Source organism: Bradyrhizobium sp. 157, assembly GCF_023073815.1.
Classification (GTDB): Bacteria; Pseudomonadota; Alphaproteobacteria; order Rhizobiales; family Xanthobacteraceae; genus Bradyrhizobium.
In genome coordinates this window covers 1-57671 of sequence record NZ_JADPKF010000076.1, presented here as the reverse complement: position 1 = coordinate 57671, position 57671 = coordinate 1, and the positions used below count along the sequence as shown (strand labels likewise).

Here is a 57671-nt window from a genome sequence, read left to right as displayed (position 1 = left end):
ATGGACCACGCCCGCTCTCAGCGGCAACGTGGAGCCCGGCGGGGCAGCAGCAGGAGCGTAAGCCATGTCGAATACGAACATTGTCACAATCGGTATCGATCTCGGGAAAAACACATTCCATGTCGTTGGTCTCGATGCTACAGGCGCAATCACGCTACGGAAGAAGCGGTCGAGAAATCAGCTTGACCAGTCGCTAGGCAACGTTCCGCGTTGCCTTATCGCAATGGAGGCGTGTGCGGGCGCACATCATCTGGGGCGTAAGCTCGAGAAATTAGGCCATCAAGTACGGCTCTTGCCAGCACAGTATGTCAAACCATACCTCAAGGGTCACAAGAATGACTTTCGGGATGCTGAAGCGATCGCCGAGGCCGCGCAGCGGCCGACAATGCGGTTCGTCCCAGTGAAGTCGGCCGAACAACTTGATTTACAGGCACTCCACAGAGTTCGCAGTCGATTGGTAACGCAGAGGACGGCGGTCATCAATCAAATCCGGGGCTTTTTGCTTGAGCGAGGGCTACCAGTGCGGCAGGGCGCGGCAGCACTCCGATTGGCACTCCCCCAAATCCTCTCAATGCCTTCGGAAAGCCTGTCACCTCAGGTGGTTCGGCTCATCCAGGACTTGGCCGAGGACTGGCGCTATCTCGACCGTCGCGTCGCGTTAGTCACCAAGGAGATCAACGAGATCGCGGAGCAAGATGCGCATTGTTGCCGCCTGATGAGTGCGCCGGGCGTCGGGCCAATCATCTCAAGCGCGATCATCGCCGCGATCGGAACTGGTGATGCGTTCCAGAAGGGCCGCGACTTTGCAGCATGGCTTGGTCTGGTACCGAAACAAATCTCGACCGGTGATCGAACTATTCTCGGTCGCATATCAAGACGCGGCAACCGTTATCTACGAACACTGTTCATTCAGGGAGCCAGAGCCGTACTGCTGCAGCGCCAAACCTGGGCCAGGCACGGCTTCGGAGCCTGGCTGGAAGCAGCATCGAAGCGGCTCCATTCGAATGTACTGGTTGTTGCCTTGGCCGCAAAACTCGCGCGGATGGCCTGGAGCATGCTCGCAAAAGGCCGTGACTACGAAGCGAGTTTCCGGGGCCACGCTGCGTAGCACGTCCGACCCGGGAAGGAAGGAAAATCCCACGATCCGATCGGGAATAGCACACTATCCCGCCGAGGTTTGCGAGACGGAAAGGACGAATGGAGAAACGGTTCCACCGACACTTCTGAAGCCTGGTTCGACTCCATGGCCCTCCTTGAGGCCGGCGAGTTATTGAGGACAGAAGTGGGCGGATATCCATAATGGCTCGGGGCGACAGAGCCTCAAATCGAAGCCGGATAGATTGGCGCAAACCGCTTCACCCAATGTCGATTCCTCTTGCAATGCGGGCGTGGTCCATAGATCGGCGTCAAAGTCTCCGTTGCCACCACGATCAGCCGCGCCAAGGGCGGCCAGTTCGTCACCCATGTGAAGGCGTTGCCCGGCAATCCCTATGACGGTCACACGCTGGCCACCGTGATCCCGGACATGGAGGCGCTCATCGGCAACATCATAGCGCGCCTCCTCGCCGACAAGGGATACCGCGGCCACAACGCGCCGCCCGATCACAAGTTCAGGGTCTTCATCTCCGGCCAGAAGCGAGGGGTGACGCCCAAGATCAAGCGCGAACTGCGCCGCAGGGCCGCCGTCGAACCCGTCATCGGTGATCTCAAGGCCGAGCACCGCATGGGCCGCAATTATCTCTGGTTCCGCCAGGGCGACGCCGCCAACGCCGTCCTTGCCGCTGCCGGCTACAACTTCCGTCGCCTCATCCACTGGCTCAGCCTGTTGCTGCGCCGCCAAATCCTCTCGGCTCTCACTGCTGCGGTTCAGACTGTTCCAGCCTGAAGCCAGAGTTCTTCACGGACGACTAGATCAGCCGAGCCGGCGCAGAAGCAGGCGACGGCCAACTGGCGGATGACGATCTCGAAATGCGCGACAACCGCCTCGGTGGACACCGTAGCCGCGCGCAGCACGCCGGCCGCCTGCCCGGCGATGTCCGCGCCCAGGCGGATGGCCTTGGCCACGTCGACGCCGTCGCGGATCCCGCTCGACGCGATCAGCTTCACCGTTGGCAGCGCCCGACGTACCGCCTGCACGCTGGCCGGGGTCGGAATCCCCCAATCGGCGAACGCCATCGCCACTGCACGGTCGGCGGCATCGCGGGCGCGCTCGCCCTCCACCGCGGCCCGACTGGTGCCGCCGGCGCCGGCGACATCGATCACCGCCACGCCCGCCTCGACGAGCGCACAGGCCACCGAGGCGGACAGGCGCGACCCCACTTCCTTGGCCACGATCGGCACGCCCACGCTACGCGCTGCGCGAGCGATCTGCGCCAGGACGCCGCGCCAGTCGCGGTCGCCCTCCGGCTGTACCGCTTCCTGCAGCGGATTGAGATGGACGATGAGTCCATCGGCCTCCAGCGCATCCACCGCCCGGCGCGCCAGGTCCGGGCCGTCGGCCTCGCGCAGTTGCGCGGCGCCGATATTGGCCAGCAAGGGAATGTCTGGGGCCAGGCGGCGCAGCGCGCGCGTCAGCCCCTGGGAGTTGCGGGATTGCAGGCTCACGCGCTGCGAACCGACGCACATGGCGATCCCCAAGGCTTGCGCTGCCTCGCTCAGATGCCGGTTGATGATGGCATGCCGCCGGTCATGGAGCTGATCAGCAGCGGCGCGCGCATGGTCTTGCCCAGCAGCGAGGCGCGCAGGTCGATCTGCGTCAGGTCCAACTCGGGCAATGCGCAGTGTTCGAAACGGATGGACTCCCAGCCGGCGGCGACCGTGGCCGGCGCCGTTCGCCGATCCAGCACGATGTCCAGATGGTCGTCCTTGCGCCGGCTCAGGGCGGTGTCGCTCATGCTCGCTCCATCCGTCGCATCGGGCGACGGCGTTGCGTCGGATCGGACCGACGGCAGCGCGCGCACGCCGCCGCCTCCCGCGCGTTCAGGCCGGCGCACGCTGGCCTCCCCCCGCAGCGTCGCTGCGGTAGCGGCTGGTCGAGGTCTGGTAGTACTGCGCGCGGATGGCCGCCATGGCCTCGATCAACGGTCCCCACGGCGCGGGAAAGCGTTCTTCCGCCATCACCCGGTGCAGCATGCGCGTATGGCCGGCCAGCTCGTCGTTGAGGAACTCCACCACAGGCATAGCCGGATAGCGCTGCAGCAGCAGGATCGCCGCGTTGTCGGCCTCGCCGGCCGACCTGTCCTTGTCGCGTCCATGCAGATCGTTCTGCAGGCGCCCTATCGCGGAGATGAGCCGCAGGACCTGGCGAAACGCCGGACGCGCGCGCAAGGTCGCCATGTCCAGCCCCCACAGCAACGACAGGCAACAGAACACGTTCGTGTAGGCGATCGAATCGATGCCGTTGTGCAGGTACTCGGCGTAGGACCAGCGTTCCGCCCCTGCCGCCTGCGCGTGCCCGGCGCGCAGCGCCGCGCAGTAGCACCGGGTATCGTCGAGAAGCTGAGCATAGTCGCGACGATCGTAGGCGAGCGCGGCCAGCGAAGCGCGCAGCACAGCGCAGCCCTCGAATCCGGGGAGCGCGCACGGCACGCCCTGCCCCAGCGCCTGCTCCACCGCGGCGAGCTGCTCCGGCGCGATCAGGCCAAGGTCGTTGCAATCGTCGAGCCAGAACAGCAGCGCCAGTTCGCGATAGAACGCCACGATCAGCGTTTCGTCCTGCGGATCGCGGCCGGTGCGGACGCTGGTGTCGCGCAGGCTCGGGTGGATGCGCTGCAGGATGTACTGGCCGCCCCTGACCGCTTCCATGGCATGCTCGTCGGCGAACCCGGTCAGGGAACGCCCCCACTCCAGCACCTGCTGCAGCGCGCGTTCGGTCTGGATCATGGTGCTCCTGCTCCCTCGGCCAGGACGCGCCGCCCCCAATGAAGCGCCAGCCACAACCCGGCGAGTTCGGCCACGCGCACGACCCGGGTGGGGCAATACAGTTCCTTGCCGATCCACAGCGGCGTCTGCGGCAATGCACGCGCCGCATGGCGGGCGAGCATCCACTCCAGCGCACGCGCCACCGCCTGCGCGATGCGCCGGCGCCCTGTCGGCTCTTCGCTCCCGTCCATCACGTACAACGCGAACAGCGCATAGGCGGTTTCCTCGAATGTGGACGCGCGACCGGCGCCCCAGCCGCCGCCGTCGCGCTGCGCCTGCAGCAGCGCCGCCAGCGCGCGCTCGTCGCGCCACTGGGGCTTGCCTTGCGCCAGCGCAGCGACCGCATGCGCGGTGGGATACAGCCACGAAACGTGCCATTTTTCGTTGTCCCATAGACCGTGCGGGTTGCGATTGGCCTCGACGTAGGCGCTGGTGCCGGCGGCGGGCTTTCCCAACAGTCGCAACGCATGCAGGGCATGGATGTTGGTCGACACCGAGGCATTGCGCTCGCCGGGGAAGGTGACGAACAGCTCGCCGATTTCGAAATGGCGCAACGCATTGACCGCCGGGTCGCGGCCTGCAAGGCGCAGGACGCACAACGCAACGGCGGTGTCGTCCGCATCGGCCGCGAAGTGCAAGGCCGGGCCCAGACCGCGCACGCCCAGGCGGGCGTCGAGCTGCGCGACGATCACGCGCACCGCCTCGGCGAGCGCGGGATGCGCGAACAGCCCGGCCAGATGCAGGGTGTACAGCGACCAGCATGGCTCGAACACATTGATCGGCCAGACGTTGGGAACGACACCTTCGATGCCGCTGCGCGTCGCCCGCGATGCCGCCTGCAGATACGCGTCGGCGCGCCCGACCTGCGGCGTGCTCCCCTGTGTCACGGCGTGCGCACGACACGCGGCGGTGGCCGCCGGACTGATGCCGATGCTGCCGTCGTCATCCGGGCATGCGGTGGTCGGCGACGTCCCCCAGGCTTCCCAGGAGTGCAGCAATGGATGGCCGCTCGGCAACGTCGCCGCCGCCCCCAGCTTGACCAGGCACGCTTGCCGCAACGGCAACAGCGCCGGGTGGCGCGGAAACGCCACGCCGCCCAGCAAGGATGCGGCCTCGCCGCACAACTGCGGCAGGATCAGCTCCGCGCCGATCGGCGCGTCTTCCGGCACCGCATGCGCGTAGGGATCGGGCTGGCGCTCGAGGAACCGGGTTGCAGCCTGGACTGCATCGGCAGCGCCGGGAAGAGGATCGGCACGCTGCAATGCCAGCAACGCCGCCCACGTGGGCGCATGGCGGAACAGCGGGAAGTCGGCGCTTCCCCATCCGCCGTCGGCCTGTTGCTGCGCGATGAGCCACGCGTATGCGTCCTGCCGACCGGTGACGTTGCCGTGGAACTGCAGAGCTCGCGCCGTGTCGTAGACGGAGGGACCGACGCTGCCGCCGTCGCTCATCTCGCTCAGCAGGTGGCGCAATTCGGAAAGGATCTGTTCGGACAGCGCGTTCACGCGGGATGTTCCTTCTGCAGACGGTTGACGAGAACCAGGATCGGGCAGACGCCGCGCACGTCGCCGCAGGCCCGTCGCGGCCCGGCGCATGGGCAGCGCCGGACGGCCGCCCTGCTCCGGCGCGGCGACGCGCCCCGATGCTGGCGCCGGTCCGCCGCATAGGCTTGCGCGCAGCGCGCCGTGTGCGCCGCGGCCGTGCTGGGCAACCGCTGCGATCGGCGCCGCGGACTCGGACACAGTAAGCATGCACCGCTGCCGCCGGCCGATCGCAGCGGCACAGGGCGACTCCATGCGGACGGGCGCGCTCATGCGCATGGCGCGTGCTTGAACAGATACGCGTTGGCCCGCTGCAGCATCTGCGCCAACCGTTCCGCACGTGGCCCCAGCGGGGCGATGGCCTCCCCGGCGTCGCGCAACAAATCCAGCGCGAACTGGCGCGCTGCCTGCAGCCCCATGATCGACGCGCAGGTCGGCTTCTGCGCCGCCGCGTCCTTGCCGGGGGTCTTGCCCAGCGTCGCGGTATCCGCTGTCGCGTCGATAATGTCGTCGACCACCTGCAACGCCAGGCCGAAACAGGCGGTGTAGCGATCGAGCGCACAGTACAGCGCAGCGTGCGCGGCATCCTCCGCGATGGCGCATAGCGCGCCCATGCGAACGGATGCGCGCACTAGCGCTCCGCTCTTCATCCGGTGCATCGCCACGATCCTGTCCAGCTCGACGTGCTTTCCGACCAGCGACAGATCCATGGCCTGCCCGCCTGCGGCACCCTCGGCGGACACCGCCTGCGCCAGTTCGCGCACGAGCGCGATACGGTTGTCGCCCGGCATATCCAGGCTCGCCAGGGTCAGGAAGGCGTGCGCCTGCAGCGCATCGCCGACCAGGATCGCAGTGGCTTCGCCGAACTTGACGTGCACGGTCGGAAGGCCGCGGCGAAGCACGTCGTCGTCCATCGCGGGCAGGTCGTCGTGGACCAGGGTACAGGCGTGCATCATCTCGATGGCGGCGCCGACGTTGTCGAGCATGTGCGCCGGCGTGTCGGCCAGTGCGCCGGCAGCCAGACAGAGCAAGGCGCGGGTGCGCTTCCCGCCATGCAAGGTGGCGTAGCGCATAGCCGCCATCAGCTCGGTCTCACCGTCGTCTTCGGCGCAGAGAAGACGCGCCAGCGCCTGTTCGACCCGCTTTGCGCCGTCCTGCATCCAGATCTCCGGCAGCAGCCTGCCGGATGCGCCGCGCGCCTGCGCGCCCAATCCGCCGAGCGCGGAAACGCCAGTTCGGTCGTCGTGTAGCGTGGAACCGGTCTGCATGTTGTTCATGTCCTTGTGCCTGACACGGCCACGGCGAGCGCCGAGCCGCCGCGGTGTTGCCGGCGTCGCACCGAGCGCGCGCGCCGAGTGCAGCAATGCCGCGCGTCACCGGCGCCGCTGCCTCGCCACACGGGGCACGCGAGCCAGCTCATGAGAATCCGATGCGGATTGTCATGGACGGATGTGCGGTCGGGTAATAGCGCCGGCCTTTTTCGACGCCGCTCAGCAACCGCGGCCGCACCCCGGCCTTGTGCATGGTCAGCGCCAAGGCGATGCAGAACTGCACCAGTTCCAGCCATACCAAGTGGTAGCCGATGCAGACGTGTGGGCCGGTACCGAACTGCAGCATGTCCACCGGCCGGATCGGCTCCGTGCGTTGCAGCCACCGCGCCAGGCGGAACTGATCAGGCGCCTCGTGCAGCAGCGCCGAGGTCGAGAAATGCAGCAGCGGAATGCACAGATGGGTGCCCGCGGGAATGCGCCGTTGGCCGAGTTGCAATTCCTGCAGCGCGCGACGCGGCAGGAGCGTGGTCGCCGGATGCACGCGCAGCGTCTCGCGGAACAGCGCCTCGGCGACCGGACACTGCGCAAGGTCCGCGTGCCGGGTCGGCACCGCGCCCACGCGTTGCGCCTCCTCGACCAGGGCGTCCCACAGCACAGGCTGCCGCGCCAGCTCGATCACCATCCAGGCCATCGTCGAGGCAGTGGTGTCGTGACCGGCAAGCAGCAGCAAGCGGATATTGGCGACCAGGACGTCATCGGAGAGCGCATCGTCGCTGCGATCGAAGGCGCTCACCATGTCGTTGATCAACCCGGTGCGCGCGGCATGCGCGCGCGCGTCGCGGACGAACTGGCGCAACTGCGCGTCGATCCAGTCGCGGGCGGCGCGGCCGCGCCGCAAGGGCAGTCCGGGCAGGTCGACCGGGGGCGCGACGATCAACTGCAGCAGTTGCCGGTACTTGCGATGCCATCCCGGCAGGTCCTGCGCGGGGATTCCCAGGAGGCTGAAGATGAGCTTGAGCATCAGGTCGCCGGTTTCGCGCAGGATGGTTACCTCGCCGCGGTCGCGCCACGCCTGCACCCGCGCCCGGATGGCGGGCACGAACAGGTCGCCGATGCCGGCCTGGGTCAGCCCCTTGGGCAGGAACGCCGCCTTGATCGCATCGCGCGCCTGCCGGTGCGCGCCGCCGTCCCGGGCAACCAACGTTCCGCCAAGCAATTCGGGCGCGATCTCTTCGATCAGCGCCGAGGACACGTCCTTGTGCCGGAGCAGTGCGAACGCATCCGGATCCACGCAGGTCATCAGGTGTCCGGCAGGGCCGAAATCCAGCCAGAAGTGGCTGCCCAGCGTCCGTTCCGCGCGCCGCAGCAGGCGCGGCAGGTCGCAGACGATGGCGGGAAGATGCCCGACCAGGGGGAAAGCGCCGGGCACGACCGGGATGTCGTACCGCAGCCGGTGCCGACGGTCCAGCGGGTTGAGCAGCATGTCCATCAGCAGCGCGGCGCCGCGGCCGCTTCGGCGGTGTCGCCGGCAGGCCGCGCGGCGCGGCTGTTGCCACCGTCGGCGTACGTCGGCACATGCGCCAGCATGCCGCCGTCGATGCACACGACCTGGCCGGTGATGAACGCAGCATCGTCGGAGAGCAGGAACGCCACCAGCGCGGCCACGTCCTCGGGGCGGCCGACGCGCGGCAGGAGCTGGTGCCGGCGCAGATGCCGTTGCATGCACTCGTCCAGCTTGGCGAGGAGACGCTCGGTCATGACGAGACCCGGCGCAACCGCGTTGCAGCGGATCTGCGCATGACCGTACTGGGTGGCGAGCGAGGCCGACAGCATGTTCATCGCCGCCTTCGACGCGGCGTAGGACGTCTGCGCGGTGTCACCGCTGAGCCCCTGGCACGACGACATGTTGACGATCGCGCCACCGCCGCGGGCGATCATCCGTGGGATGGCCTGCCGGCAGCAGAGCAGCGTGCCGCGCAGATTGGTCGCCATGGTCTGATCCCAGACCGCCAGGTCCAGGTCGAGGAGCGCGCGGTCGCGCGGGGTCAGATGCATGGCGCTCGCGTTGTTCACCAGCAGGTCGACCCCACCGAAGTGCCGCTCCGCCGTCTCGAACAGCGCTGCCACCGCCTGCGCATCGGCGATGTCCATGGCCAGGGCCAGCGCGTGGCCCGCTTCGGCCGCGATCTGCGCGGTGCAGGCGATGGCCGCCGAGCCATCAATGTCGGCCACCACCACTCTGCCGCCCTCGCGTGCGATGGCGAGGGCGCATGCCTTGCCGATGCCGGCGCCGGCGCCGGTCACCACGGCCACCTTGCCTTCAAACCGTGCCATCGTGTCCTCCTGGATTGCGTTGCTCGGCCTCCGCGGAGAAGGCGCAGGGTCGGCGCTGGCGCGCTCGTCATCGCCAGCGTCGCTTTCGATGACCCGAATGGCGGCGACTGGACACTGGCTTGCCGCGAGCCGCACGGCGGCGTGCAGCGCCTGCGGGACCGTCGCCACGCACACTTCGGCCACGCCGTCCGGTTCGCGCTGGCGAAAGGTGCCCGGCAGCGTCAGCACGCACTGCCCGGTGGTTCCGCACAGATCCTGGTCGACCACGACGCGCATCTCAGCCCCCCTGCGCATGCAGCCGCACCGGCAGCGCGCGGAACGTCCTAAGGAACGCGGAGGGCTCCCGGGTCGGCGGCTCGGCCAATGCCAGCGTGGGGAAGCGCACCTGGATCCGCGGCAGGCTCTCGGCCAACTGCACCCGGGCCAGTTGCGCACCGAGGCAGAAGTGGATGCCGTGGCCGAAGCTCAGCATGATCTTCCCGTCGGTCGACATGCCAGGACTGGTGCCGTAGAACCGCGCGGGATCGAAGCGGTCGGGATCGGCGAAGGCGTCCGGGTCGCGATTGCCGGCCGCGATCAGCACGCGCACGTCCGCGTTCTTCGGGATCACCACGCCGCCCAGTTCGATGTCGCGCTGGGCGATACGCGGAATGGAGCTGAACATGGCGGGCGCGTCGCAGCGCAGGACTTCTTCAACGAATGCCTCCACCCCCACGGCGTCTCCCTGCAGCCAGTGCCGCTGTTCGGGATACGCCAGCATCGCCACGACCGCATGGTCGATGGTCGCAGCAGTGGTTGCGAAGCCGCCCAGCAGCATGCCCCACAGCATGCTGATCAACTCCGCATCCGACAGCGTATCGGCATCGTCGTCGTGTGCGCCGACCAGCATCGACACGATGTCGTGGCGGGGATCGGTGCGCTTGCGCTGAATGAGGTCGCCGAAGTAGGCCTGCACCCTGGCGCTGGCCGCGTCCGCCGCGGCGAGCTGGGGATCGTTGGCGTGCGGGCTCAGGCCTTCCAGAATGGCGCCGATGCCGGCGGCGAGCCCGAACATGTCGTCCTGGGGCATGCCGAACAGTTCGGCGAAGACCAGCATGGGCAAGGCCAGCGCGAATTCCCGATGCAGGTCCACCGGATCCCCGCGCTCCAGCGCGGGCGCCATGCCGTCCAGGCGCGCTGCGACGATGCGCGCGATGCTCGGCCGCAGGTTGTCGATCTGGCGCATGGTGAAATCGCGCGAGATCAGCCGGCGCAGACGCGTATGCGTCGGTGGTTCCTTCATCGCTAGCGTGGACGCCAGCAGATTGAGTGACAGGCTGGTCGCCGCACGCGGGAAATAGCGCGCCAGTTCGCCCGGCGCCGGTCCCCGAAACGCATCGCCCGTGGCCTTGAGCGCCCAGTAGATGTCGGCGTGGCGGCTCAACAGAAAGAGGCCCGACGCCGCGCGATGCACCGGATCGTGCTCGCGCAACCACCGCATGAACGGATACGGGTCGTGGATGCACGCTGGCGACGCCAGTTCGGCGAAGGCGTCCCGGCATGCTGCCGTGGTTTCTTGCACGTCCATCTTGGTTACCTGTTGGCTGGCTGATCTGACCGGCGCGCGCCAGGCGCGCCGGCAAATTGCGGAGAACATCGCGATTCCCGGCGGCGTCCGAGCATCACCAGAGCACCGGGAACTCCTCGAACCCGCCAGTGATGATCTCCTTGCGCAACTTCAGTTCTTCGGGCGCCACGGCCAGGCGCAGCGCGGGAAAGCGCTGGAAGATCGAACCGAACACCACCTTGAGTTCCAGCCTGGCCAGCGCCACGCCGATGCAGTAGTGCGGCCCGTAGGAGAACGCCAGGTGCGGATTTTCGTCGCGTCCGATGTCGAAGATTTCCGGGTCGTCGAAATGGCGCGGATCGAACGACGTCGCCGGCAGGCCGACCAGCACCTTGCTCTCCGCGGGAATATGCACTCCCGCGATGGTCACGTCGATCCTCGGATAGCGCATGATGCCGTCCCAGCCCGCGCCCGGCGAGTACATGCGCAGGATTTCCTCCACCGCTTTGTCCGCCAGGGATGGATCGCCGACCAGGCGTTCGCGCTGTTGCGGATGGCGGAACATGGCCAGCAGGCCGAATTCGATCTGCGCGACGGTGCTCTCGTGCCCCGCCACCAGCATGCCCGCCGCCAGGCCGATCGCCTCTTCCTCGGTCGCCTTGCCCTGGTCGACCGCCGCGAGCAGATCCGTCAGCAGGTTGTCGCCCGGATCCTGGCGCTTGTCCCGCATCTTGCCGCGAATGTAGGCGCGCAGTTCTTCCCAGGCCAGGCGCGACGCGCTGCGCGGGCCGCTTTCATGCTGGTGCGTCATCACCTCGTCGGACAGCCCGGCGAAAAAGGCGTGATCCTCGTAGAGCACGCCCAGCAGCGCGCTGATGACCATGGCCGGAAGCGGAAAGGAGAGGTGGCGCCGCAGGTCGGCGGGCTGGGGCTGGGCCGCCAGCGTCTCGAACAACTGCGCGGCGATCGCCTCGACCTGCTGCGCAAGCAGCTTCATCCTGTGGTTGCTGAAGGCCGGCGCCACGATCGTGCGTAACCGGGCATGCTCGCCCCCCTCGTGCGAGACCAGCCACCCCGGCGAACCGAGAATCACCGAATCCGGGGTGAATGCCGTCGGCGGCATTCCCGCGGGCCGGAACGCCGCGTCGGACAGCGCCGCCTTGGCCTCGTCGTAGCCTGTCACCCACCAGCCTTCGTGCCCGGACGGGAAGCGCACGCGGTGGATCGGACCGTTGGCGCGTAGCGCCAACATCTCGGGCGAGGGCTCGATGTGATCGACGCGCCACATCGGCAGCGTCGGCAAGGGTTGTTCGGACATGGTGGCACTTCACTCTCTAAGCGATGGAAGGGCGGAAGGTGACCGGCAGGCGCTGCGGGCAGCGAATGACGTAAGACGGCATGTGGACGACGTCCTCCGCGGCGTAGCCCGACTCGATTATCAAGATCGGCCAACGTGTAACTGTCTAGGCATACCGCGCGGCGAGATGCAGAACTTTATCCTGCGCCTTCGAGTTCAGGATAAGGCGAGTGTGGTGGGCCTTTGAGTCGCAGCCGGCCATCAAGATTTCCTGCGCAAGGGTCGACAAGGGCGGCGAGCCTGTTTGGTAGGGGGCGGTTTCGCCGAGGCCCCTTCCCATAGAATGCTATCTGATGCGGATTTGACATTTTGCTTTTCTTTCTTCGTTCCATCGATCGCGGTGTCATCCACGAAATGAGGATGCAGTTGCTACAGCCGCTTTTGCCGCTAGGTTCTTTGCTCATCATCCCAGCAATCCGCGTGCCACGTCGAATACCGTGCTCGCCCGCATAGCGAGACTGAAACACGCATGCGCAACATGTCCGCTGGAATGGTCGCAACATATTGTCAGGTTCGCGACATCGATGCGTATCCATCTGTGACCTGCATAGAGAGGTCGAAGCCCCACATTTAAATCAACATCGAACTCTGATTAAGATGAGCAAGCACTACGATCTCGCATCGAGGTTCACAATTACGACCATCTACAAATAACCCAGGCAAAAGTGCTGGGGATCGACAAGAGTGACTTGGGTGGTACTGACCTGCCCCGGGTACGTTCCGGGGACCTGATCTTCGCTCGAAAAACTGGACAGGAGTTAATCCATGTGCCTCGCCACTCTCAAGCGTCCGGTGAAGCCGGTGAAGACCGCGTAGCGGTCACTCAGGCAGCTTTTTCGGCTCGCTTGTTTCGGTCACGCCAATTCCACGGAAGCAGTTCGTCGAGCTTTTGGGCTGGATGTGCGGCGATGCGCGCCAGGACGTCGGCGAGCCAGGCTTGAGGGTCTACGTCCTTCATCTTCGAGGTTTATGCCGACTGCCGAACTATGCCGAACGAGCTTGTTTTCCCCGAGATTCACTGTGAGCGGCGTGTAATTGGCTCGGCATAGTTTGTCTTGTGCCTCCGCTTTCAACTGCGGAGGCCAGCATATGATTGCAGAAGAGTATTTGCGCGGCAGCCACTATTTCGGCGCCTGAAGAGTGGACCCCACGGACAGCTCGTCGAACTCTACGCGGCGCTTCTCGTGAAGACGAACTCGCTGGCCACGGCACATGGCGATGCCTGAACTTGGTCTGCGGTCTCTTCAGCTGGATTAAAAGATCTGGCGTCTACGAGCACCACATGCGACCCGCTTCCAGCCGAGTGACCGCCGCTCACCTTCCTTGAGGCGCTGTAAGACGCCAGACTATGCCGAATGGAACCGGAACCACGACCGCTCGACTACCCGCAATTACGCGCAGACAACGGGCTCTTCCCAAAACCCTTCGGCATAGTTCGGCAGTCGGCATAAACAGCTTTGGACGAACCCGCTCCGCGGGAGGGTATCCGCGTTGAGCCCGGCGCATCCCCCTGAAGCCAGCCAGTGTCTCTGACCCCGGCACCACCCGCACAGCGATGTAATCCATCCAATTTCAGAAGAGCTTGCCCCTGGCAAGATGGTGTTGCTGCCCGTGCGCAGCGTCCCTCTTGCCAAGGAGTTCGCTATGACCTCGCTTCGGTTACGCATGATGGAAGATATGCAGGTCCGCAACCTGTCCCGACACACACAGGATTCTTATTTGCTGCAGGTTTCGCAGTTCGCCCGGCATTTCGCTAAATCGCCGGCTTTGCTCGGCCCGGAGGATATCCGCGCCTACCAGGTCTATTTGACGAACGAGAAGAAGCTGGCGCCACGTTCGGTGCACGTGACCGTCGCAGCGCTTCGATTCCTCTACCGCGTCACGCTCGGCCTCGATTGGGATTTCGACCAGATCATTCCGTGCCCAAAGGCGCCAAAGACACTGGCCGTCACTCTCAGCCCCGAGGAGGTGCTGCACTTCCTTGGCTGCATCGAGAGCTTCAAACACCACGCGATCCTGACGACATGCTATGCCGCCGGCCTGCGTATTTCCGAGGCGACCCGCCTGAAGCCTGAGGCTATCGACCGCCAGCGCATGGTGCTGCGCGTCGAGCAGGGCAAGGGACAGAAAGACCGCTACGTCATGCTGTCGGCCAGGTTGCTGGAGGTGCTGACGAACTATTGGTGCGCCGTGCGACCCACCGGAGCATGGATGTTTCCCGGCGCCGTTGCTGGAGAACCAATATCGACAAGCGCCGTGGATGCCACCTGCCGCAAGGCACATCGGGTGTCGAAACTCTCCAAGCCGGTGACGCCGCATTCCCTGCGGCACGCATTTGCGGTGCACCTGCTCGAAGCCGGAACAGCTCCTGCTCGGCCATCGCAGCCTGTCAACGACCGCTCAGTATCTGCGGATCGCTACCAACAAAGTCTGCGCGGCGACGAGCCCGCTTGAACTGCTGCCGCGTCCGATCCCCAACGCCTCCTCGCCGCCAGCGCCCGAACATTTCTGACGGCCAGCCTCATGGGCCGTTCAGGTCCGGAGGTCGCGGATATATTCCGTCGCTACGGTGCTGCCTGGCGAGAGCAGCACTGGGCCTCGCTATCGACCGAACAACGCGCAGCAATGACTGCCATCGAGCGCTGCCGAACGTCGGCGCTCGGACGCCATATCGAACAGTGCGACCGCTGTGGCGAACGACGGATCGCGTACAACAGCTGCCGTTCCCGCAGCTGCCCTAAGTGCCAGTGGCTCGCCCGAGCGGAATGGATCGAGGCTCGGCGGGAAGAGCTACTCGATACGCAGTATTTCCATGTCGTCTTCACCGTTCCCGACGAGATCGCCGTGATTGCCTTCCAGAATGCCGGCACGGTCTACAAGATCCTGTTCCACGCAGCCGCCGAGACGTTGCGCACCATCGCTGCCGATCGGCGACATCTCGGCGCGGAGATCGGGTTTTTCGCGGTGCTTCACACCTGGGGTCAGAATCTCAGCCATCATCCCCATCTGCACTGCGTCGTGCCCGGCGGCGGGCTGTCGCCTGACGGGAGCCGCTGGATCGCGTGCCGTCCCGGCTTCTTCATGCCAGTCGCCGTGCTCTCCGACTATTCCGGCGGCTGTTTCTCGAAGGCTTGCAAAAGGCATTCGATGGCGCGAGTTGCGATTCTTTTCGTCATTGGAACGGCTGCACGATCCCGTCGCATTCCGGCGCTATCTGGATCCCGCCCGCCAGGTCAACTGGGTGGTCTATGCCAAGCCACCATTCGCGGGCGCTGAACGGTGTTCTGGAATATGTCGGACGCTACACACACCGGGTGGCAATCGCCAACAACCGGATCGTCGATATCGAGGATGGCAAGGTACGCTTTCAGTGGAAGGACTATCGCAACGAGAACCGGCAAAAGCTAATGACGCTCGAGGCCGGGGAGTTCATCCGGCGTTTCCTCGTCCATGTCTTGCCCGAAGGATTTCAGCGCATCCGCTATTACGGTTTCATGGGCAACCGCTACCGCAAGCAAAAGCTCGCCCGCTGCCGCGAACTGCTCGGAATGCGGCAGTCCGATACGCCCGTAAAACCGAAGGAAGGACCCGATTATCGCGACAAGGTCGAGGAGCTGACCGGAGTTTCCCTGCGGGAATGTCCCTTTTGCCGTCAAGGGCAGATGGTGTGCATCGAGGTGCTCGCGCCCGCGCGCGGCATAAGGCGGTGACGATCAGGCTGTACATCGTCGCGGCACGGTCGGAGCGGCAGAACAGCCACGACTTCCGACCCAGGGCGATGCCGCATAGGGCTCGTTCGGCGTTGTTCGACAGGCAGATGCGGCCGTCGTCGAGGAAGCGGGTGAACGCACTCCAGCGCTTGAGCATATAGTCCATCGCCTTGGCGACATCGTTGCGCCGCGAGAGCCTGGCGCGTTGATCACGCATTCAGGTTTCCAAACCGGCGAACCAGGGGCGCGCTGAGCTCCTGGCGGCCGGCCCGGCGCTGTTCGGGCGTATCGCCGTTAATGCCTCGCTCGATCTCGAACAAGGCGTCGATCCGGCGGACTGCTTCCAGAGCCAGAGGCGACATCACCGCGGGCTTTTTGCCCTGCATTTTGCGGCGCGCATTCTCCGCCAGATCAGCCATCACGAAGAACAGCCGTCTGGCATGGACCCAGCATGCGGCTTCCAGGATCGGACCCGCGTTGCGGCCCGGGTTGCAGAGCTTGCCATAGCCGCCATAGCCGCCATAGGCGTGGGCCTGGAAGATGCTGCTGTAGCCGGCCAGACGGGCCTGGGGATGCTCGCCGGCACGATCGCGTGAGTAATAAAGCACTGTCCCCGGTTCGGCCTGCCCGCCAAAACGCTTATCGTCGCGCACATAGACCCAGATTCGGCCGGTTGAGCTCTTGCCTTTGGTCAGGACCGGCACGCGCAAGGATCACCCCGTATCGAGATGGCGCTCAAACTTGCTCGCTTCCCGTTCGTTCGCGATCTGTCGGGGCTTCGACTTCTCGGCCCAGCCCTCGCTGGATCCCAAGCAGATACGCGAGCTTGCGAGCGCCCGCTGGATCGCTAATGGCGAGAACGTGTTACTGCTTGGGACGCCCGAGTCAGATTCATACTGCCCATCTCGCTACCCCCTTAGAGTTGAAGCTCTTTTTGACCCGGATCGCCAGACGATGGCCGCCGGAACCGGCGCGCATGCGCCGCGCGCTTGACTTCGGGATGTTCCAGATCAACCGCTTTGATCATCCACGGTGCGCCTTTGCACAGCTGCTGCGCAGGCAAGCTCTGTTCTTCGATCAGACGGCGAACCGTCGAAGGACTGACTTTCAACGCAGTTGCAGCTTCGTCCAAAGTGACATCTCCACGCTCGGCGCGCTCGCCCTCTCGGTAGGCCGCGATGGCGTGTTGGTTGCGCAGGCTGCGAACGCGGACACGGGTCCAACTGTTGCCCCGCCCCGTCGACTTACTGGCGCGGTTGAGAACCGCGGCGATGGTGCTGTCGGGCATCTGACGCGCGAGGACACGAACGAGATCGACCATATCTGCCGCGGTGCTCCAGCGGTGCTCGCCGGTGCGGTTCTTCCTCACCTGCAATGCCGTGTGATCGCCGCCATGCCAGTGGACAATCAAGTCCAGCACCTCGTCGCGGATGCACACAACAATCTCATGGATCAAGCTTCGGATGATCCTCTTGCGCGTCGCAGCTGTTGCACCCGGACTTTCCCAAACTGAGATCGGCACCAAGCGCAAGTAATCGATCGCGATCGATGTCGCTCAACGTCATCTCCGGTGTAGCCAGCAACGTCTCGCGCTCGCCCTCAAGCTCGCGGACACGCCCGCGCGCTTCCATGGCTGCCAGCGCCGCCTGTACACCCAGCGGCTGCAGCCGCGCGATGACCTCCGCTGATGGCGCGATCCGCGCGCGTATCGCCGACGAGCGCAGTACTGTCGGGCGCTATCCATTGCCGCGGTAGCCAGATCAACCATGGTGGAGATCCGTGCATCTCATTCGGCGGTCTGCGGCTCCCGCCGCCGCTTCCTTCCATTTCAAAGCTGAACCGCGGCTTCCGGTGGATCGTCTACTGGAGGCGCGTCTTCTTGTCGACGCGCTCTTAGCCTCCTCTTCCAGGGAATCGTCCCATTCGCGAGGAGGCGGTCATGGCGGACGCATCACGTCGTCAGGGGGATCTGTTCGAGAGCCCTCCGACATACAGCAGCATTCCAATCGAAGTCCATCAGCAAATGCTGGAGCTCTTAAAGGAGCTTCTGACCGCCCAAGTCGCTTGCAGGCGACAACGACGACTGACACTCCGCATCGCGGATGGAACGGGTAAAGGATCTCCACCTCAGATCCCAGACACCCGGCATTATGACGCTGGTCCGCCGGGCGTCGGCAAGACGTATTTGTCGATCGCACTCGGGCGAGAGGCGATCCTGGCCGGATATAGGATGCGTCCACCACAGCGACGACGCTGGTCGCTAAGCTCGTCAAGGCGTACGGCGAGCGACACTTGGACGAGAAACTGCTCGCGCTGGCGAAGCCAAAGCTGCTGATCATCGACGAACTCGGCTACCTGCCGACGCTGCGCACCTGTTCTTCCAGCTGGTCAGCCGGCGGTTGGCGCCATGCTGATCACGTCGAAGCGCAGCGTTGCCGAAGGGGCACCGTGGTCGCTACCGCGATCCTCGACTGACTCCTGCACCACAGCCACGTGCTGAGTATCCGCGTCGTCAGCTACCGCTCCGCGCCAAGCAGATGAGCAGCCTCATCAAGCCGCCGCCGATGACGGCCCTCCGGTCGGCTCCGCCTCCTCCGTCCCGTCACCGGCGGAGCCAACCTTCAACCGACATTATGAACGCGAACGTGGGGGCAGTTCACCCGCCCTCTGCTCTGGCATACCCATGTTCCAGGTCGCTATCTTACGGATGACTTCGATCCAGGCGCCCTCGCGCTCGCGATCGAACTCGAACCCGCCGCGATCGGTTCAGGTTGAGCACGTCTCCGTTTCGCCGATCTCAGGAGAATGCGTCGCCTTTGGCATTTTTTCTCAAATCGTATCTGGACAGTTTGAGGCCCACGCGCGATAGCCCAAGCTCGCTCGCAATCCGGCTGATATTGCCCTCATACTTCTCCAGATAGTTGATGATAACGGACTTCTCGAGATCTTCCACCTTGTCTTTCAGCGTGGCCGAGCCGTTAAGCTTGCCATGAGCAGGCATCGCGATCGGCCGCCTTCCGTTGCGGCGGCCGAGCAGCGGCGGCACACGCAGCTCGTACTCGTCGGCCAGCACCGCCATGCGCTGGATCTCGTTCTGAAGCTCGCGCACGTTGCCCGGCCAGTGATATCTGGCGAACTCCTCCAGCGCGGACGCGGCAAAGCGCAGGCTCGGCCGGTTGAAGGACGTCTTCACCCCGACAGCACGCCCTCGGCGATCAACGGGACGTCCATGGGCCGCTCGCGCAGTGCCGGCATGTGAACCGGAAACGCCGCCAGGCGGCAGGAGAGGTCGCGTCGGAACCGGCCGGCCTCGACCTCGGCTTCGAGATCGCGATTGGTCGCGGGCACCACGCGCACGTCGACCTTGCGCACCCGCTGCGCGCCGAGCGGACGGATCTCGCTCTCCTGCAGCACGCGCAACAGCTTGACCTGGAACGCCGGCGAGGTCTCGCCGATCTCATCGAGGAAGGTGGTGCCGCCGTCCGCCACCTCGAACAGGCCGATGCGGTCCTGATAGGCGGCGCCCTTGTTGCATCCGAACTTTCGCTTTCGAGCAGTTCATCCGGCAGCGCGCCGCAATTCTCGACCACGAACGCCTTGTTGGCGCGGGCCGAGCCATAATGAATGGCGCGGGCGAGCAGCTCCTTGCCGGTGCCGCCCCCCCCGGTGATCAGCATGGAGATATCGTAGTCGGCGGCGCGTCTGCCGAGCTCGATCACGTCATGCATCGGACTATGGGGCGAATGCACGACACGGTTGAAGTTGTAAAGCTGCTTTGCGGCGCCGCGCTTGACCGACACGACCTTCTTGACGTGCCCGGGCGTCGCCTTGACGTCGACCCCCGCCGTTTCCGTTTCCTTCTGAAGCCGCTAGAGCTGAACTGCTTCCTTGACGATGTCGACCAACCGGTCCGGCTGCCATGGCTTCGTGATGTATTGATAGATGCCGGCCTCGTTGAGGCCAGCGATGATGTCTTCGCAGTCAGAATAGCCGGAGATGATCATCCGCACCGGATCCGGCCATATCTCGCGGACCCGCTTCAGGAAGCTGACGCCCGATTCGTGCGGCATCCGCTGGTCGCAGAGAATGGCGTGGACGATATCGCCTTCCAGGAGCTTCTCCGCATCGGCCGCATTGCCGGCGCACAATACCCCGAATCCTGGTCGAGGACGCGCCGCAGAGCCTCCTGCGAGCGAATCTCGTCGTCGACGACGAGAATGGTTCCTTGGACGTTTCCTGGCACGTTTCCTGGCATGCTCATGATCGCACCGCCATGCAGGTAGGTCGTGCGCACTCACGCCGCGACCGGTGATTAGCGATGGTCAGCGGCGTACGCGACTTCGGGACCTTGTGAATGAAATTGTAACGCGCCACGTGGTAGCTTGGATCGAAGCCGTAGAAGTTGAGCCGCATGCGGCGCAGCTCCTCGTTGCGGTACGCGTCGAGCGGTTTCTCGGCTTCGTCGGCGGCGCGGCGCCTTTGCTTGTCGACAAGGCGCGCGGCATAGTCGGGATCCGATGCAAGCGCGGCGGCGAGCTTCACGAGATCGTCCGTTGCCGCGCCCCTGGCCGTCAGCACGCGATCGACGATGCCGAGGCGTCCGGCCTCAGCCACGCCCATCGGCAGCCGGCATTGAGTGATCATGGCCGCATTCGCGGCACCCGCGCGCCGCGGCAGAAGATAGGTCCAGTATTCCGAACCGTAGAGATTGCCCATGGCCTTGTAATGCGGATTGAGCACGATCCGATCGCTGGCCCAGACCTCATCGGCGGCGAGGCTGAGGAACACGCCGCCTGCGCCGGCATTGCCGCGAACGACGGAAACCACCAGCCGATCGGTGGTCTCGATGATGGCCCGCGCGAGATCGTCGATCGCGTTGATGTTGCGCCAGGACTCATCCGCCGCGCTATCGGCGGCCTCGATCTCGGCAATATGAATGCCGTTCGACCAATAATCACGGCCGCCGGTCAGCAGCAGCACCTTGGTTGCGCGCGCAAGCGCGGTTCGATAGGCGCTGAGCAGTGCCTTGCAGTCGTCGGAGCTCATGGCGCCGTTGTAGAAGTTGAATTGCAGCTCGCCAACCTCGCAATGCTCGCGATATTCGATCGGACCGTAGCCGCATCCTGGCCTGTGCGGCAGATGCGCGGCTTCCGACGCGAAGATCTTCGTCGCCGGAAGCTTCAAGCTCTTCGGCGCGACACTCCGGACGTGGCCGATCCAGACCGCGCCGTCGACGGTCGCCCAGGCCAGCGCACCGTCGCACTGCGCCACCACGGTGCCGGGTACGCCGGAGATGCCATGGGCCTCATGCGCATCGAACAGCCGGACGTCCTGCCAGAACAGACTGTCGGTCAGGCCGGGCATGCCGTCGGCGTTGTCGATCTTGCGAAGCACCTCGACGGTTGTGTCGTGCTGCCAGTCGATCGCGCGATCCGCTTGCCGGCAGGGCCCCCGCACGCGAATGCGCGGATCGTCGCTCGCCATTGGCGCGGGCGCCTCGTGCCCGGCCTCGATCGCGGCAATGGCCTCGAGCACCGCCTCCACCGCGTAGGAGGTGACCTCGTTGCGGTAGATGCTGGACTTCGCGGCACGCCGCATCGGGAACGTGCGATGGACCCAGATCGGACCGGCGTCGAACTCGCCATCCGCCTGCAGCACCGTGACACCCCACTCCGCGACGCCCTCGAGAATGGCCCAGTCGAGAGCCGCAGGACCGCGGTCACCGGGCGGGCCGGGGTGCACGACGAGGCAACGCACGCCACGCCAGACATCGTCCGGGATCGCCCGTTTCAAGAACGCCGCGATAACGAGGTCGGGCCGATACAGCGCAACACTTTCGCGGGTGGATATCGAGCTCGACCGAGACCTCATGGCTACGCTCGCAGAGTTCGACATGCAGCCGCTGCGTCAGGTTGTTGAAGGAATGCGACAAAAGCAGAATGCGCATCCTGAGCCTCAACAGATCCGGGGTAATTGTTCGCCCGACAGCCAGTCGACGATCCTTCCGCCGCCAAAGCTCGTCGCCATCTGCACGAAATGGTGGTCGTCTGCCACGGCCTCGCCGATCTCGGCGGCATCACGGCCGAGCGGATGCACCCGCATCGCCGCAAGCACGGCTGCTGCAACCTCGGGCGCCACGATCGCTGCCAGCTTGCCTTCGTTGGCGACGTAGAGCGGATCGAGCCCGAGCAGTTCGCAGGCCGCAGCAACACCGGGCTTCACCGGGATCGCCGCCTCCTGAAGTCGGAAGCCGAGGCCGGACTGTTGGGCGATCTCGTTCAGCGTTGCGGCGAGCCCACCGCGGGTGGGATCGCGCATCAAACGGATGCCCTTGCCGCCGGCCGCCAGCATGCTCGCCACGAAATCATGCAACGACGCGGAATCCGAGACGATCTCGGTCTCAAAAGCGAGGTTCTGGCGTTTGGACATGATGGCGACGCCATGGTCCCCGAGCGTTCCAGAGATCAGGACACGATCGCCGACGCGGGCATTCCCGGCAGAGAGGTCGAGCCCGGCAGGCACGACACCGACCCCGGCTGTCGAGATGAACAGGCCGTCGGCCTTGCCGCGCTCGACGACCTTCGTGTCACCGGTGATGATGTAGACGCCCGCGGCTCGCGCGGCCTCGCCCATGGAATCCGCAATCATCTTCAGGTCGGAGAAACGAAAACCTTCCTCGATGATGAAGCTCGCCGAGAGATAGAGGGGCCGCGCGCCAGCCATGGCGATGTCGTTGACCGTGCCATGCACGGCGAGCGAGCCGATATTGCCGCCCGGAAAGAACAGCGGCGAGACCACATAGCCGTCGGTCGTCATCACCATGCGCCCGGCGCCGACATCGAACGCAGACTGGTCGTTGCCGCACGCCAGCCATTCATTGCCGAAGGCCTCGTGGAACAGGCCCGAGATCAGTTGCGACATCGCGCGGCCACCGGATCCGTGGGACAGGTCGACGCAGCCGTTCCTTATGTCGAGCTTGCGCTGATGGGCTTTCATGACGCCCGCCGTTGCTGATGATCGCGGAAGCGGCCGTAAGTCCAGTGTGCCGCACATGCACCCTCGGACGAGACCATGCAGGACCCCATCGGCGTCTCCGGCGTGCACACCGTGCCGAACAGCTTGCAGTCAACCGGCTTCTTCACGCCGCGCAGGATGGCGCCGCATTCACAGGCCGGATTGTCGGCAACGCGAAGCTCGTTCATGTCGAAGCGGACCTCGGCGTCGTATTTGGCGTAGGCCCGCTTCAGCTTGAGCCCGCTATAAGGCACTAGGCCGAGACCGCGCCACTCGAACTGGTCGCGCAGCTCGAAGATGTCGGAGACCTCCTCCTTGGCGCGCAGATTGCCGTCACGGGTCGCTGCGCGGCTATACTGGTTCTCCACCTCATGTCGGTGCTCGTTGACCTGCCGCACCAGCATCAGGATCGCCTGCATCATGTCGAGCGGCTCGAAGCCCGCGATCACCACCGGCTTGCCGAATTCTTCGGCAATGAACTCGTAAGGCTCGGTGCCGATGATGGTCGAGACATGGGCCGGCCCGACGAAGCCGTCGATCTCGACGCGGCCGATATTGCGGATATCGGGGCTTTCCAGGATGTTCTGCATCGCCGGCGGCGTCAGCACATGATTGCAGAACACGCTGAAGTTCTTGAGCTGCTTCTTCTCGGCGAGCCGGATCATCACGGCGGTCGGCGGCGTCGTGGTCTCGAAGCCGATGGCGAAGAACACGACCGCGCGGCCGGGAATTTCTTCCGCAACACGGATTGCATCAATCGTGGAATAAACCATACGGACGTCGGCGCCGCGCGCCTTCGCCTTCAGCAGCGAGGCACCCTGCGAGCCCGGCACCCGCATCAGGTCGCCGTAGACGCAAAGGATCACGTCCGGCCGCTCGGCGAGCCGGATCGCCATGTCGATGCGTCCCGCTGGCAAGACGCAGACAGGGCAGCCGGGGCCGTGGATCATCCGCACGTTCTTCGGCAGCATGTCCTCCAGCCCGTAGCGGGAGATTGCATGCGTGTGGCCGCCGCAAAATTCCATGAAACGATAGGATTGTTCCGGATCGGCCTCCGAGCGAATCGCCTTCGCCAATCCCAGCGCGATCTCCTTGTCGCGAAACTCGTCGGCATATTTCATTGCGCGGCCTCCCGGCTTTCGGCGGCGATTTCACGCAACAGCTCCAGCGTCCGCTGCGCCTCCTCCGGATCGATCTTGGTCAGGGCGTAGCCCACATGGATGATCACGTAGTCGCCGACGGCGAGGTTTTCGATCAGCGCCACCGAGATCTCTTTGCTGACGCCATCGATCGAGACGACGGCCATGTCGTCGGGCAGGAGCTTTGTGACCTCAGCAGGTATCGCGAGACACATCAGGCGTTTCCTTCCGGGCCTTGCTGTTCGAGGAGTTGGAGCGCGGCGACCCAGGCCTGCCCGAGGCTGAGGCCGCCGTCATTGGACGGCACCTGGCGAGGCAGCAACGGCGAGAGCCCGCTGGCGATGCAGCCGCGCCCGATCTCGTCTGCGAGGATCGCGTTGAGGAAGCAGCCACCGCTCAGGATGACGGTCGTGACGCTGGTCTCCAGTGCCGCGCGCGCGATCCAGTCGATGCAGGCGGCGGCGAAGGTGCCATGGAAGAGCTCGGCCCCATCGACCGGATCGACCGCAAGGCGCTCGAGCAAGGGGAAAAGAGACAGCACGCCATTCTCGATCGTCCAGCCGTCCTCCGCGAGGCGCGGTGTGCGGACACGCGCTTCCAGCTTCATTGCGGCTTCGCCCTCGTAACTCTGCACCGGACAGAGACCAAGCAGCCCCGCCGCCGCGTCAAACAGCCGGCCGGCGCTGGTCGTCGTCGCCACGCCGGGCTGGTCGAGCATAGCGCAGAGACGCGCAGCCTGCGGCTGCATCGCAAAGCGCTTCGCAATCGCGTCGCCGCGCCGCAAGGCGTGCAGCACGCTCGCGGCCATGCGCCACGGCTCGCGCGTCGCGCGATCGCCACCCGGCATCTTCATCGGCGCCAGATGTCCGAGCCGCCGGAAGCGTGCACCATCGCACGAGAGCAACTCGCCGCCCCAATTGCCACCGTCGCTGCCATAGCCGAAGCCGTCGAGCACCAGCGCCAACGCTGGCCCTGCGACGCCATGTTCCGCCATCACGGATGCCGCATGGGCATGGTGATGCTGGACCGCGATCAGCCGCCTCCCGCTGGCTTCGGCGAAACGGGTCGAGGCCATGTTCGGATGAAGGTCGTGGGCGATGACGACCGGCTCGATGTCCAGCGTCGAGAGCAGGTGATCCACCGTCTCCTCGAAAAAGCGAATGCCTTCCGCGGTGTCGAGATCGCCGATGTGCTGGGAGACGAAGGCTTCGTTGCCGCGGATGACGGTGACCGTCGACTTCAGCGCGCCGCCGACCGCAAGCACCGACGGGACGGACTTCGCGAGCCTAATCGGCTCGGGAATATAGCCGCGGGCGCGGCGGATGAACTGCGCCCGGCCCGCGACCACCGACACGACAGAGTCGTCCGCGCGGGTGACGATGTCGCGGTCATGCGTGACGATCAGGTCGGCGATGCCGGCAAGCCGCCGTTTGGCCTCGGCATTGACGATCACCAGCGGCTCGCCGCCAGGATTGGCGCTGGTTGCCACGATCGCCCAACTTGCGCCGTCTGCTCGCGGATGCGCCGAATTGAGCGCCTTCAGCACCAGATGATGCAGCGGCGCGACGGGCAGCATGACGCCGATCCGCGACAGCTCCGGCGCAATCGCGGGCGGGAGCATATCGCGGGATCTCATCAGCACGATGGGCCGCGGCGAGGATTCCAGCAGCGCGAGCCCGACCGCATCGATTTCAGCGATCTCGCCGACCACATCCGTCGAGCCGACCATCACGGCGAACGGCTTCTGATTGCGATGCTTCCGGTGCCGCAGACGCCACACGGCCGCATCTTCACGGGCATTGCACAGCAATTGATATCCGCCGAGCCCCTTGATCGCGACGATCCTTCCGTCGGCGATCGCAGTGGCGATCTGCTTGGTACCATGACTGATCCTTGGCCCACATCGCGGGCAGGCAATTGCTTCGGCGTGGAAGCGACGGCTCGCCGGATCGGCATAGTCTGCTGCGCAGGCCGTGCACATCGCGAAGCGCCTCATCGCGGTGGTACGGCGGTCATAGGGCAGCCGCTCGGCGATGGTGTAGCGCGGGCCGCAATGGGTGCAGTTGACGAAAGGATAGAGATGGAAGCGGCTCGCCGGATCAAACAGCTCGCTCAGACACTGCGGACAGGTCGCGGCATCGGCGGCGATCCGGGTCGAGACCTTGCCCTGCTCACTGGCGCGGATGTGGAACTCGTCGCTTTCGGTGATGCCGACCGGTTGCACGGAAATCTCGTCTATCCGAGCCAGTGGCGGTTTTTCCAGCGGCAGCGCATCGACAAAATCGGCGGCGCGGTCGCCCTCGACCTCGATCACCACGCCATCGGGATCATTGGCAACGAAGCCGCCGAGCCGATAGCGCGCGGCGAGGCCGTAGACGTAGGGACGAAAGCCCACGCCCTGCACGGCGCCGCGCACATGCAGGCGCAGCCGTCTTCGGTCTCGCGCCATGGCCTCGCCGCTCATGCTCATCCCGACACGGCCATCTCGGTCGGCTTCATCTGTGCAACCCGCTTGCGAATCCAGGCATAGAATGCCGCAAAACCCTCACCGGTGCACGCCGACACCGTCAAAACCTCAATCTTCGGACTGACCCGGCGCGCATATTCGATCGTCCTTGCAAGATCGAAGTCGAGTACGGGCGCAAGATCGATCTTGTTGATCAGCATCAGAGAGGAGGCTGCGAACATGTCCGGATATTTCAGCGGCTTGTCCTCGCCTTCCGTGGTCGAGAACACCACGATCTTGCAGGCCTCGCCGAGATCGAACGCCGCGGGACAGACGAGATTACCGACGTTCTCGATGAAGAGGATGCCGCCGTTAAGCCAGGGCAAGCGGTCATAGGCTTCGCCGACCATGGCGGCATCGAGATGGCAGCCCTTGCCGGTATTGACCTGGATCGCCGGCACGCCGGTCGAGCGGATCCGTTCGGCATCGTTGGAGGTCTGTTGATCGCCTTCGATCACGCCAATCGGAAAGCTGTCCTTCAGCTCGGACACGGCGCGAACCAGAAGCGAGGTTTTTCCGGCGCCGGGGCTCGAGACCAGGTTGAAGACGAGCACGTCGTCGGTGCGGAAGCGCGCGCGGTTGTCGGCGGCAAGCCGATTGTTCTTGCCGAGAATGTCGCGCTCGACCTGGATAATGCGGTCGCTGCTCATGCCGGCGATCTGCTGGCCTGCCGGGTTGGCGCTGCAATCGACCAGCCCGCCATCGCCGGGCGCGTGATCATGATGATGGTGATGGTCGTGGCTGTGCCCATGATGATGCGAATGATCGTGCCCATGGGAATGATCATGGGAATGATCATGGGTGTGTTCGATGGACGCTTTGGCATCGCTGCAACCGCATACCGTGCACATCAGTCGACCTCCAGCTCTCTCACGCGCATCTCTTCGCCGCCGGTCACCTGCAATTGATAGCTGCCGCAGGACGGACACGGCTCATAGCGCTGCTTGATCTCGACGCCTTTGGAGCAGGCCATGCACCAGGCCGCTCCCGGCGTCTCGACGATCTCGAGCCTTGCTCCTTGCGCAATGGTGCGCGCGGCGACGGCCTCGAAGCAGAACTTCATCGCCTCAGGCGCAACATGGCTGAGCGCACCGATCTCCAGGCACACGACGTTCACCCTAGCGAAGGCGTGCTTGCGCGACTCCTCCTGGATAATCTCGATGATTCCCTCGCACAGCGCCATCTCATGCATGGCCGATCTCGCGGAAGCTGAGGCTGAAGCCGACGCACGGATCGAACGAGCCGACGAGCGTGCGGACCGCATCCAGCCCCTGCCGGCCCCCGGCGAGAACGGAGCCCTGGAGGCTGCGAACCAACGGCCCGCGGGCATGGAAATTCCACTCCGTCGGCGCCAAGAATTCGAAGCGGACGATGCGGTCTTCATCGTCGAGCTCGACGGCATGATAGAGCCGGCCCCGCGCGCATTCGACGGCACCCGCGCCTCTGCCGGTCCCCACCCGGTAGCTCTGGAGGACACCGTCCTCGACTGTCCCATCGTCCGCCTCGAGGAAGGCGCAGAGCCGCGCCACTTCCGCGATTCGCGCCTTCAGACGCTCGGCGGGCCCCGCGCCCGGCGGCAGGATCGGCTCACGCCCAACCCGCCGCGCCCAGACGCCGGTCTCCGGAATCCGGCCCTGGAGATCAGGCGCATCGGAGAATATCGCGCCATCGGCAAGCAGCCGCATGACGATTTCGAGATCGTCGGCTGCCGACAGGAATGACTGTTCGACCACCGGCGGCAGCAAGGCATCGCCATCGAAATTCGCAAGATGTACCGCCAGCGCGCTGCCGGCCCCGGGGGTTTGCTCCTCGCTCGCGATCCCGAGCGCGGCGAGCGATGCCCTGATCTTCGCCACCGCCTCGCGGCGCGAGACCGCCTCCCCGCGCTCGGCGATGCTGCCACCCAGAACGGCCGTGGCCTCCATCATGGCACGAACGGCTGCGGCGCCGGCGCCGTCAAGCGTGAGACGGCCAACGAACAGGCCGCGTAACAATTCGGTCAGGCGTTCGGCGACGACAGCGACGACGCGACCGTGCTCGATCTCGAGACTGGCATCCTCGCCCCGCGCCGCCTCGACCGCGGACAGGAAAGCTACCTGATGCGCCATCGAGCACAGGGAGAACAGACGCGGCAGCACCGACGGCAGTGACGAGGCCGGCTTTCCCGCGAACAAGCGCGTCAACGGCGGCCGGCTGCGCGGCCGGATCGCGACGTCGGCGATCGTGCCGCCGGCGAGCCACACCGTGATGTCGATCTCGTTGCGGAAGGCCAGGCTCATCCGCACCGCTCCGTCAGAACACCGCGCAGGAAGTTACGCCGATCGATCGGGCTTGTTGCGGGCTCGCGACGACGGACCGCCTCCTCGCTGTCGGCCGGCAGCATCAGCTCGGCGAGGGTCGCTTCGGCCGTCGCCCGCGCGGCGACCATGTCCGCGAACTGGAACATCGGCGAGAACAGCGAGCAGCTCGCGATCAGGCCCATTTGTCCGACCTCGCTGAGAGTGAATTCGATATCGCCCGCAGGGAAGCGGATTCGCAGGCTCGGGCCCGACGTATCCCGCGCGATCGCGCTCGCCGGCATCACCACGTTCATGAACCAGGGCGTGACCATGATGCCGATGGTCGTGCCGTTGAACCAGCGGAAACCGACCGCTTCGACGCCGAGCGCGTCGTTGTAGATCGGCAGATCGCGCATCGCGCGCTCGCCGATCTCCCGATGGCTTCCTGCCAAGAGCTCGCCCCATGCTTCGGCGTCGGCGTCGCTGGCAGGAATTTGCGCATCAGCTGTCATGACTCGATCGCCATGAACTTGGATTTTGGAGAGTCGCAGTTCGGGCAGCGCCAGTCTTCCGGCAACGCCGCGAACGGAGTGCCGGGCGCGATCTGTGCCACCCCGTCGCCATCGGTGGGATCATAGACCGTCCAGCAGATGCCGCATTCCAGCCGCGTGACATCGGCGACGTCCTGGCGCACGCCAAAATTCTCGAACCCGCTCATTTGAAATAGGCCTCGATGATCTCCTGAAGCCGCTCAGCCGAGTCCTCGAAGTCCTCGTCAGCCGCAATCGCCACCGTCGGCACGCCGCCGATCTCCAGCGTATCGAGGATGATGGTGTCCATAGCGTTGAAGAACTGCACCGACCAGACATTGCGGATGCCCGTGGAGAGCACCCGGCAGGTACCATAGCCGCGAGAAACCAGTTGGATCGGCCCGTTCTTGATCGTGTCCTGGAGAAAACTCATGTCGACCGGGCTCATCGGCAGCAGCGTGAAATTGATGATCTGCGAGCGGATGCCCGGCCGCCATGCGAGCGCCCGCTCGCGGATTTCCGCAAGCACCGGCAGCACGTTCATGGCACCTTCGGGGGCCTGCCCGATCTCGAAATCCGCAGCCGTGAGATCGGCAGCGGCGCGCTTCACGATCTCCGGGATCGGCCCGACCTCGAGATATTCGTGATTGGCGTCGCTCTCCAGTTGCACGCGCCAGATCCCGGCCAGCACAGATTCCTGGATCTGCGCCAACGATCCATCGGGCAGCGCAACGACGGCAGCCACTTCGCCCTCGCCCATCACGTCGGCAATCAGCTTGCGCTCGAGATCGTTGAGATTGCCAAGCCGGAACAGTTGCGTCGGCATGTCGGCCTTCTGGCTCGCGATCGCTGCGGCCACCTTCGACAACAGCTCGATGGCGTTCGGGCAGATCCTGGCGAGTTCCGCGCTGTCGAGCGTGGCAAGCTTGGCCAAGGCACCGGCCGCGGTCAGGCTGCCGCTCGTCGCGTTCAGGCTCTCATCGCCGATCGGAAACACGTTGATCGGCTGCTCCGCGCCCTCGGGCGCAGTCCAGAAACCCGCTTTCATAGTTCGACACTTTGGCGGTGCTGGGGAACGATGGTTGTCATGACAACGGCGCTCGTGCCGCGCGGACGGTCGATCAGCTTGGTGATGCGGTCGACATAGATCGACCAGTCCTGGATCTTCGCGATCAGCCCGAGTGTCTCGCCCTTGGCGACGAAGATCAGCGTCGGCTGCACGCGCACGCCAAAACGCTGGCCGAGTTCGCTCTCGGCACCGCGGGCGATCACCGCGGCACGCAACCGACCCTTGAATGCCTCGATCAGCTCCGGCAGCACGACCGCGACGTCGATCGCCTCCGGAAAACGCGCGGGGTCTCCCGCCGACAGCAACACGGCGATGGCGCGGGCCTCGTCGGTCGTATTCAGAAAACGATCGACCGTCGCAGCATCCACCTCCGGCAAGCCACGCCGCGCCAGATCCTGCCTTCCCTGCTGGAATTTCATCAGACCTCCCCTGACAAGCTTATGATTCTGCTGGGAATAGGGATCAGCAAGGTACGTGCCAAGGACGGTTATCACCTTTCCTGATTTATCCAATTGATTTGAATCATATATTTCCACGACAGGAGATGCATCAATCCCAAGACGGAAAGCTAATTTTCATATCGGATGAAAATGAACTTAGCAGGTAGAAATTTATCCTCCAGCGAGGACGCGGGCTCTCGCGGAGCGGGCTGCCGCCCTAATCAAGCCGGAGATGCTCGGGCAGTTGCGGCTCGCGGTCAATGAGGTCGGCGAAGAAGCGATCGCAATCCTCGCCATTGATCGCTGCGCCCAGACCGTCGATCGCGGCGCCGATCAGGCGCGCCTCGGCCTCATGCAGAAGCCGAACCGCGGTGTCGATAAAGACCAGCACCCTGGCACCGGCCGGCGGGTTCGAGAGCAGCAGCATCGAAACGCGCCGCTGCTCGCCTCGGAACTCGCACAGCGCCGATATCCCGTCAGTCTCAACGATCGTCATCGGCAAGCCGAGGCACATGGCGGATCTCCGACGGTGCAGCCGGTCAGGCCGGCCGCCCCCTCACCTCGTAATGCTGTTGATCGATGTCGTTGGCGAGCAGCCGCTCCGATTCTGTCAACGGCGCGGTGCGCGGCATCACCTCGGCGCCCCATTCGGCCAGGATCTCGCAACCAAGCTCGAGCGCCGGCGCGATCTGATCGCGCACCGGCTTCGTCAGCGGCCCACCCCAATCCTCGAGGTCGAGCGGCTGGCAGCCGATCAATACGAGATGTCGCGGACAACGGCCAAGCAGGTCGGCCGCGCTGATGACCTCCTGGAAGCCGGTCTGGTGCAAGCTCATCTTCTTGGCGCCGGTGAAACGCGGCACCTCGTCGTCGCGAACGAGCTTCAACTGCCCGGGCTCGAGCCCATAGTCGATCGCGTCGAACACGATCAAACGATCCGCATCCTCCAGGTAGTTCACGAGGTAGAGCCCCTGCGTGCCGCCGTCGAGAATGGTGACGTTGTCGGGCACGGCGTAGCGGCGGTGGAATTCCTCCACCGCGCGCACGCCAAAGCCTTCGTCGGCCCACAGGATGTTGCCGATGCCGAGCACCAGGATGCGGTTTGCTTGCGAAGATGTCGGCATCGGTATCATTCCAGTTTCTCAGTCGCGGAATGCCGCTCGCCGGAGATCATCGAGGAGATGATGCTCTGGCGCGACATGATGTCCTCACGGACCGCGGCGTAGATGTGCACCATCACGAACGCGACCAGCGCCCACATGCCGAGATGATGCCAGGTGTGAACGTCCTGGCTGTTCGGCCAGATCGCGAACACCCAGCCGAACAGCTTGTGCTGCCAACTGTCGATGTCCGCACCTTCCGAATAGAGCGCAAAGCCGGTAACAATCATGAACGCCACGAACAGCGTGAAGCCCGTGAACATCACGGTCCGCGCCAGCGGGTTGTGGCCGACATACATCTTCGGCTCGTGCTCCAGGAACGCATACCAGCGGATTTCATGCAGCACTTCCTTCCAGAAGTGCTTGCGATGCACCGGCAGATAGAAAATCTGCCGGGAATGGTGATTTCCGACGAAGGCCCACAGAATGCGGGCAAGGAAGAACACCGCCAGCACCTGCCCCGCCGCGAAATGGGCAAAGCGGATATAGCCCATCACGAAATTCGCCGAGGCCTCGCCCTCGACCGACGGCAATGGCGTTCCGATCAGATAACCGGTCACCATCAGCACGATGATCGAGAACGCGTTCACCCAATGGCAGATCCGCACCGGCGCTTCGTAGACATAGACGGCGGGACGGCCGACCCCGTGTTCGCCGGCCGCATCGGCCGCTATCGCGGAGAGGTCCGGCTCGGCTTCCGCCGGACGTGCAGCTACATCCATCATGGCGTTTCCCCCTGCTTCACCTGATCTTGACGCTGGCCATTTCCTGGCCGTCCGGACTCATGACATGCGTGGAGCAGGCCAGGCACGGATCGAAGGAATGGATCGTGCGCAGGATCTCCAAAGGCTGCTCGGGATTGACCATCGGGGTGTTCATCAGCGAGGCCTCGAATGCACCGATGTTCCCTTGCCGATCGCGCGGTGAGCCGTTCCAGGTGGTCGGCACCACGCACTGGTAGTTGTCGATCTTGGTTTCCTTGATCTTGATCCAGTGCGCGAGCGCGCCGCGCGGCGCCTCGGTGAAGCCAAACCCCTTGGCCTCCTTCGGCCAGCTCTCCGTCTTCCACTTGTCGACGTTCGCGGTCGAGCTGTCGCCGGCCTTGATGTTGGCGACGAGCTTGTCCTGGAAGTAGCGCATTTGTCGTCCGGCCCAGACCGACTCCAGCGCGCGCGCCGTCGTGCGACCGAGCGTCGAGAATAGCGCCGACAGCGGAAGGTTCATATCCTTCAGGAACTTGTCGACGGGATCCTTGAACTCGGCCTTGTTCTGCGCATAGCCCACCACCCAACGCGCCAGCGGGCCGACCTCCATGGCGTGACCCCGCCAGCGCGGCGCCTTGATCCATGAATATTTTCCGCCCTCATCGAGCTGCTCGATCGCGGTCTTGGTGCCTTTCGCATTGGGCCCCAGCACGTAGTTCGGCTCGGTCACGCCGTCCCAGGGATGCAGTCCCTTGGTTTCGTCGGGATATTTGTACCAGGAGTGAACCACGAACTCCTGGATCTCATCGGGGTTGGCATGATCGACGGGAAGCACCTCCGAGAGATTGCCGTTTATGATGGCGCCCCGCGGCAGCTTCAGGCTCTTGGAGGAGTAGTCGTTGGCGTGTTCCGGCACGTCGCCATAAGAGAGTACGCTCTTGCCGGAAAGACCGCCGCCGTAGAGCCAGTCCTTGTAGAACGAGCCGATCGCCGCCACGTCGGGCAGGTAGACCTGCTCGTTGAACTCGATCAGGCGATCGATGATCGACGAGATCAGGTTCAGGCGCTCGATGTTGATGGCACCGACCGCGCCCGTGCCGTCGACGTTGATCGGACAGGGCACGCCGCCCACGAGCCAGTTCGGATGCGGATTCTTGCCGCCGAAGATGGTGTGGATCTTGACGATCTCCTTCTGGAAATCGAGCGCCTCCAGATAGTGCGCGACCGCCATCAGATTGGCCTCAGGCGGCAGCTTGTAGGCCTTGCTGCCCCAATAGCCGTTTTTGAAGGGCCCCAACTGCCCCGACTCGAAGAACTTCTTGAGACGGGTTTGCAGGTCCTTGAAGTAACCTGGCGACGACAGCGGCCAGCTCGAGATCGACTGCGCGAGCGTCGAGGTTGCCCGCGGGTCGGCCGAAAGCGCGGAGACCAAATCGACCCAATCCAGCGCGTGCAGGTGATAGAAGTGAACGACGTGGTCGTGCACCTGCAAGGCAAGCTGCATCAGATTGCGGATCGAATTGGCGTTCTCCGGAATGGTGATCCCGAGCGCGTTCTCGACCGCGCGCACCGACGTCAGCGCGTGCGTGCCGGTGCAGACGCCGCAGATCCGTTCCGTGAACGCCCAGGCGTCGCGGGGATCGCGGTTCTTCAGGATCACCTCGATCCCGCGCCACATCGTGCCGGTGGAGACTGCGTTTCGGATGACGTTGTCGGCGTCGACATTGACCTCGACCCGCATGTGACCTTCGATACGGGTCACCGGATCGACGACGACGCGCTTGCCGGAATTGTCGAGATTGAAGCCGTTGGGAGCCTGGATACCCATGATTTTCTTACCCTTGGATCTCTTTGGCGCTTAGCTGGTGTGGTGCGCGTCTTCGCGCTTGCCGGCGAGCCGCTTCACCGCGGTCACCGCTGCATGCGCGGCGACTGCCGCACCGACGGCTCCGGCCGCCACCATGCCGATCTGGTCGGCGTTCTTCTCGATGCCGAACTGCTTGATGTTGGTGAGACGGTCGTAGAACGAACCCTTGTCCCAGAATCCGTCTTCCGAGCAGCCGATGCAGCCATGACCCGACTGGATCGGGAAGGAGACGCCGCCATTCCAGCGCACGGTCGAGCAGGCGTTGTAGGTGGTCGGGCCCTTGCAGCCCATCTTGTAGAGACAATAGCCCTTGCGCGCCGCCTCGTCGTCCCACTCCTCGACGAATTGGCCGGCGTCGAAATGCGGCCGCCGGTAGCACTTGTCGTGGATGCGCTGCGAGTAAAACATCTTCGGCCGGCCCTGACGGTCGAGCTCGGGCAATTTGCCGAAAGTGATGATGAAGGTGACGACGCCGGTCATCACTTCGGCGATCGGGGGGCATCCCGGCACTTTGATGATCGGCTTGTTGGCGATGACCTTGTCGATGGGCGTCGCCTGCGTCGGATTGGGCTTGGCCGCCTGCACGCAGCCCCACGAGGCGCAAGCGCCCCAGGCGATGATCGCCATCGCATCCTCCGCCATCATCTTCAGCTTCTCGACGAACGGCTTGCCGCCGTCGATGCAGAACATGCCGCCTTCGTTCAGCGGCGGATTGCCTTCCACCGCGAGAATGTATTGCCCTTTGTGCTTGGCGCGGGTCTCTTCGAGGATCGCCTCCGCCTGGTGGCCTGCGGCCGCCATGATGGTGTCGTCATAGTCGAGCGAGATCATCGAGAGCACGGCATCCTTCACCAGCGGGTGCGCGGAACGAATGAAGCTCTCGGAACAGCAGGTGCATTCGAGGCCGTGCATCCAGATCACCGGCACGCGGGGCTTGGTCTCGAGCGCGTTCGCGATGCGGCTCGCCGCCAGCGGCCCGAGGCCGAGACTCGTCGCAGTCAGGCTGCAAAATTTGTGAAAGCTCCGACGCGTGATACCTTGACGCCTGATCACGCTGTAAAACGTTTCCGTCGCCGCGCCCATGAATCCTCCCGCCTCGGCTTGGACTTGTCTATGACGCCAAGGAAAGCAAGAAGCAGGCCAAGCACTGGGAGCGTAAGGAAAGTAGAGTGATACCAAATTGTTGCAGATTTGAATTGCTCGAATTGCGGTGCGCGCATGCCCCGACCGAGAAAAGCGGAAACAATTCGATTTCAGGCGACAACGAAGTTTCCCCCCCCCGCGCGACAGACCACTCAATGCGCGGTGCACACCATCCAGGGATCGAACGAGCGCACGACGTGCTGGATGGCGACCGAGCGTGCGCCGGCGTCGCGGACATCGGTGCCGATCAGCGCCTGCTCCAGCGGGCCGCCGACATCCGCCGGTTGGAAGGCCAGACTATGCGGCCATTTCCCGGCGAAGATACCCATGGGTTCGAGCAGCCGCGCCCGCGCCGGCAAGACATCGCGTGCCGCAGTGCCGCGCGTCGCTGCGAAACGGTCCCGTGCCTCTCTCATGCCAGGCGTGCGCGGCACGGCCTCGCGAGCGAAGTCCGGCATGAAGAAGATGTAGAAGTGCGTGAGATGATCTGCGGCATTCTCCGCCGCATGCGCGAGATTGGTGGCGAGAATCCCGTTCGGCGCGACCTCGGCCGCCATCGCATCGCGAAGAGCGGCAGCCGCGGCGACCGACTGCGAGACCGAGCAGATGCCGCAGATCCGCGGCGCCAGCGCCAGCGCCTCGAGGGGCGGACGCCCCACCAGGATCTGCTCGAAGCCGCGATACAGCGGCGCCGTCACCTCCGCGCGCATGACCCGCTACTCTCGACATCGAGGCCAACTTCGAGATCGCCCTCGACGCGTTGAGCGGACCGATCGTGATGCGCGTCATGGCGTGCGCTTGGCCGTCGGACGGCCGGGCGGCACGACCACGCGGTCCGCGGTCGCATTCAGCCGCACCCGCCGCAGCGTCGCCGACTTCGACAGGGCCGCGAGCGCCACGAACCAGGTCTTGGGCATGTCGGTCGGAAGTCCGACGGGAATGCCGGCAAGCTTTGCGGATGTCTCTCTTCACAGTGAAACGCGAAGCGACTTGCTCCGGCGCGACCTCCCTCGGCGCGACAGATCATCTTCAAGGGAGCCACGTGACCGGGCTGGCTTATCCGCCCGATATGTGCAGTTTTCGCCTCGCTGGCGAGCACGCCTGAATTCCAACAGCGCAAAGCGACGGCGACTCCGAACAGACACGTGGACAAACGTTGGAATGGCTCATCGACCACCTGGATGAATTCCAAGCAGCGGTGGCCGCCGGCGCGACTCGTTTCCGGTTCGCACGCCATGCCCGTGCTGCCGTCCGCAAGCCCTGCCCCGACGCCTCAGTGATCGAACAGAGCGCGGCGGCTATGCTCTACACACGAGAGGCGGCGAGCCGTTTTCGAGCGAACGCTAACGAATAAACAGGCAAAGAGGCGGCACCTTAAGCTCATAAGAAGTTGGAACGCGGCCTTGGGCCTCAGCGGGATCGGCCTAGATCTTGTGATCTGCGGCAGCCGCTTCATCGGCAAGGTCCTCGCGAACCGACGCATCTATGTCGCCACCGGGCAGTGTCTAGCGCACCCTCAACGCGCCCTTGGCCGGCACATATCGCCGGCGGCTTGGCCCAGAGTATAGTATGCACAGACGTGGCTTGCCCCATCAGTAGAGACCGTTCGGGCCTCGGCTGATCCGAACTCCTCTTCAATCGCGGGACACACCAACTCTGCACGCCCGGCTCGAAGACGAAGCCGCGTAGCACAGGCGTCACTTCAGCTTGATCTGGACGTCACAACGGCAGAATGCCTTCGGCAATGCCGAAGCCGCACGACTTTCCGGTCGCGTCAATGTCGAGATCGCCCAGCAATGATCAGAACAAAATTTAGCTGTCTGTGAAGCTCCACTGTCACATTCAACGGGTCCTAGTCATTGTATTCGTTTTGGGCACAGCTGAGCCACTGACTGCCACCTCAAAACGAAACATCGTTATCAAACGTTTTGATGGACCATCAGGAGGCTGAGACATGCTGGACCCTCATCGTTAGATTCTAAGTTTTCAGGATTTTGCGCCATGTCATATCCACCCCCTCAAACCAAGCTGCATGCTGTGCTGAGAGGTGCTCTGGAGGATGCTGTCCGGATGGTGCCTGAAGCAAAGCGGACGTCTTCATTGAAGGCTTGCCTCGCCGAGAAGGTTCTAACTCTAGCCGCGCGGGGTGAGAGCAATCCAACGATCCTAACTCGTCTCGCCGTGCTGACAGTGCAGAAATCCTGTCATGGCTGTTACGGATGTGAAAGGTGGTAGTCGCACGGGGGAGCCCGCGAAGCGCGAATTGATTAATTTGAACTGGAAGGTCGGGCTTTCTGGCGTCACAGTAGCACGGTTGGCGATACGCTTTTCGCTGACGTGATAGAGATTCGTTCACTATGTCATGGCGTCCGCGTGACCCAATAGCGGCCACCCACGCCGAGGCCAAACTTATCGCATATAAAATAAGACAGAACTTCCTTCGATCTGTAAACCGCCGCCGCCACTGCCTCGCTTCGGGAATGTCGTTTTCGCGACACACGAGCGTGCATTGAAACACGACCGCGTCGGAATCGAACACAACACACATTTGCCGAATACCGGAATGCACATGCAGGGAGGACCAGACTTTGATGACGGAAACGATTGCCTTGATCACGCAGGCGAATACTACCCAAGCGCCTAAGTACTGTTCGCTCGAAACGTCGGCTGGTTCTGCGACGTGATATCCGCGAAGATCCGCAGCATCCCGCACAATGGCGCTCGCGTCGGTGTAAATGGGCTGCGTCGCAGAGATGGACCCGCGAGGGCCATCGCCGCAATCCTTCAGTCGAGCTCCGCTGGGATCGCTCCAACCGCGCGTATTGTCATCACCACTAAAACTGTGATGCCGTGCGACATCCGCGTCGAAGGACTAGCCTTGCATCTCACGTCGCGTCAGGTCGTAGAAACTTACGAGAGACGGGCGCTTCACCGCGGATGCCATACCCACGGTGCGCCTAAATGCCAGGACTGGAGATAGTGAACTGCAATCAAAGCAAGAGCGAAGACAAAGTGGCGGGCTGGAAAGCCCTCGCTCTCGGCTCCAGACGATGATCCATATTGGTGATTGGAACAGATCGAAAGCGCGCGGGCGCTGAGATTTATCAAGCGGCAGAATTACAAGACGTTGCAGACGTTTGGCGGAGCGGCATTCGAGCGGGAGCGGGACGCGCTGGCCTCGATTTACGATCGATCAGACAGTATATATTAGCCGCCGTGGCGGCTATCTCTACAATCTCTGGAAGGACGCCAACAATCCACGCGGCCTCTGGCGACGAACCACTCTGGAAGAATTTCGAACGCCGCGTTGTGGGAAGTTCTGCTCGACATCGACCAGCTCGCTATCAGCGAGGGTGAAGACTGGCTTCTGAATGCGACGGCCTCGCTGCCCGGGACTCATGGACGCACGATGCTGAGCCTCTCGCGGCGCGGCAGCGATGCTGTCACCTTGCGTGAGTTCGACATCGACGCGAAAGCGTTTGCTCGCGATAGCTTCGTGTTGCCGGAAGCCAAGCGCGACGCTGAATGGATTGATCCCGATACGCTGGTGCTGTCGAGCTCTTATGGGCGGGATATGGCGACGACATCTGGCTATGCGCGCACGGTGCGGCTGTGGCGGCGCGGCACGGGGCAGATCAAGCTCCAGTGATCTTTGACATTGCAGCCGATCATGGCAGCGCCCACTGCAATGTCGACCATACCGTTGCGCCGGCGCGGATGTGGTTCGCGATCAGGTCAGCGCGCGTCCGGGGGGCTTTGCTCTACCGAGCTACACCACCACCGGGGACACGACCTTGCGTCATATCGCGGACAACGTGATTTGGTCACGCGAGATCGGGATATACCCCGCGCTGTCGCGATTGCTTGTATTGCGATTGTGGCTCACCAAGCGTCCCACGTTGTTGAGGTTAACGCATTTGTCTTCAGCGCACATATGTCACAGGTTCAGGCAGACGTTGACGAGCACCTCAATGCGAGCGCTTTCGCATCGACACGCAAGACCGATCCGCTGCATTCATCTTCTTTTCTGCTTCAGCGCGTCGTGCAAAGCTCCTGGTCAGGAGTCCGGCCGATCGCGCACTCAATGCGTTCGCGCATAGCTGGATCGATATCTTTGGCACCGAGCAACTTTGGCGCCGGCGTCTCCTGCATTTGAAGAGCTGGTTTATCCCAGCTAGCGCAACTGCAGAGCCCCAGAGTGGCGAAGAGAGCCGAGCACGAAAGCAGACAAAATGAACCCAAGCGCCACCGCGCTGCCTTCCGACGTGAATTCATGCGGTCCTTCTTAGATTGACTGCTGCGACTGTGAATCGGCTGCAAGGAGCGTGTTGCGGAGTTCCTCGGACGGGGCGTTGTCGTCCTTTGCAGCTGCGAGTGTAATGGATCCAACAGGCTGGATTGTGAAGTCCGAGGCAAGGTCCTGATAGGATAGAACAGCAAGATCGATCCCATTACGGGTGAGAAAGCCGCGGACAAAGCGTCGTATATCCATCGAAGCAAGGATAACGGGCTTGATCTGCCCCCGAACTACGTTCGAATGGATCTGACGCATTTTTGAGAGCAGCGCCTCGCTTTGCTCGTCGCTCAAAACCAGGTAGGGTCCTTTGGCAGTCTCTCGAACCGCGCTGCGCACGATATCCTCGGTTTGACGTTCGATGATAAAGACGGGCATGACGCGGTGTGCGTTGGCATACCGGTGGCAGATTTGCCGTCTCAGACCGGAGCGAACATGTTCCGTGAGCAAGACGACGTTTTGTTCACGTCCGCTCCATTCGGCCAATGCTTCCAAGACCAGCCGTGTGTTCCGGATCGGAATACCCTCCTCCAGGAGGCGCCGCAAGACGTCGGCTACTTTAGGGATCGGCGTCGTACGCAACACCTCCTTGACCAGATCGGAATATTCCGTCTCCATGCGGGCCAGCAACTGGCGCGTCTCCTGGATACCCACCAAGCACTGTGCATAGCGGGTCAACGCCGAATGGACGCGCAAGGCCAGGATTTCAATGGGACGGTGGTGCCCGATGCCGGCTGCTTTGAGAGCCGGTGCATTGCTCTGTTCAATCCAGATTTGATCCGCCTCCCTGTCATGCCGAAACGGGATGCCACTCAATTCAATGTTGGCCGGATCGTCGTGGAGTGCGAGCTGCGTTGGATCAATTAACTCCTGCTCGACGGGCACGCCCTCGACATCCACCCTGTACTGCAAGTCTGGCAAGCGCTCGTCGACCTCGATGGGGATGCGCGGAATTGTGATGCCGAGATCAGACGAGATCAGTCCCGAAACGCGTGCAATGTGCTGTTGCAATTCTTCTTTGTCGATAGCCCGTGTCAGACTTGACGCAAGGAACAACGCGACGGGAAGCGCCTCCGCAGGCACGATTTCCTTGTTAGACTGTGTGGGAGCCGGGCGAGAGATATCAGCGCTTTTCTTGCCGCTTTGGGTCCCACCGTCGGCAAAGCTCGCTGCCGCAAAGACTGCAGCCAAGACGAGAAAGACAGGGAGCGGAAAACCCGGAATAGCCCCCATTACAACGAGGACGCAGGCAGACAGCCGCAATGCGTGCGAGTTTGCTGTGAGCTGGTTAACGATGTCGGTCCCAAGATTGAGCCTTACAACCCCATTTACACGAGTGATGATTGTCGCAGCTGTAATCGAGAGCAGCAGCGAGGGAATTTGTGAGATTAACGCATCACCTATGGTCAGCAGGGTATATTGATGCAGCGCCGCCTCGAAAGACATGCCCTTGGAGAGCAGGCCGATGGTGATCCCGCCCAGCATGTTGACGCAGATAACGACCAATCCTGCGATGGCGTCGCCCTTCACGAATTTCATGGCGCCATCCATAGCCCCGTAAAGCTGGCTTTCTTTCTCCAATGTAGCGCGCCGGCTGCGGGCTTCGTTCTGATCGATATGGCCATTGCGCAATTCCGCATCGATTCCCATCTGCTTGCCTGGCAGAGCATCGAGCGTGAACCGCGCCGCCACCTCGGCCACGCGTTCAGCCCCCTTGGCCACGACGATGAACTGCACCATGGTCACGACTAAAAATATGACAATGCCGACGACGATATTTCCCGATATGACGAAATCACCGAACGTGCGAATGATGCTGCCCGCATCCCCCTCAGCCAAGATCAGCCGCGTCGTTGAGACGGTGAGCGCCAGACGGAATACCGTGGAAATCAGAATGACGCCTGGCAAGGACGAGAAATCAAGTGGAGTGCTAATATAGAGAGCGACCATCAGCAGCAATATGGCGAAGCCCAGATTGAAGCCGACGAGCGTATCGATCGCCACTATCGGGATCGGCATGATCATCATGCCGACCGTCAGAAGCAGCATCAACGCGACCATCAAATCGGAGCTGGCCGACGCGCGCGCAATGATCTTACGCAGGACGCTGGTCATGGGGACCTTCCGATCGTTGATTGATCAGGCCAGTGCTGTCACGCAACGAGACATAGCGTTGGAAAGCGGCGAGCGCCTCGTCTATGAGGCCGGCCCGCCGCAGGGCGTGGCTACGCAACAGCATCAAAGAGATACGCGCCGAGGGTTCGTCATCAAGTGTGTTCAGTCTATCTAGGACCTGCAACGCCTCACCTCCGAGGCCTTCCAAGATGAGGGCATAGGCGAGAATCCGTAATAGATCGACATCTCGCGAGTAGTTGCCGACGATGAGTCGCAAAAGAGCCACGCATTCTGCGCTCTGCCCACATGCAAGGTGAAGATAGGAAAGTGTACAGAGCAAATCGCGCTCCTGCCCGGAACTCAGTGAGACGTTATCGGATTCGGAAATGTTGGTCGTCCGTTGCGCTCCATCGGAGTTGAACATTGTTAGGCTTCGATCAAGCTATTCCGATTCTGGCGGAGCAGCGCTAGCCAGTGCAGTCCCTGCCGTAGGACGACGATACCGTCCCCCGCCATCGAATCCGCAGGCGCGGCCGCCAGCTTATGGACGAGACGTTCCAGAACAATGCTATACCGCTCTGCCCGCAGCATGTCCGGATGACGAAGGCTTGGAGTGACGAAGGAGAGTAGATCGTGCGCGATATCGCGCCCGTAGAGCGATGCTACCCCAGCGGCTTGCTCGATCTCATAAATGCGAGTGCGCATCTCGTTGAGACTGACACGCCCGACTGCATCAATATCTTTGGCCTCCGATGCGGCTTCGATCGCTACATCTAGCGGCATATAACGCGTGTTCAGCTCGCCCCAGATCGACGCCAGCTCCTTCTCGCCATTTGCACGAGCACCGTCCGCCTCACCTTTATTGGGTTGGATGGTCGGCCCTATCACTGGTTGATGATGGTGCTCGCTGAGTCTCTGCGAAGCAGTGCCAGGCCCGACATCGTAGCGGGACACCTTTGACATGACGATCTCCTTATCCTTCCTTCGGGCCCGGAAAGCCTAATACGGAACGGCAACAACGCGGCCATTGCGGCTTAGCAGCACACGCCCATCCTCGATTCGAGTGACCGCCCATCCGTCGGCCAAGAGAGCGCCGACGAAATACTTCTGCCCACCGACAAGCAGATAGGGCTGGGGTCCGCGCGAAACAGCTTCGATCGCGATTGAGGATGGCTGCTTTTCCTCCTTGACGATCACTCCGTTCACCAGTGTCACCGCACCGGATGTACGACCATCGAACCATTGCTGGAGCTCCTGCCATTTCGCAACGGTTGCAGGCGTGACTTTTCCCTCAGCGCTAACAAAACCCGGCCCCGAACCAACCCTGATATCGAGCAGGCCCGCCTTATCAATTTCCTGTTTCAGGACTTCGGCTGCAGCCTGAGCTCGCCGATCGTCAGGCCGGTTCATGCCCAGCTTGGGTACCAGCTCTGCGGCAGGCGGCGCAATGCCGGTCGGTGCACTTCCGCTGGCTTTGAAGAAAATGGTCGAGAGACTGCCTACACCAAGAAAGCTGAGGAGCACGAGGGCGAGAGCTGAGATCCAAACGCGCGAGAGGCTGATCGACCGAGCCTCAACTGCATTCTGCATCGACCAGCGAATAGACATGGCGCCCGCACGAATGACGGCCGGAAGAAAAAGAACAACACGCTCACCTGCGGCAATATCACCTTCGCCCTCTGGGGTGCTTACGGCCGCAAGAGCCTCAAGCTCGATTGAATTGCCAACGAGGGTGATACGTAGGTGATGCGGCTCAAGCCCTTGTTCGACGAAAACCATATCCGCGTCCAGGCCGCTACCGATAAGGCTCGTTCCGACAGCCGCCTTCCCGCTTAGCCCGGCATAAGGTCCCGACAGTACCTCGAAATGTAAGGAGGCAGCCTCATTCACGGACAATTCTCCGAACTATGAGGAGCACGGCAGGGCGATTGGTCGCACGACTCATTCCTAGGCCGCACCACTCACATCACCCCGATGAGGGAAAGGCGGAGCGACGATTCGCCCCGCCTTTCACCGTTATCCGTTGACGCGCTCGCTGGCCACCTTCCTCTCACTCGAGAGCTCGGTCGACAGTGAACGCAACCGGATGTCCTGCACCATGGCTTGCAGGCTAACGGCCTTCAACTCCGCGATTAGCCCCTCGAACGTAGCCGCCCCACCAACCTTCTCAAGTGCAGTTCCAGCGCCTGATGCGGCGGTGGACGCCGTGGAACCGCCACCGGAACCCGTGGACTTATTATCAGCCTTGCTATCATTCTGGTCGTGGCCAACACTACCATTAGAAGAGTTAGTAGCGCTTGTTTTCGTCATATCGCGTCACCTTCTGCTTGAATCTGCCGCCACGAATGGCGACACTCCACTGACGTCGGCGAATCCGGCGTCAGGTATCTTCTTCTGTTTCAGCCATAGCTTCGTGAATATTTTCCATGTTTCGAGTCATCTCTCGCATCGCGAGATTGGCAAAAACCGAACCGAAAGCCGATTCGAAGTTTTGACGATCCGCTTCAGACAGCGAGCTGCCACTGTCAGAATTGGTATGAATTACGCTTTCGATTGCGCCGGCCATCTGGTGCCTCTCACTTCAGTCGGTCAGAAAGGTGGTATCACCACCGAGCGATCCACGTTGCTTACGCTACTGGGATTAGCTGTCGGGAAGCTGACGAGTCGAAAGACGGATGCAGCAACAACCTCAATATCAGTCAGCATCAACGGCCAGGTGAGAGCGCGCATTCGCAGGTGCATGCCGGGACTGCCACCGCGCGAGTGTCTACGGCGATCTGATCTCTACATTATGTCGACGAACGCCAGATAGCGGGCTGGTCCAGCGGAGCTCATCACATTCCTGGATCGGACGCTCAATGGTGTGATGGCGAGGCGGAGGCAAAACCGCGCGCAGTTGGAAATGCTACCGCGGGAATCGGTGGTAATGTTGTTTCGTGGCTCCACAGCGATCGTCACTCGGGACTGACGACCGCAGGCGCCTTCTTTCCGAAAGCGTCAGAGCAGCGTCGTGCCTGCGCATGCTCTGAGTCGGAGATGAGTTTCATGAGCGCGATGACGCCTCTCCCGGATGTTAAGACGACCGGCATTGGCTCGTCCTGCTCCGTCTAAAAGTCGTCAGCTTCTCGAAAGCTCGCCCCCTTAACATGAAAGCCTCGATCTTACGATCGCCGATGCCAAGTATTTACCGCAATGGAATGGAAATGAACCTAATGCAGCTCAACAGCGTTTCGCTGCCCGCCAGTGCAGATCCAGCTCAGTTCGGGCTTGTTCCGGGGGCTTCGTCAGCCTTGGGATCATCCGCGCAGACCGCCGGCCAGATTCGGCAAGGCGAACCTTCGATCTTCGAGGCAATGGTGTCCATCTACTCACGGGAAGAGAAATCCGACGTTCCCTCCACGCCACCGGATCTGCTGCAATCAGAGCGACAGATCCCGCAGGATTCGCTGGACCAGTTGTCAGCGCACGCGAAGGCGGCGATCGAGGCGCTGATGAAGGATCCGGTTTTTTCTTCCTCGGTCGATTCCTCTTCGGTCGATTCCTCCTCGGTCGACTCCCCTAGTGCAGACGCATCGTCGACGGCTGCTCCATCGCCTGACGTACCGAGCACTCCGGTGCCAAGCTCTAGGATCACGTGGAACGGCGGCACGCTGACCAATGCCGAGTTGCAGATCGTGGCAGTGCTGAACCGGCACAAGGACCAATGCCCACTCAGCTGGGACTCGCTGGCAGCCAAGGCCAGCGATCCGTCGACGCCCCCGGATCTGAAGGAGGCGATCGACGGATTGCGACGCGATCCAGAGCTCTTCTATGCGATTGGCTCCCAAGGGGACGGCCGCTGCGGCGGCAAGATCAAGGCCAAGGATCTGTCAGAGTTTTCCGCCAGCCATTCGCAGGTTGCTACATTCCAGGAGCAGCAAGCGCATAGCTACGAGCAGAACTATATTCCATCCGACGGCACCTCGAATGGACAAGCATCGGTCATGACCTTGAATGATGCATTGCGCGAGCTTTACAAGTATTCTGACTACCTGCCCAAGAATTTGAGCCTGGACGATTTCAAGCGGATCGTCGACGGCAAAGCCGACGTCGGTAAGTGTCCGCCTCAGCTGATCGCGGCGGCTCAACACTTCCTCGAGCACCCGGACGCCTGGAAGCAGTTGTGCGGTGGTGCGACTGATAAAATCCACAAGGAAGACTTCTTGCAAGTCGCCTCGTCGTCGATGAATTCCACGCAAAGCGAGCTGAACACGCTCGACACGATCAACAAGAATCAGAATGCCTTCTTCGGGGACGGCGACCTGACACGACACAAGTTGGCGAGTATGGTGGAGGACAAGACTCTCGACCCGAAGATACGAGAAGCGGCATCGCAACTGCTCTCGGACCCGCTCTTGTTCCGTTTGCTAAACAATTCGGTTACGGGCTACAAGACCCATCACGAGTTCTTCGACTTAGGCGGCGGGCATACGGTCGACTCTGGTAATATCAGCAACAACGACTTCAGGCACTTCTATAGCAACATGTCACCTGCGAACCATACCGTTCAGCAGATCAAGACCCATGTTCCCAAGACCGCCGCTGAACAAAATGCAGTCACAGATATGGTGATGGGGGCATCCGACCAACCCGATGTCGCGTCTCCGAAGAAGAATGGCGGGGTCCTCATGCATGCGGTCGATGACGTAGCCAAGGTGGGCTCGAAGGTGCTCGACTGGGAGGCCACGGCAGTGGGCCTGCTCGGCGTCATTCCGGGACTGGGCGAGTTGGCCGATGGCATATCGATGGTGCTCGAGCTCGAGTCGCAAGCATTGAGCCTTCTGCATACGGGCATTAGCGGGGGTGATATGAAACAGGCTCTGAAAGAGGTTGGCCTTAATCTTGCGGGGCAGGCCATTAGCTTTGTCGCTGGGCCCGAGGTCAAATTCGCGCTGCGCGAGGGCCTCGCAAAGGAGATGCTCGAACAGACCGTGCAGTTCGGCCTCGATACGGCGATCTCGAAAGTGCAGTCCTATGCCGAGGACCATTTGGACGACCTGAAGGCACGCCTTACCGAGCCCATGCATGCCGCAGGCGTTCCGAGTCAGGTCGCTACGCCGCCGTCGTCTCAGAAGGTGGCCTGAAAGGCCAGTTGCGGGTAAGGTGCGGATTCGTATCTACCCTTTTCAGGGACGGACGCTTGCAACTTCTGCGCCGCTCGACAGTACGGCGTCGAGAAACTCGGTATGTGCCACGTCATCAGGGCGAAGCCGCCGCTCGGCAAGCGGCGGCGGAAGAACGCGCGCTGCACTCGAGGCGCACCCCAAGCACCTGGCGCCACTCTTCTGAGAAGCCGGCTCCGCAAATTTGAACAGGTCGTAATTGGAGTTTCTGCCTGAAAGCGGCGACGATCGCCGCGAGCAGCTGAGATTGAACAGATGACCGCGCAGGAGCCACAGCCCGGCTTTTCAGGCGAAGGGGGCGCTTGCCACCGTCAAGGGCGACCGGACGATAGCCCAATTGGCCGAGCCTTCGACGTCCACCCCACCCGGTGACGGCCTGGAAAGCTCAGCTTGAGGGCCGGGCTTCTGACGTGTTCGGCGCGGGGGCCTCCGCGGCGCCCGCGGTCGATGTGAAGTCACTAAATGCCAAGAGCGGGGAGTTGACGCTGGAGAATGATTCCTAAGAAACGGCAGCACCGACTTGCGGCCCCAAGGCAGACTCGGTCTAACCGAGGACAACCTCTTGAGGCTCCACAGCTAGCTTACGAACGTCCGCGTGGCGCTGTTCGGGTTGGTCGGAAAGGACATCACCACGCTCGACGGCCTAGGAAGGCGAAGGCCTTGTAGCAACTTCCGTTGTCGGTCATGACGCGGGTGACGGTGACGCCGAGGCTTTTGCAATAGGCGATCGCCGCCTTGAGAAAGGGAACGGCGCTGTCGGCCGTCTCGTCGGGCTTGATCTCGGAGAAGGCGACGCGGGAATGATCGTCGATGCAGACATGGACGAACTCCCAGCCGACGCCGCGGCTGTTGCTCTGGCCGGTTCGATCGCCGGTGATACGGTGGCCGACATGCTCGAAACGCCCGAGCTTTTTGATGTCGATGTGAATAATCTCGCCTGGGGTCTCGCGCTCATAACGGCGTTCCGGTTCGGCCGGCTCCAGATCGCGTATCCGATTCAATCCCAAACGGCGAAGGATGCGGCTGACGGTGGCGGGTGACACCTCGAGCTCGGCTGCGATCTGCTTGCCGGTGTGGCGCTGTCGGCGCAACGTCTCGACGGCAGCGCACTTGGCTGGCGGGGTTTGGCTCGGCGATGAATGGGGTCTGGAGGAGCGGTCGCGCAAACCAGCCACACCTTCTGCGCGGAACCGCTTGACCCACTTGGCCACCGTCTTCGGCGTTGTATTGAATTGGTGGGCCGCGTCGGCCTTGCTCAGCCCGCCTTCAACCACGCTTCGGACCATCGCCTCTCGACCTTTCGGCGTCAAAGGCGCATTCTTATGGACGTTCATCTGGTCTCTCCCTGGAACACTGAAGCTTCGCAACCTCAGCTTCCTCGGTTCAGACCAGATGGACAACCTCCTGAAAGACCACAGCTAGAGCGTTCGCCTGATCGGTTCGATTCCGGCGCGCCTTCAACACGGCTTCGATCCGGGGCGTCGCAGACAGATGCTTTCTCGTGGTAGGCGTCCTAAAGCGCAAGTGCCTGCTCGAGCGCAAACAGACGCTCGACGCGATAGCTTCCGGTGAGCGCCTTCACGATCGTCTCCGCACTAGCGTGGCAACTGTAATGGCGCAAGCACGCCAGCGCCTCAGGATCGCGCTTGCCGGCAAGGATCGCGCGGATCAGGCGCAGCCGGTGGCGCCGGTGATCTCGGCGAGACGTGGTGGAGTTGAAGATTCATCTCCGTCAAGGCCTTGTGCATATGCTTGATGTGGGAGGCCGCGTACTCAATCAGACGCTCGCGCTGGCGCACGTAGGATCGCAGCTCCGCAATCTGTCCTTTGGGCCGAAAGCTGGCTCGCGACAGCCCAAACGAATGGAGCCGCTGCAGCCACTGCGCATCGGTGACATCGGGCTGCCTCGAGCATCGGCACCACTTCTGACTCAAAACACATCGGCCAACCGGTCCGGCCGGCGACGGCCGCGCCCACCCTTCTTCTGCGATGGTAGGCGGGGTCGTTCTCGGTCCGATACGCGGTTGACGGACTAAACGACGCCTTGGCGGCGGCCACTGGCGGGCTATCGATCTGACGGTACTTCGTGTAGAGCCTTCTGTCGTTGCGGCCCGTGATGCAAGAAGTTTCTGACCCGTTCGGCGTGTGGACGATGCGGTCTTCTATCAGGCCTTCCTTTGCGCGTCCTCAGAAGCCGTTGGCCGGTATGGTGATCCGCGGATCAAGTCCAATTCTCTCCGAGCACCTCGGCTCTTCGGCTCTAACTGGTTTTCCTGATCCAGATCTGTTCGATCGTTCCGCCCATTAGGGTCGTCGCCTTCTCACACCCTTCACCAAGGTCAGGCTATTTCGTGCTGCATTCGTCATGATGCCGTCACTGCCTGCGCTGGGTTCCGATAATCACCTTCCCGGGGGTCATGGCCCAAATCGTCCGAGCCATCTTGGTCGCGAAGGCGATCGCCACGAGCATGCGCGGCTTCCGCGAGAGCGCTTCGGCGAGCACAAGAGCTGCGTTTGCGCTCAGGTAATCTACCACTTCGCCGGCGGCCAGACCGTCGTCCCCCAATGATCCCAGCAGAGCTGGCTCAAGACCGGAAGACGAGCCGCGGGCATGGTAGTCGATGGCTCAGCTCCGGCTGCCTGTCTTCCCGACTCGGCTTCGGAAGGCGGAGCTTCCATGAGTTCGAGCACGGCGCGCCCCTTCCTACGCCAACCGCCGTTCAGGCGCTCGTCGAACGGCAGTGCCACGTAGTAGGTGACGTCATCCGGAGTCACTCTCGCGATCGCGTTGCGCGCCACGCGCCCACCCGAATATCCGGTCGACACTGCGTGCAGTTCGCTGCCTCGGACTGGGAGTGCCACCAGGTCGAGCAAGCCACCCAGCGCACGAGACGCTCGGGCGCCGGTGGAAGTCGCTTTCCTCGCGGCGAGCTCGACGCCTCGGCGGGTCCGAGTGCCCCGCATCATGTTCCCCTTGCGACGTGCCGCTTGCACCAGTCCAGCACCTCCTCGCCTCGTGCTGGCTGGATAACGTGGAAGCCTGCATCGCGCAACGCCTCGACGATACGCGGTCGAGCTGCCCAAAGGCGTGGTCAGATTTTCCCTTTATGCCTGGCGTCAGCTTACGGACAGCTAAGCTGTCTATCAAGCGGGTAAGGTCTAACGACCTGAAACAATGCAAGATGTATGATCCAGGTGCAGTCGTCATGTACGGTCGAGTTAACAATTGGCCCGATACTCCGGCCGAAGAAAGATATCATCGGGCAGCCAACGCTGAGGAAGCGGGTGCCGAAAGCCAGGGCTTCGCCGATGCGTTCGCTAGAACGCGATTGCAGGAGTCTGGTGGCAGCTCACCTTCGCAACCGAGTTATTCCCTCGTTCGACAACCTCCTGTGGTCGAGATCGACAGAGCTACCTTCAGGACAGAAGTGAGGACCTTTCATGGCGACGCAATCAACCGCATCGCCAACAATCCACACGAGTACTCGGAATTTGTATCCGCAAGAGCTAAGCGCACAGCAGAGGTCGCTAAGGAATACGGTATCAGAAGAGATTCAGAAAATGCCCGATATTACAGCTACCAATTAGGAAATGTGAGCGTCGGCCTCCAAAGAACGGAGGCCGGATTCAACATGACTGAGTTCGAAAGCGATAAGTGGCGAGAACAGTTCCCTGGACGAAGTGAAGTCACCTCAATTGTGGATTTTCAGGTTGCTCATCCGCTTGTCGCAAACGCCGGCGATATTCTGCTCGAACATCAACTTCGGCAAGACGGCGAACGACCATTGGTGAACTGGCGTCCTGCTAATGCAGAAGCGAAGGCCCGCGCAGAGACAATGGGCTTCGTTGAAGTGGATGAGGACGACATGGTACTTGACCCTACTCAGTCCGCGCAGTGGACAAAAAACAGCCTTGGTGAATGGCAGCGCGCAACTAAATCTCAGCTTTATCTCTCCAAGGTCGATAGTGATACTGAGGTTCCAGCAGATTCCGAAGAGGATGGTGACTTTATGTAATGCGAGATCCGCAGGCATTCATGTTTAGGCAGGCGGTGGAGCAAGGAGCGCAGGCAAACCGACAGCTGCGGCAAAGGTCAAGCCTTAGAGCGAAACCGACAATTCGATCCGCGAGGTGCTTTGTAACAACGGCACCAATGTTCACCATCAGGCCGGTCCGAGGTGGTTTCGCCGTTTGATGCGCCAATCTGAGGGAGATAGGGTGTCTCGGCCATTTCGGTTGAAGACACCAAATCAGGCGAGATGTCGAGCGAATTGAGCCACAGTAATCCATGCGCTCTGATCCTGGCCTAAGCTCTGCGCCGCTGCCGCCGACCTTAAGGACGGACGTGTTGACCGGCGCGATGTGCCCGTCCTGAATCGGCTTTATGCCAGACGCGATCTCGGCAAGCTTGTGTGCGGCGGCTTCGGAGCCAAGCTAGCTTGATCGGCGGCCAATCTCATCAGGCTCGGACTGACTCGCTGCCGCCAAGCATCGTGGAATCATCGCCGCTAAGAAGGCGGTTTGAGCGCCTGCGACCGTACACCTGCTTGCCAGAGGATGATCAGGATTGATGTCAGCAAATCCCTCGGCCAGGCGAGCACGCGGCGGAGGTTGCGGCCACGGCGGTGAGGATGACGTTGATGGCGTCGCCCTCACGCCCCTTGGGATGGCAGCGGCCGAGGTGGCCGTCGCTCTTCATGTGGCCAATGATGGACTCGATGGCTGAACAGCGCCGGAGCTCGCGCTCGATGACGCCGAAGACGCCCCGTTTCTGCCCGGAGATGAAGACGCGGCGCGGTCTATCGGTGTTGTGGCCGCGATAGCCCTTGCCGACATAGGCGCGCTCGATCGCGCAGCCGGTTAGCATTTCCGTCGCCTCGATGATGGTGCCGAGCGAGTGTCCGTCAGAGCGATTGCCGGGCAGTCCGCGAGCGTGCAGCACGTGCGGATTCCGATTTATTCCGGCCGGGTATTCCGATTTGAAGCGGGCCATCGTTCCGATTTGAAGCCGGCCACGATTCCGAAATGAAACCGGCCGGCATTCCGATTTGAAGCCGGCCGGGTTTTTGGAAGTCGGCGTTTTCGTTTGGGTCAGTCCCTAAGGCATCAAGTCCCTCGTTGATCAACGAGGGAAGCGGATGCCGGCCAAGAGAGAACTGACCATGCGACAGATACGACAGATGCTGCGGCTTGCCCGTGATGCGGTGAGCGCCCGGGAGATCGGCCGCACGCTCGGCGTGGCGCGCAGCACCATCCAGGACAATCTCAAGCGTGCCTCGACTGCCGGGCTGGCGTGGCCTTTGGCGGGCGATCTGACCGACGCCGTTCTTGAACAACGTCTGTTTGCCCATGCCGGCGTCAGGCGCGGCTTCCGCCGGCGAGCTGAGCCGGATTGGGCCTCGCTGGCCTGTGAGCTGAAGCGGCCTGGCGTCAATCTGATGGTGCTGTGGGAGGAGTACCGGGCGGTCCATCCGGAAGGTTATGGCTACAGCCTGTTCTGCGATCTGTTCCGGGAATTCGAGCGCGGCTGTCTCCGACGATGCGGCAGGACCATCCGGCCGGCGACAAGGTCTTTGTCGATTACTCCGGCAAGAAGATCATGATCGTTGATCGCGCAACCGGGGTTGTGCGCAACGCGGAGATCTTCGTCGCCGTGCTTGGCGCCTCGAATTACACCTACGCCGAGGCGGCCTGGACGCAGACACTTCCGGACTGGATCGAGGCCCATGTCCGGATGTTCCGGTTCTTTGGCGGGGTGCCACGCCTCGTCGTCCCTGACAATCTGAAGTCCGGCGTGCACCGGGCTTCGTTCTACGACCCTGAAATCAATCGCAGCTACGGGATGATGGCGTCCCATTACGGCATTGGCATCCTTCCGGCACGGCCAAGAGGGATAAGGCGAAAGTGGAGGCCGGAGTGCGTTTTGCCCAGACCTATATCCTCGGGCGGCTTCGCCGGCAGACCTTCTTCTCGCTGGCTGAGGCGAACGCGGCAATCACCGCCGCGCTGGAGCGCATCAACGCCCACGTCATGCGCCGGATCGGCGTCAGCCGCCGACAATTGTTCGAGACCGTCGAGATGCCTGTCCTGTCGCCGTTGCCGGATGCCGACTATCAGTTCGCGGAATGGCTCCTGGCCCGCGTCTCGCTCGATTATCACGTCGAGATCGACGGCTTCTTCTACTCAGTTCCACACGGCCTGATCCGGGAGCAGGTCGACTTTCGCGCCACCACCCGGTCCATCGAGCTGTTCCATCGGGTTTGCGTGTTGCTGCTCACCAGCGCCGTTATGGCGGCCGCCGGCACGGCACTGATCCCGATCACATGCCCAGTGCGCATCGGCGTTACGCCGAGTGGACTCCCGATCGATTCCGGCGCTGGGGTCGGTCGAACCGCTTGCCGATGCATTCGACCTCCGGCGCATGCAGCGAATAGACCTTCGGCCCGCGCTGGCGCTGCTGCTGCTCGTGGACGCGGCGCGCCAGCAATAACAGCTTCGAAGACCTCCCCGCGAGCGCGGCGTCGCCCGCGATCTTGCGGCTGATGTCCCGCATGACCCGGCCGAGATAGGTACGCAACGTCTTCAGCGCCCGCCTGGCACGCTTGAACTGCTCGGCATGGGCGTAGCGCTGATGCTTTATCAGGGCGAACTTGCCCACCCTCGCATAGGACTGGCGTAAATCCACCCCGGTTAGTTGCGCCAGCCGCACCAGCTTCTCGCGCGCCCGGTTCAGAAGCTTGGCATCGGTCGGAAGCATCACGTTCTTGGGCTGCACCGTCGTGTCGACGATCACCCGGGAGAACTCGGACGGTTTGATCGCCTTGGTCCTGACGGCAACCGACAGGCTCTCCTGCAGCAGGGCCTGAAGCCGCTCCTCGCCCATCCGGTTGCGCCAGCGCGTCGACGACGGGCGATCGAACACCAGCCGGTGCTGGAAGAACTCCTCGCCGCAGAAGAACTGGTAATAGGGTTCTCCACCCAGCGCTCGCACAGCACTTCGTCGGACAGGCCATAGGTGTGCTTGAGGATCGCGAGCCCCGCCATCAAGCGCGTCGGCAGCGGCGGCTGGCCAGGGCCGTCCGTGTAGACCGCTCCGAACGCCTGCTCCAGGAAGTCCCAATCCACCGTGCGCGCCAGCGTCACCAGCGAATGCTTCATGTCGATGATCTGATCGAGCCGGGAGCGAAACAGATCCTGCTCGCCAGTCTCGCGTCGCTCCCGTGGCCGCATCCAAACCTCCGCTCATGCACTCTGACGAGCAGAGAACCAGGACCGTCGATTCGACGGAATCGTCAGCCCGTCAGGACCGCTGGTCCCGAAGAACAAGCTGAACCGCCCCACCTTCGCTTAATGCCTTTGACGGGAAATGGTTCGTGAAGTCGCGCGTTCGTGGACAGCTTGGGCCCATAGCTGCTCAGAGGGCATCGTCGATTTAATCTGGCACGGAGCCGAAGAAGGCACTTCTCAGAGGTTTGAGAATCGGCGATAGCGCCTGTCGCGGAGATCTCGCAGGAAATCGCAAAGGCTGGCTCGCGCGAAGCACGACGGAAGTCGTCAGTGACGGCTCCGGAATAGGGGACGTGGAAAAGGTTTGCGACCTGATCGTGAACTGACAGAAACCGCTGAGTCTGACGGGACGATTTAAGCCGCTTTATGATCCGCTCGCGTCGCCGGGTCGGCGGGTGAGAATTCTCAGCGCGGTGGTTGAGAGCTTTGTGGTGGCGATGGTCGGTCGGTGTGAAAGCCCATCTTCGCCCTTGCAGCGCCGTACGAACGGGGTTTGTACGTGATCATGACGCGCGGCGGCGTGCCGCCGAATTTTCAAGGGCTTCTTGACAAGCCGCTGCGCAGCGCGCGAGTCTCTTCGGCGCTGGATTAAGACCTCGAGAACGAGGCCATTCTGGTCGACAGCGCGCCAGAGCCAATGTTGTTCGGCCGCGTCGAGATAGCGATTTCGTTCAGATGCCATTTGTCGCCGCGCGCGGAGCGCGCTGGCGGATCCAAAAGGAGAACACCTTGCCGAATTTGGTTCCCCACTGGCGCACGGTTTAATAGTTCACGACAATGCCGCGCGCCGCCAGCATTTCCTCGACCATGCGCAAGCTTAAGGAAACGGGAAATACATCCAAACGGCATAGCAGATCACTTCCGGTGGGAAACCATGACGGGGAGAAAGAACCCCGGGCGGTTGGCATGCCGCTCGTCTGCCCGCTCGGCCGCTCCAATTCGTTAACTTGACCGTGGCTTCCGCACCCTCAACCCTCGGCTGCTCCGTCCTGTCAACGCCATGCAGCTGAAACACTACACTCTTCACGTATCCAAACCGATGCGAACAATTGTTTTCGCGGGCGTCTCCTTTCTTTGAGGTCAGCGACGACTCCTCATCTTGCCCCCGGAGTAGCGGAAAGGGCCGTCCACCCCAGCACGAGAGCCCGGTGCGGCTGGCCCGCACGCGTTTGGCCCTTTACACCGCATTCTGGTGCTCCAGGCCGGGAAGCCCAATCATTGTGGGGCGCTAAGCACGGCGCCGCAGACACTTACCGAAGCGATCGGCGATGGGATCTCGAACACAAATGCGCAAAACTGCTTCATTCACGATCTGAAGCATAGCCGGGTCCTAGGCTATTCGGACCCGGCCATCGCAAGCGCGGCGACAAGCGCCGCGATGCTGTTTTTCAAGCGAAAGGAAGTCGGGGTCTCCACGCTCCCGATCGAATTTCAGTCGGACCCCGTTGTCGATCTGTTCGAGGAGCCCGCGCCGGCTTCGAGTTCATCGAGGATTTCCTTTCGGTGACGGTCTGCTTGATGGTGTCACCACAGCGACGCTCTGGCGCGAGACACTCAGGTAACTACATCCTGAGGCGCGCGAACTGCATCGACGCATGCTCCGCCTCGCGAAGGGAGTAGCATGGGACGATGCTCAACAACGACTTACAGAACGCAGGCGTGAGCTTGCCGCGGTGGATCACGACGTTCTCGTGCCCCGTGGCGGCTCGAGCGCTCTGCCATTGCCGATTGTAGCCGCGCTGTTCATTGGACTTCACGTGGCAAGCGGCGAAGTCGGCGCCGCCCAGCGTTGCCAACTGCCAGGCATGTACCGGCAGCTTGGTATGGATGTGCACCCACATCGGATTTGGCATCCTACCACTGCGCAGCGCCTTGGGCTGCAGCTTGATCTCGAACAGCGTCGCTGGCTCGATCTTCAAGGCCTGGGGTGGATCCACAGACGCAAGTTCTTCGGCCGCCCGCAACTGTTCAAGGTACTTCTGCGACGGAAACGCGTAGGTCTTCATGCAATCGATCATGATCGCCGCCTTTTGCGCGTTCAATGAGTTTGCCTGTCCCTGAACCTCGGACAACATCGCCTTAAGCCGGACTATTTTGTTGTGCACTTCGGTCATTTGCGCAGGCGTGAGTAGGCCACGTCGGCGGGGCTCCTCCAGCGCGGCTACACAGTTCTTAATCTCGGTGGTCTGCGTCTGCAGGCGCTTAAGGACGAGATCCACGACGTGGTCGGCGTCCTCAGGCTTCATCTGGCGCGCTTGCGAGACGGCGCTTTGCTGAGCCGGCAGATCGAACTGCAGCAGCTCGTCCAATCGCTTGAGTAATCCCGTCAGTGCGTTCCTGGAGGGCGGAGCCTGCCACATCGCCAGGTGCTCGGTCGCCGATGATGACGCCCTCGCGCGTGCCTCCTCTGCACTCGCGAGTTTCTTCGTACCCAGATCCGAGAGTACGATAACCGTGGCAGCGTCGGGCCTGGCGAGCTGCGGCTCGCGCAGCCCGGCAGTTGAACTCCCCTCGCCTGCGGCCGGTGCGCGCTTGCCTTTCCCCTTCCTGCGCGCCGCGTGGCTCTCAGCCGCTAAGTCGGTCTTTTCCGATATCGCAGTCTGGGCAGGCCGCTCCACTTGCCTCTTTGGCTGCACTGCCAAAAGTCGCGTGACTTGGTGCGCGGTGACCCATGCACCTTCCACGATCTGGTCCAACTGTTCCAATGGAAGGTCGGCATCAGTTCCGGTATCCCTTAGCCTGGCAACGATGCCGTGCACCCCTGAGGCAAATTCCGAAAGCCGTTCCATGACTCCTTCCAGAACGGTGCAGGCCGGTTCGGGCAGCGCCTTTCCGTGGCGCTTTAGAACGGCTTCGCTCGTCGAGTTGAATGCCGGAAAAAAATCCTTGACAAAGGTCCCGAGCAAACGCACGCGCCCGTTCTCACCCATGAGAGCGTCCCTCACCGCGGGTTCGTACGTGCTCTCCTGTTGCGCGATCAGCAGTTCCGTGAGGGCAATGCGCGATTGCAGATACATGCAGTTCGTATGAAGTACCCAGCCGGTATGCAGGCGAACTGCGTCCTCGTCGGCTTCCCGCACCTTGGCAGAAGCGCTTGGCAAGTTGGCAGTGGCGGCGCAGACGGACTGCATCCGTTCCGAGCGCAACACCTTCTTTTCCCACCACTCCATGCAAGCCACATGGTCCTTCGCCACACTGGAAGCCATTCGGCTCAGCTGGTCGGGGGTAGCGTTGGATTGGAGCGTCCGCTTGAGCAGGTCTGCCGTACGCTCTCTGCGCTTT

General features: G+C 62.7%; 38 protein-coding genes and 19 pseudogenes. 13 read left to right on the top strand and 44 right to left on the bottom strand.

The genetic code is table 11. The annotated features are described in order from the left end of the window. Positions 1-64: 64 nt before the first annotated feature. On the top strand, positions 65-1108 hold the full coding sequence (locus IVA95_RS19200) for an IS110 family transposase (protein ID WP_247511888.1): 1044 nt from the start codon (positions 65-67) through the stop codon (positions 1106-1108). Between the two features lie 294 nt (positions 1109-1402). Then, positions 1403-1885 (top strand): annotated as a pseudogene (locus IVA95_RS19195) (IS5/IS1182 family transposase); the annotation flags it as partial. Here IVA95_RS19195 and fni read toward each other — a convergent pair. The 11 genes and pseudogenes from fni to IVA95_RS19145 all read right to left on the bottom strand — a co-directional run. Then, a pseudogene (gene fni, locus IVA95_RS19190) lies at positions 1867-2894 on the bottom strand (type 2 isopentenyl-diphosphate Delta-isomerase). The pseudogenes IVA95_RS19195 and fni overlap by 19 nt on opposite strands. Positions 2895-2979: 85 nt before the next feature. Next, positions 2980-3882, bottom strand: a complete 903-nt coding sequence (locus IVA95_RS19185) for a hypothetical protein (protein ID WP_247511887.1) — start codon at positions 3880-3882, stop codon at positions 2980-2982. After that, entirely contained in the window at positions 3879-5426 is a 1548-nt protein-coding gene (locus IVA95_RS19180; RefSeq protein ID WP_247511886.1) for a hypothetical protein, read from the bottom strand. The genes IVA95_RS19185 and IVA95_RS19180 overlap by 4 nt, the downstream gene beginning before the upstream one ends. Before the next feature lie 305 nt (positions 5427-5731). Beyond that, the gene (locus IVA95_RS19175) at positions 5732-6730 is read right to left on the bottom strand and encodes a polyprenyl synthetase family protein (protein ID WP_247511933.1); all 999 of its coding nucleotides are present in this window, start codon (positions 6728-6730) and stop codon (positions 5732-5734) included. Between the two features lie 148 nt (positions 6731-6878). Beyond that, positions 6879-8222, bottom strand: coding sequence for a cytochrome P450 (locus IVA95_RS19170; protein WP_247511885.1), 1344 nt, complete (start codon positions 8220-8222; stop codon positions 6879-6881). After that, a complete protein-coding gene (locus tag IVA95_RS19165; protein WP_308200426.1) occupies positions 8222-9067 on the bottom strand; it encodes an SDR family oxidoreductase in 846 nt (281 codons plus the stop codon). Before IVA95_RS19165 ends, IVA95_RS19170 begins: the two co-directional genes overlap by 1 nt. A gap of 150 nt (positions 9068-9217) precedes the next feature. Then, positions 9218-9343, bottom strand: a pseudogene (locus IVA95_RS39045) (ferredoxin); the annotation flags it as partial. Between the two features lies 1 nt (position 9344). Further along, positions 9345-10634: a cytochrome P450 gene (locus tag IVA95_RS19160; RefSeq protein WP_247511932.1), complete on the bottom strand. Its 1290-nt coding sequence runs from the start codon at positions 10632-10634 to the stop codon at positions 9345-9347. A gap of 94 nt (positions 10635-10728) precedes the next feature. Then, positions 10729-11931, bottom strand: a complete 1203-nt coding sequence (locus tag IVA95_RS19155) for a cytochrome P450 (protein ID WP_247511883.1) — start codon at positions 11929-11931, stop codon at positions 10729-10731. A gap of 154 nt (positions 11932-12085) precedes the next feature. Further along, a pseudogene (nifH, locus tag IVA95_RS19150) lies at positions 12086-12278 on the bottom strand (nitrogenase reductase); the annotation flags it as partial. Between the two features lie 515 nt (positions 12279-12793). Next, positions 12794-12937 (bottom strand): annotated as a pseudogene (locus IVA95_RS19145) (transposase domain-containing protein); the annotation flags it as partial. 677 nt (positions 12938-13614) lie between these two features. On the opposite strand from IVA95_RS19145, the pseudogene IVA95_RS19140 reads away from it, so the two are divergent. The 3 genes and pseudogenes from IVA95_RS19140 to IVA95_RS19130 all read left to right on the top strand — a co-directional run bounded on the left by IVA95_RS19140 (position 13615) and on the right by IVA95_RS19130 (position 15680). Continuing rightward, a pseudogene (locus IVA95_RS19140) lies at positions 13615-14482 on the top strand (site-specific integrase). Between the two features lie 11 nt (positions 14483-14493). Further along, positions 14494-15039 (top strand): annotated as a pseudogene (locus IVA95_RS19135) (transposase zinc-binding domain-containing protein); the annotation flags it as partial. Beyond that, a complete protein-coding gene (locus tag IVA95_RS19130; protein ID WP_247511882.1) occupies positions 15033-15680 on the top strand; it encodes a transposase in 648 nt (215 codons plus the stop codon). The pseudogene IVA95_RS19135 and the gene IVA95_RS19130, both read left to right, overlap by 7 nt. On the opposite strand, the pseudogene IVA95_RS19125 reads toward IVA95_RS19130, so the two are convergent. After that, positions 15673-16384, bottom strand: a pseudogene (locus IVA95_RS19125) (IS66 family transposase); the annotation flags it as partial. The gene IVA95_RS19130 and the pseudogene IVA95_RS19125 overlap by 8 nt on opposite strands. 15 nt (positions 16385-16399) lie before the next feature. On the opposite strand from IVA95_RS19125, the pseudogene IVA95_RS19120 reads away from it, so the two are divergent. Continuing rightward, positions 16400-16556: pseudogene (locus IVA95_RS19120) on the top strand (ATP-binding protein); the annotation flags it as partial. 40 nt (positions 16557-16596) lie between these two features. Here IVA95_RS19120 and IVA95_RS19115 read toward each other — a convergent pair. Beyond that, positions 16597-17136 carry a helix-turn-helix domain-containing protein gene (locus IVA95_RS19115; RefSeq protein WP_247511881.1) on the bottom strand — a complete coding sequence of 180 codons (540 nt, stop codon included), beginning with the start codon at positions 17134-17136 and terminating at the stop codon, positions 16597-16599. A 483-nt stretch (positions 17137-17619) separates the two neighbouring features. On the opposite strand from IVA95_RS19115, the gene IVA95_RS39040 reads away from it, so the two are divergent. Together IVA95_RS39040 and IVA95_RS39035 are read left to right on the top strand one after the other, a co-directional pair. Next, complete coding sequence (locus tag IVA95_RS39040) at positions 17620-18015, top strand: ATP-binding protein (protein WP_346658024.1); 396 nt, start codon at positions 17620-17622, stop codon at positions 18013-18015. Next, complete coding sequence (locus IVA95_RS39035; RefSeq protein ID WP_308200466.1) at positions 17973-18155, top strand: hypothetical protein; 183 nt, start codon at positions 17973-17975, stop codon at positions 18153-18155. The genes IVA95_RS39040 and IVA95_RS39035 overlap by 43 nt, the downstream gene beginning before the upstream one ends. A gap of 322 nt (positions 18156-18477) precedes the next feature. Here IVA95_RS39035 and IVA95_RS19105 read toward each other — a convergent pair. From IVA95_RS19105 to IVA95_RS19010, 20 genes and pseudogenes are all read right to left on the bottom strand, one after another. Next, positions 18478-19935: pseudogene (locus IVA95_RS19105) on the bottom strand (sigma-54 dependent transcriptional regulator). Positions 19936-19937: 2 nt separating this feature from the next. Then, positions 19938-21551, bottom strand: a complete 1614-nt coding sequence (locus IVA95_RS19100) for an enoyl-CoA hydratase-related protein (RefSeq protein WP_247511880.1) — start codon at positions 21549-21551, stop codon at positions 19938-19940. Positions 21552-21635: 84 nt separating this feature from the next. Further along, entirely contained in the window at positions 21636-22676 is a 1041-nt protein-coding gene (gene hypE / locus IVA95_RS19095) for a hydrogenase expression/formation protein HypE (RefSeq protein ID WP_247385353.1), read from the bottom strand. Then, entirely contained in the window at positions 22673-23815 is a 1143-nt protein-coding gene (gene hypD, locus IVA95_RS19090; protein ID WP_247511879.1) for a hydrogenase formation protein HypD, read from the bottom strand. The genes hypE and hypD overlap by 4 nt, the downstream gene beginning before the upstream one ends. Further along, positions 23812-24048 carry a HypC/HybG/HupF family hydrogenase formation chaperone gene (locus tag IVA95_RS19085; RefSeq protein WP_247511878.1) on the bottom strand — a complete coding sequence of 79 codons (237 nt, stop codon included), beginning with the start codon at positions 24046-24048 and terminating at the stop codon, positions 23812-23814. Before IVA95_RS19085 ends, hypD begins: the two co-directional genes overlap by 4 nt. Continuing rightward, positions 24048-26303, bottom strand: coding sequence for a carbamoyltransferase HypF (hypF, locus tag IVA95_RS19080; protein WP_247511877.1), 2256 nt, complete (start codon positions 26301-26303; stop codon positions 24048-24050). Before hypF ends, IVA95_RS19085 begins: the two co-directional genes overlap by 1 nt. Then, positions 26300-27190 carry a hydrogenase nickel incorporation protein HypB gene (gene hypB / locus IVA95_RS19075; RefSeq protein WP_247511876.1) on the bottom strand — a complete coding sequence of 297 codons (891 nt, stop codon included), beginning with the start codon at positions 27188-27190 and terminating at the stop codon, positions 26300-26302. The genes hypF and hypB overlap by 4 nt, the downstream gene beginning before the upstream one ends. Continuing rightward, complete coding sequence (gene hypA, locus IVA95_RS19070; RefSeq protein ID WP_247511875.1) at positions 27190-27531, bottom strand: hydrogenase maturation nickel metallochaperone HypA; 342 nt, start codon at positions 27529-27531, stop codon at positions 27190-27192. Before hypA ends, hypB begins: the two co-directional genes overlap by 1 nt. Further along, positions 27524-28618 carry a nickel-dependent hydrogenase large subunit gene (locus IVA95_RS19065; protein WP_247511874.1) on the bottom strand — a complete coding sequence of 365 codons (1095 nt, stop codon included), beginning with the start codon at positions 28616-28618 and terminating at the stop codon, positions 27524-27526. The genes hypA and IVA95_RS19065 overlap by 8 nt, the downstream gene beginning before the upstream one ends. Beyond that, complete coding sequence (gene hybE / locus IVA95_RS19060) at positions 28615-29130, bottom strand: [NiFe]-hydrogenase assembly chaperone HybE (protein ID WP_247511873.1); 516 nt, start codon at positions 29128-29130, stop codon at positions 28615-28617. Before hybE ends, IVA95_RS19065 begins: the two co-directional genes overlap by 4 nt. After that, positions 29127-29336 (bottom strand): rubredoxin, encoded by a 210-nt coding sequence (locus IVA95_RS19055; protein ID WP_247320203.1) that lies wholly within the window; start codon positions 29334-29336, stop codon positions 29127-29129. Before IVA95_RS19055 ends, hybE begins: the two co-directional genes overlap by 4 nt. After that, positions 29333-30196: a hydrogenase expression/formation protein gene (locus IVA95_RS19050; RefSeq protein WP_247511872.1), complete on the bottom strand. Its 864-nt coding sequence runs from the start codon at positions 30194-30196 to the stop codon at positions 29333-29335. The genes IVA95_RS19055 and IVA95_RS19050 overlap by 4 nt, the downstream gene beginning before the upstream one ends. Next, complete coding sequence (locus IVA95_RS19045) at positions 30193-30636, bottom strand: hydrogenase accessory protein (RefSeq protein WP_247511871.1); 444 nt, start codon at positions 30634-30636, stop codon at positions 30193-30195. Before IVA95_RS19045 ends, IVA95_RS19050 begins: the two co-directional genes overlap by 4 nt. Positions 30637-30874: 238 nt before the next feature. Next, on the bottom strand, positions 30875-31171 hold the full coding sequence (locus IVA95_RS19040; RefSeq protein ID WP_247511870.1) for a HypC/HybG/HupF family hydrogenase formation chaperone: 297 nt from the start codon (positions 31169-31171) through the stop codon (positions 30875-30877). Between the two features lie 25 nt (positions 31172-31196). After that, on the bottom strand, positions 31197-31781 hold the full coding sequence (locus IVA95_RS19035) for a HyaD/HybD family hydrogenase maturation endopeptidase (RefSeq protein WP_247511869.1): 585 nt from the start codon (positions 31779-31781) through the stop codon (positions 31197-31199). A 5-nt stretch (positions 31782-31786) separates the two neighbouring features. Next, the gene (gene cybH / locus IVA95_RS19030) at positions 31787-32542 is read right to left on the bottom strand and encodes a Ni/Fe-hydrogenase, b-type cytochrome subunit (protein WP_247511868.1); all 756 of its coding nucleotides are present in this window, start codon (positions 32540-32542) and stop codon (positions 31787-31789) included. Positions 32543-32558: 16 nt separating this feature from the next. After that, positions 32559-34349 (bottom strand): nickel-dependent hydrogenase large subunit, encoded by a 1791-nt coding sequence (locus tag IVA95_RS19025; RefSeq protein ID WP_247511867.1) that lies wholly within the window; start codon positions 34347-34349, stop codon positions 32559-32561. 30 nt (positions 34350-34379) lie between these two features. Further along, complete coding sequence (locus IVA95_RS19020; RefSeq protein WP_247511866.1) at positions 34380-35471, bottom strand: hydrogenase small subunit; 1092 nt, start codon at positions 35469-35471, stop codon at positions 34380-34382. A gap of 341 nt (positions 35472-35812) precedes the next feature. Further along, positions 35813-36320: pseudogene (locus IVA95_RS19015) on the bottom strand (nickel-dependent hydrogenase large subunit); the annotation flags it as partial. Next, a pseudogene (locus IVA95_RS19010) lies at positions 36317-36490 on the bottom strand (HupU protein); the annotation flags it as partial. The pseudogenes IVA95_RS19015 and IVA95_RS19010, both read right to left, overlap by 4 nt. A gap of 2117 nt (positions 36491-38607) precedes the next feature. Here IVA95_RS19010 and IVA95_RS19005 point away from each other — a divergent pair. Further along, a pseudogene (locus IVA95_RS19005) lies at positions 38608-39203 on the top strand (S9 family peptidase); the annotation flags it as partial. Between the two features lie 613 nt (positions 39204-39816). Here IVA95_RS19005 and sctV read toward each other — a convergent pair. From sctV to IVA95_RS18980, 5 genes are all read right to left on the bottom strand, one after another. Continuing rightward, the gene (sctV, locus tag IVA95_RS19000; protein WP_247511865.1) at positions 39817-41940 is read right to left on the bottom strand and encodes a type III secretion system export apparatus subunit SctV; all 2124 of its coding nucleotides are present in this window, start codon (positions 41938-41940) and stop codon (positions 39817-39819) included. Continuing rightward, positions 41921-42364 carry a histidine kinase gene (locus IVA95_RS18995; protein WP_247511864.1) on the bottom strand — a complete coding sequence of 148 codons (444 nt, stop codon included), beginning with the start codon at positions 42362-42364 and terminating at the stop codon, positions 41921-41923. The genes sctV and IVA95_RS18995 overlap by 20 nt, the downstream gene beginning before the upstream one ends. Before the next feature lie 2 nt (positions 42365-42366). Next, complete coding sequence (locus IVA95_RS18990) at positions 42367-42903, bottom strand: hypothetical protein (protein WP_247511863.1); 537 nt, start codon at positions 42901-42903, stop codon at positions 42367-42369. 36 nt (positions 42904-42939) lie between these two features. Continuing rightward, positions 42940-43830 carry an FHA domain-containing protein gene (locus IVA95_RS18985; RefSeq protein ID WP_247511862.1) on the bottom strand — a complete coding sequence of 297 codons (891 nt, stop codon included), beginning with the start codon at positions 43828-43830 and terminating at the stop codon, positions 42940-42942. A gap of 490 nt (positions 43831-44320) precedes the next feature. Continuing rightward, positions 44321-44506: a hypothetical protein gene (locus IVA95_RS18980; protein WP_247323782.1), complete on the bottom strand. Its 186-nt coding sequence runs from the start codon at positions 44504-44506 to the stop codon at positions 44321-44323. Between the two features lie 646 nt (positions 44507-45152). Between IVA95_RS18980 and IVA95_RS18975 the strand changes: the two genes are divergently transcribed. Together IVA95_RS18975 and IVA95_RS18970 are read left to right on the top strand one after the other, a co-directional pair. Further along, a complete protein-coding gene (locus IVA95_RS18975; protein WP_247511861.1) occupies positions 45153-47063 on the top strand; it encodes an HrpF/NolX family T3SS translocon protein in 1911 nt (636 codons plus the stop codon). Between the two features lie 286 nt (positions 47064-47349). Beyond that, positions 47350-47599: pseudogene (locus IVA95_RS18970) on the top strand (IS3 family transposase); the annotation flags it as partial. Positions 47600-47749: 150 nt separating this feature from the next. Here the strand turns inward: IVA95_RS18970 and IVA95_RS18965 are convergent. Continuing rightward, positions 47750-48436, bottom strand: a pseudogene (locus tag IVA95_RS18965) (IS481 family transposase); the annotation flags it as partial. 565 nt (positions 48437-49001) lie between these two features. Further along, positions 49002-49256, bottom strand: a pseudogene (locus IVA95_RS18955) (hypothetical protein); the annotation flags it as partial. 1052 nt (positions 49257-50308) lie between these two features. Here IVA95_RS18955 and IVA95_RS18950 point away from each other — a divergent pair. After that, on the top strand, positions 50309-51118 hold the full coding sequence (locus IVA95_RS18950; RefSeq protein ID WP_276576922.1) for an effector protein NopP: 810 nt from the start codon (positions 50309-50311) through the stop codon (positions 51116-51118). Between the two features lie 492 nt (positions 51119-51610). Here the strand turns inward: IVA95_RS18950 and IVA95_RS18945 are convergent. Next, positions 51611-52044, bottom strand: a pseudogene (locus IVA95_RS18945) (IS5/IS1182 family transposase); the annotation flags it as partial. A gap of 196 nt (positions 52045-52240) precedes the next feature. Here IVA95_RS18945 and IVA95_RS18940 point away from each other — a divergent pair. Beyond that, complete coding sequence (locus IVA95_RS18940; RefSeq protein WP_247511860.1) at positions 52241-52705, top strand: helix-turn-helix domain-containing protein; 465 nt, start codon at positions 52241-52243, stop codon at positions 52703-52705. Between the two features lie 791 nt (positions 52706-53496). On the opposite strand, the pseudogene IVA95_RS18935 reads toward IVA95_RS18940, so the two are convergent. From IVA95_RS18935 to IVA95_RS18925, 3 genes and pseudogenes are all read right to left on the bottom strand, one after another. Next, positions 53497-54332: pseudogene (locus IVA95_RS18935) on the bottom strand (IS5 family transposase); the annotation flags it as partial. 202 nt (positions 54333-54534) lie between these two features. Continuing rightward, positions 54535-55227 (bottom strand): annotated as a pseudogene (locus IVA95_RS18930) (IS6 family transposase). Positions 55228-55951: 724 nt separating this feature from the next. Next, the coding region (locus IVA95_RS18925; RefSeq protein ID WP_247511859.1) for a hypothetical protein at positions 55952-57671 on the bottom strand (1720 nt) is incomplete at its 5' end.

What these genes read in the sequence shown, in the direction of transcription:
- IVA95_RS39040 (WP_346658024.1), top strand. Translation starts at nt 17,620, where the DNA reads ATGGCGGACGCATCACGTCGTCAGGGGGATCTGTTCGAGAGCCCTCCG.
- IVA95_RS19185 (WP_247511887.1), bottom strand. Translation starts at nt 3,882, where the DNA reads ATGATCCAGACCGAACGCGCGCTGCAGCAGGTGCTGGAGTGGGGGCGT.
- IVA95_RS19055 (WP_247320203.1), bottom strand. Translation starts at nt 29,336, where the DNA reads ATGAGCGGGTTCGAGAATTTTGGCGTGCGCCAGGACGTCGCCGATGTC.
- IVA95_RS19025 (WP_247511867.1), bottom strand. Translation starts at nt 34,349, where the DNA reads ATGGGTATCCAGGCTCCCAACGGCTTCAATCTCGACAATTCCGGCAAG.
- IVA95_RS19045 (WP_247511871.1), bottom strand. Translation starts at nt 30,636, where the DNA reads ATGAAATTCCAGCAGGGAAGGCAGGATCTGGCGCGGCGTGGCTTGCCG.
- IVA95_RS18980 (WP_247323782.1), bottom strand. Translation starts at nt 44,506, where the DNA reads ATGGCCGGCGCAATCGAAAGCGTAATTCATACCAATTCTGACAGTGGC.
- hypF (WP_247511877.1), bottom strand. Translation starts at nt 26,303, where the DNA reads ATGAGCATGAGCGGCGAGGCCATGGCGCGAGACCGAAGACGGCTGCGC.
- IVA95_RS19040 (WP_247511870.1), bottom strand. Translation starts at nt 31,171, where the DNA reads ATGTGCCTCGGCTTGCCGATGACGATCGTTGAGACTGACGGGATATCG.
- IVA95_RS19200 (WP_247511888.1), top strand. Translation starts at nt 65, where the DNA reads ATGTCGAATACGAACATTGTCACAATCGGTATCGATCTCGGGAAAAAC.
- IVA95_RS18995 (WP_247511864.1), bottom strand. Translation starts at nt 42,364, where the DNA reads ATGTTCAACTCCGATGGAGCGCAACGGACGACCAACATTTCCGAATCC.
- hypD (WP_247511879.1), bottom strand. Translation starts at nt 23,815, where the DNA reads ATGAAATATGCCGACGAGTTTCGCGACAAGGAGATCGCGCTGGGATTG.
- hybE (WP_247511873.1), bottom strand. Translation starts at nt 29,130, where the DNA reads ATGACAGCTGATGCGCAAATTCCTGCCAGCGACGCCGACGCCGAAGCA.
- sctV (WP_247511865.1), bottom strand. Translation starts at nt 41,940, where the DNA reads ATGACCAGCGTCCTGCGTAAGATCATTGCGCGCGCGTCGGCCAGCTCC.
- IVA95_RS19085 (WP_247511878.1), bottom strand. Translation starts at nt 24,048, where the DNA reads ATGTGTCTCGCGATACCTGCTGAGGTCACAAAGCTCCTGCCCGACGAC.
- IVA95_RS19170 (WP_247511885.1), bottom strand. Translation starts at nt 8,222, where the DNA reads ATGGACATGCTGCTCAACCCGCTGGACCGTCGGCACCGGCTGCGGTAC.
- IVA95_RS19160 (WP_247511932.1), bottom strand. Translation starts at nt 10,634, where the DNA reads ATGGACGTGCAAGAAACCACGGCAGCATGCCGGGACGCCTTCGCCGAA.
- hypB (WP_247511876.1), bottom strand. Translation starts at nt 27,190, where the DNA reads ATGTGCACGGTATGCGGTTGCAGCGATGCCAAAGCGTCCATCGAACAC.
- hypA (WP_247511875.1), bottom strand. Translation starts at nt 27,531, where the DNA reads ATGCATGAGATGGCGCTGTGCGAGGGAATCATCGAGATTATCCAGGAG.
- IVA95_RS19155 (WP_247511883.1), bottom strand. Translation starts at nt 11,931, where the DNA reads ATGTCCGAACAACCCTTGCCGACGCTGCCGATGTGGCGCGTCGATCAC.
- IVA95_RS19165 (WP_308200426.1), bottom strand. Translation starts at nt 9,067, where the DNA reads ATGGCACGGTTTGAAGGCAAGGTGGCCGTGGTGACCGGCGCCGGCGCC.
- IVA95_RS19035 (WP_247511869.1), bottom strand. Translation starts at nt 31,781, where the DNA reads ATGCCGACATCTTCGCAAGCAAACCGCATCCTGGTGCTCGGCATCGGC.
- IVA95_RS19100 (WP_247511880.1), bottom strand. Translation starts at nt 21,551, where the DNA reads ATGAGGTCTCGGTCGAGCTCGATATCCACCCGCGAAAGTGTTGCGCTG.
- hypE (WP_247385353.1), bottom strand. Translation starts at nt 22,676, where the DNA reads ATGAAAGCCCATCAGCGCAAGCTCGACATAAGGAACGGCTGCGTCGAC.
- IVA95_RS19175 (WP_247511933.1), bottom strand. Translation starts at nt 6,730, where the DNA reads ATGCAGACCGGTTCCACGCTACACGACGACCGAACTGGCGTTTCCGCG.
- IVA95_RS18975 (WP_247511861.1), top strand. Translation starts at nt 45,153, where the DNA reads ATGCAGCTCAACAGCGTTTCGCTGCCCGCCAGTGCAGATCCAGCTCAG.
- IVA95_RS18940 (WP_247511860.1), top strand. Translation starts at nt 52,241, where the DNA reads ATGCCGGCCAAGAGAGAACTGACCATGCGACAGATACGACAGATGCTG.
- IVA95_RS18950 (WP_276576922.1), top strand. Translation starts at nt 50,309, where the DNA reads ATGTACGGTCGAGTTAACAATTGGCCCGATACTCCGGCCGAAGAAAGA.
- cybH (WP_247511868.1), bottom strand. Translation starts at nt 32,542, where the DNA reads ATGATGGATGTAGCTGCACGTCCGGCGGAAGCCGAGCCGGACCTCTCC.
- IVA95_RS19050 (WP_247511872.1), bottom strand. Translation starts at nt 30,196, where the DNA reads ATGAAAGCGGGTTTCTGGACTGCGCCCGAGGGCGCGGAGCAGCCGATC.
- IVA95_RS18990 (WP_247511863.1), bottom strand. Translation starts at nt 42,903, where the DNA reads ATGTCAAAGGTGTCCCGCTACGATGTCGGGCCTGGCACTGCTTCGCAG.
- IVA95_RS19020 (WP_247511866.1), bottom strand. Translation starts at nt 35,471, where the DNA reads ATGGGCGCGGCGACGGAAACGTTTTACAGCGTGATCAGGCGTCAAGGT.
- IVA95_RS19065 (WP_247511874.1), bottom strand. Translation starts at nt 28,618, where the DNA reads ATGAGCCTGGCCTTCCGCAACGAGATCGACATCACGGTGTGGCTCGCC.